This window comes from Phaeodactylibacter luteus, assembly GCF_007993045.1.
Lineage (GTDB): Bacteria > Bacteroidota > Bacteroidia > Chitinophagales > Saprospiraceae > Phaeodactylibacter > Phaeodactylibacter luteus.
Window position 1 is genome coordinate 173015 of record NZ_VOOR01000001.1, and the last position, 57671, is coordinate 230685.

44 protein-coding genes (2 of these 44 running past the window's edge) are annotated in these 57671 nt (G+C 54.9%); 27 read left to right on the forward strand and 17 right to left on the reverse strand.

What is annotated here, in order from left to right; genetic code table 11:
• The 5 genes from pepT to FRY97_RS00615 all read right to left on the reverse strand — a co-directional run.
• Positions 1-629, reverse strand: partial view of a peptidase T gene (gene pepT / locus FRY97_RS00595; protein ID WP_147165469.1) — the 5' portion only. 619 nt of this gene lie to the left of the window's left edge; only the first 629 of its 1248 coding nucleotides appear in the window; the start codon lies at positions 627-629; its stop codon lies off the left edge, out of view.
• Between the two features lie 392 nt (positions 630-1021).
• Positions 1022-1837: a M48 family metalloprotease gene (locus tag FRY97_RS00600; RefSeq protein ID WP_147165470.1), complete on the reverse strand. Its 816-nt coding sequence runs from the start codon at positions 1835-1837 to the stop codon at positions 1022-1024.
• 656 nt (positions 1838-2493) lie between these two features.
• Positions 2494-3261 carry a hypothetical protein gene (locus FRY97_RS00605; RefSeq protein ID WP_147165471.1) on the reverse strand — a complete coding sequence of 256 codons (768 nt, stop codon included), beginning with the start codon at positions 3259-3261 and terminating at the stop codon, positions 2494-2496.
• Between the two features lie 165 nt (positions 3262-3426).
• Positions 3427-3936 (reverse strand): hypothetical protein, encoded by a 510-nt coding sequence (locus tag FRY97_RS00610; RefSeq protein WP_147165472.1) that lies wholly within the window; start codon positions 3934-3936, stop codon positions 3427-3429.
• A 23-nt stretch (positions 3937-3959) separates the two neighbouring features.
• Positions 3960-4913: a GNAT family N-acetyltransferase gene (locus FRY97_RS00615; RefSeq protein ID WP_147165473.1), complete on the reverse strand. Its 954-nt coding sequence runs from the start codon at positions 4911-4913 to the stop codon at positions 3960-3962.
• Positions 4914-5472: 559 nt separating this feature from the next.
• Here FRY97_RS00615 and FRY97_RS00620 point away from each other — a divergent pair.
• The 5 genes from FRY97_RS00620 to FRY97_RS00640 all read left to right on the forward strand — a co-directional run bounded on the left by FRY97_RS00620 (position 5473) and on the right by FRY97_RS00640 (position 18959).
• A complete protein-coding gene (locus FRY97_RS00620) occupies positions 5473-7359 on the forward strand; it encodes a tail fiber domain-containing protein (RefSeq protein ID WP_170254434.1) in 1887 nt (628 codons plus the stop codon).
• 50 nt (positions 7360-7409) lie between these two features.
• Positions 7410-8099 carry a hypothetical protein gene (locus tag FRY97_RS00625; protein ID WP_147165475.1) on the forward strand — a complete coding sequence of 230 codons (690 nt, stop codon included), beginning with the start codon at positions 7410-7412 and terminating at the stop codon, positions 8097-8099.
• 124 nt (positions 8100-8223) lie between these two features.
• The gene (locus FRY97_RS00630; protein ID WP_147165476.1) at positions 8224-10092 is read left to right on the forward strand and encodes an FG-GAP-like repeat-containing protein; all 1869 of its coding nucleotides are present in this window, start codon (positions 8224-8226) and stop codon (positions 10090-10092) included.
• A gap of 39 nt (positions 10093-10131) precedes the next feature.
• Positions 10132-17178, forward strand: coding sequence for a DUF7933 domain-containing protein (locus FRY97_RS00635; protein ID WP_147165477.1), 7047 nt, complete (start codon positions 10132-10134; stop codon positions 17176-17178).
• Positions 17179-17396: 218 nt separating this feature from the next.
• Positions 17397-18959, forward strand: coding sequence for a redoxin domain-containing protein (locus FRY97_RS00640; protein ID WP_246141495.1), 1563 nt, complete (start codon positions 17397-17399; stop codon positions 18957-18959).
• A 343-nt stretch (positions 18960-19302) separates the two neighbouring features.
• Here FRY97_RS00640 and tpiA read toward each other — a convergent pair whose 3' ends face one another.
• Entirely contained in the window at positions 19303-20058 is a 756-nt protein-coding gene (gene tpiA / locus FRY97_RS00645) for a triose-phosphate isomerase (protein ID WP_170254435.1), read from the reverse strand.
• A gap of 85 nt (positions 20059-20143) precedes the next feature.
• Positions 20144-20794 carry a hypothetical protein gene (locus FRY97_RS00650; RefSeq protein ID WP_147165479.1) on the reverse strand — a complete coding sequence of 217 codons (651 nt, stop codon included), beginning with the start codon at positions 20792-20794 and terminating at the stop codon, positions 20144-20146.
• A gap of 85 nt (positions 20795-20879) precedes the next feature.
• On the opposite strand from FRY97_RS00650, the gene FRY97_RS00655 reads away from it, so the two are divergent.
• Positions 20880-21797 (forward strand): DUF72 domain-containing protein, encoded by a 918-nt coding sequence (locus tag FRY97_RS00655; protein WP_147165480.1) that lies wholly within the window; start codon positions 20880-20882, stop codon positions 21795-21797.
• A gap of 27 nt (positions 21798-21824) precedes the next feature.
• The gene (gene ppk1, locus FRY97_RS00660; RefSeq protein WP_147165481.1) at positions 21825-24011 is read left to right on the forward strand and encodes a polyphosphate kinase 1; all 2187 of its coding nucleotides are present in this window, start codon (positions 21825-21827) and stop codon (positions 24009-24011) included.
• Here ppk1 and FRY97_RS00665 read toward each other — a convergent pair.
• Positions 24004-25530: an NAD(P)H-hydrate dehydratase gene (locus FRY97_RS00665; RefSeq protein ID WP_147165482.1), complete on the reverse strand. Its 1527-nt coding sequence runs from the start codon at positions 25528-25530 to the stop codon at positions 24004-24006. The genes ppk1 and FRY97_RS00665 overlap by 8 nt on opposite strands.
• A 143-nt stretch (positions 25531-25673) precedes the next feature.
• Between FRY97_RS00665 and FRY97_RS00670 the strand changes: the two genes are divergently transcribed.
• The 5 genes from FRY97_RS00670 to FRY97_RS00690 all read left to right on the forward strand — a co-directional run bounded on the left by FRY97_RS00670 (position 25674) and on the right by FRY97_RS00690 (position 31944).
• Positions 25674-26765 (forward strand): CaiB/BaiF CoA transferase family protein, encoded by a 1092-nt coding sequence (locus FRY97_RS00670; RefSeq protein WP_147165483.1) that lies wholly within the window; start codon positions 25674-25676, stop codon positions 26763-26765.
• A 37-nt stretch (positions 26766-26802) separates the two neighbouring features.
• Entirely contained in the window at positions 26803-27705 is a 903-nt protein-coding gene (locus FRY97_RS00675; protein WP_170254436.1) for a mechanosensitive ion channel family protein, read from the forward strand.
• 241 nt (positions 27706-27946) lie between these two features.
• The gene (locus tag FRY97_RS00680) at positions 27947-28465 is read left to right on the forward strand and encodes a ferritin family protein (protein WP_147165484.1); all 519 of its coding nucleotides are present in this window, start codon (positions 27947-27949) and stop codon (positions 28463-28465) included.
• A gap of 54 nt (positions 28466-28519) precedes the next feature.
• Positions 28520-30811, forward strand: a complete 2292-nt coding sequence (locus tag FRY97_RS00685) for an AAA family ATPase (protein ID WP_246141497.1) — start codon at positions 28520-28522, stop codon at positions 30809-30811.
• Positions 30811-31944 (forward strand): DUF819 family protein, encoded by a 1134-nt coding sequence (locus FRY97_RS00690; protein ID WP_147165485.1) that lies wholly within the window; start codon positions 30811-30813, stop codon positions 31942-31944. The genes FRY97_RS00685 and FRY97_RS00690 overlap by 1 nt, the downstream gene beginning before the upstream one ends.
• 557 nt (positions 31945-32501) lie before the next feature.
• On the opposite strand, the gene pyrF is transcribed toward FRY97_RS00690, so the two are convergent.
• The gene (pyrF, locus tag FRY97_RS00695; protein ID WP_147165486.1) at positions 32502-33308 is read right to left on the reverse strand and encodes an orotidine-5'-phosphate decarboxylase; all 807 of its coding nucleotides are present in this window, start codon (positions 33306-33308) and stop codon (positions 32502-32504) included.
• Between the two features lie 127 nt (positions 33309-33435).
• Here pyrF and FRY97_RS00700 point away from each other — a divergent pair, with 127 nt between their 5' ends.
• The 5 genes from FRY97_RS00700 to FRY97_RS00720 all read left to right on the forward strand — a co-directional run bounded on the left by FRY97_RS00700 (position 33436) and on the right by FRY97_RS00720 (position 39578).
• On the forward strand, positions 33436-34449 hold the full coding sequence (locus tag FRY97_RS00700; protein ID WP_147165487.1) for an aminodeoxychorismate synthase component I: 1014 nt from the start codon (positions 33436-33438) through the stop codon (positions 34447-34449).
• Positions 34446-35063 (forward strand): aminotransferase class IV, encoded by a 618-nt coding sequence (locus FRY97_RS00705; protein WP_147165488.1) that lies wholly within the window; start codon positions 34446-34448, stop codon positions 35061-35063. Before FRY97_RS00700 ends, FRY97_RS00705 begins: the two co-directional genes overlap by 4 nt.
• Before the next feature lie 65 nt (positions 35064-35128).
• Positions 35129-36565: an ATP-grasp domain-containing protein gene (locus FRY97_RS00710; RefSeq protein WP_246141498.1), complete on the forward strand. Its 1437-nt coding sequence runs from the start codon at positions 35129-35131 to the stop codon at positions 36563-36565.
• Positions 36566-37432, forward strand: coding sequence for a mechanosensitive ion channel family protein (locus FRY97_RS00715; protein ID WP_147165490.1), 867 nt, complete (start codon positions 36566-36568; stop codon positions 37430-37432).
• 481 nt (positions 37433-37913) lie between these two features.
• Positions 37914-39578, forward strand: coding sequence for a formate--tetrahydrofolate ligase (locus FRY97_RS00720; protein ID WP_147165491.1), 1665 nt, complete (start codon positions 37914-37916; stop codon positions 39576-39578).
• On the opposite strand, the gene FRY97_RS00725 is transcribed toward FRY97_RS00720, so the two are convergent.
• Positions 39575-39832 (reverse strand): hypothetical protein, encoded by a 258-nt coding sequence (locus tag FRY97_RS00725; RefSeq protein ID WP_147165492.1) that lies wholly within the window; start codon positions 39830-39832, stop codon positions 39575-39577. The genes FRY97_RS00720 and FRY97_RS00725 overlap by 4 nt on opposite strands.
• Before the next feature lie 643 nt (positions 39833-40475).
• On the opposite strand from FRY97_RS00725, the gene FRY97_RS00730 reads away from it, so the two are divergent.
• From FRY97_RS00730 to FRY97_RS22250, 4 genes are all read left to right on the forward strand, one after another.
• The gene (locus FRY97_RS00730; protein WP_147165493.1) at positions 40476-40733 is read left to right on the forward strand and encodes a cold shock domain-containing protein; all 258 of its coding nucleotides are present in this window, start codon (positions 40476-40478) and stop codon (positions 40731-40733) included.
• Between the two features lie 45 nt (positions 40734-40778).
• A complete protein-coding gene (locus FRY97_RS00735) occupies positions 40779-40994 on the forward strand; it encodes a hypothetical protein (RefSeq protein ID WP_147165494.1) in 216 nt (71 codons plus the stop codon).
• Positions 40995-41459: 465 nt separating this feature from the next.
• Positions 41460-41837 carry a hypothetical protein gene (locus FRY97_RS00740; RefSeq protein ID WP_147165495.1) on the forward strand — a complete coding sequence of 126 codons (378 nt, stop codon included), beginning with the start codon at positions 41460-41462 and terminating at the stop codon, positions 41835-41837.
• Positions 41838-41889: 52 nt separating this feature from the next.
• Entirely contained in the window at positions 41890-42066 is a 177-nt protein-coding gene (locus FRY97_RS22250; protein WP_170254437.1) for a hypothetical protein, read from the forward strand.
• A 57-nt stretch (positions 42067-42123) separates the two neighbouring features.
• Here the strand turns inward: FRY97_RS22250 and FRY97_RS00745 are convergent, their stop codons facing one another.
• A complete protein-coding gene (locus FRY97_RS00745) occupies positions 42124-43515 on the reverse strand; it encodes an alpha/beta hydrolase-fold protein (RefSeq protein WP_147165496.1) in 1392 nt (463 codons plus the stop codon).
• A gap of 149 nt (positions 43516-43664) precedes the next feature.
• Here FRY97_RS00745 and FRY97_RS00750 point away from each other — a divergent pair, with 149 nt between their 5' ends.
• From FRY97_RS00750 to FRY97_RS00765, 4 genes are read left to right on the forward strand one after another with little or no spacing between them, the layout of a single operon-like run.
• Positions 43665-44960, forward strand: coding sequence for an LVIVD repeat-containing protein (locus tag FRY97_RS00750; RefSeq protein WP_211356777.1), 1296 nt, complete (start codon positions 43665-43667; stop codon positions 44958-44960).
• Between the two features lie 2 nt (positions 44961-44962).
• On the forward strand, positions 44963-45586 hold the full coding sequence (locus tag FRY97_RS00755; RefSeq protein WP_147165497.1) for a hypothetical protein: 624 nt from the start codon (positions 44963-44965) through the stop codon (positions 45584-45586).
• Positions 45587-45634: 48 nt separating this feature from the next.
• On the forward strand, positions 45635-46189 hold the full coding sequence (locus tag FRY97_RS00760) for an RNA polymerase sigma factor (RefSeq protein ID WP_147165498.1): 555 nt from the start codon (positions 45635-45637) through the stop codon (positions 46187-46189).
• The gene (locus tag FRY97_RS00765; protein WP_147165499.1) at positions 46179-47447 is read left to right on the forward strand and encodes a hypothetical protein; all 1269 of its coding nucleotides are present in this window, start codon (positions 46179-46181) and stop codon (positions 47445-47447) included. Before FRY97_RS00760 ends, FRY97_RS00765 begins: the two co-directional genes overlap by 11 nt.
• A gap of 275 nt (positions 47448-47722) precedes the next feature.
• Here the strand turns inward: FRY97_RS00765 and FRY97_RS00770 are convergent, their stop codons facing one another.
• From FRY97_RS00770 to FRY97_RS00800, 6 genes are all read right to left on the reverse strand, one after another.
• Positions 47723-48166: a MarR family winged helix-turn-helix transcriptional regulator gene (locus FRY97_RS00770; protein ID WP_147165500.1), complete on the reverse strand. Its 444-nt coding sequence runs from the start codon at positions 48164-48166 to the stop codon at positions 47723-47725.
• Positions 48159-48650, reverse strand: coding sequence for a glutathione peroxidase (locus FRY97_RS00775; protein ID WP_147165501.1), 492 nt, complete (start codon positions 48648-48650; stop codon positions 48159-48161). Before FRY97_RS00775 ends, FRY97_RS00770 begins: the two co-directional genes overlap by 8 nt.
• A gap of 484 nt (positions 48651-49134) precedes the next feature.
• Positions 49135-50373: a tetratricopeptide repeat protein gene (locus FRY97_RS00785; protein ID WP_147165502.1), complete on the reverse strand. Its 1239-nt coding sequence runs from the start codon at positions 50371-50373 to the stop codon at positions 49135-49137.
• Between the two features lie 202 nt (positions 50374-50575).
• Entirely contained in the window at positions 50576-52636 is a 2061-nt protein-coding gene (locus FRY97_RS00790; protein WP_147165503.1) for a T9SS type A sorting domain-containing protein, read from the reverse strand.
• Between the two features lie 28 nt (positions 52637-52664).
• Positions 52665-54389: a DUF4331 domain-containing protein gene (locus tag FRY97_RS00795; RefSeq protein WP_147165504.1), complete on the reverse strand. Its 1725-nt coding sequence runs from the start codon at positions 54387-54389 to the stop codon at positions 52665-52667.
• Positions 54390-55230: 841 nt separating this feature from the next.
• Entirely contained in the window at positions 55231-56748 is a 1518-nt protein-coding gene (locus tag FRY97_RS00800) for a hypothetical protein (protein ID WP_147165505.1), read from the reverse strand.
• A 454-nt stretch (positions 56749-57202) separates the two neighbouring features.
• Between FRY97_RS00800 and FRY97_RS23180 the strand changes: the two genes are divergently transcribed.
• Both FRY97_RS23180 and FRY97_RS00805 read left to right on the forward strand, forming a co-directional pair.
• Positions 57203-57337: a hypothetical protein gene (locus FRY97_RS23180; protein WP_262712212.1), complete on the forward strand. Its 135-nt coding sequence runs from the start codon at positions 57203-57205 to the stop codon at positions 57335-57337.
• Between the two features lie 173 nt (positions 57338-57510).
• A protein-coding gene (locus FRY97_RS00805) for a hypothetical protein (RefSeq protein ID WP_147165506.1) crosses the window boundary here: on the forward strand, positions 57511-57671 show its 5' portion. The gene runs 52 nt beyond the window's last position; the window shows 161 of its 213 coding nt (coding positions 1-161); the start codon lies at positions 57511-57513; its stop codon lies off the right edge, out of view.

Below are 57671 nucleotides of genomic sequence, written 5' to 3' on the forward strand. Positions count from 1 at the left end.
AAGCTGCCAAGGCGCTCACCGTCTACAGTATAGCCAAAATCTGCGCCCAGTTTTTTGATGTCCACATGATCCACCCCTCTGCCGATCTCCTCATCGGGGGTAAATAGGATACGGACTTTGCCATGCTTAATGCCAGGGTTGTTCATCAGCTGCCAAGCTGCATCCATTATGGCAGCCACCCCGGCCTTGTTGTCGGCACCGAGCAAGGTCGTGCCGCTGGCCGTCACAATATCATGGCCGATCTTGCGGGCGAGCTCCGGGTGCTGGGCAGGGTCGAGCCTCACATTGGGGTCATCGGGGAAAGTGAGCACGCTGCCGTCATAATTTTTGCGCACCAAAGGCTTCACATTCGCGCCGCTGCAGTCGGGGGCCGTATCTACGTGAGAACAAAAACAAATGACCGGCACCTCCTTATCTGTGTTGGCTGGGACAGTAGCATAAACGTAGCCATATTCGTCGAGGTGGGCATCTGCAATGCCCATGCCCTGTAATTCTTGGACCAACAGCCGGCTCAGGTCTTTTTGCTTTTCCGTAGACGGGAAGGCTTCAGCGGACGGGTCAGATTGTGTGTCGATTTGTACATAGCGCAGGAAGCGCTCTAGAACGGTATAAGAAAGGTTGAGGGCCATGCTTTTTGCTGCCAATATAGGGAATCCCATGCTTTCTAACGGAGCAAAAAGGCAAATGAGCCCAACTACAGGCACCGCCAAGAATGAGTATGGAGCAGTGTACGACTGCTCCATACCCCTGGCCTTGCCTTGTTGCACTAAGGTAGCCCAGGGCACTAGTGGTTTGTCAAGTGTTAATTTATGGGTTGAGTGGGAGCGAATTTTGAGGCTAAATCAAGGCGGATGTTCCCGCGCATAGCAGCGCTACGCAAGGGGTTATCCAACGAAGAGCAGCCTCAAAAGTCGCCGCAGGCAACCCCTAGTTTTAGCCTTGACAGACCACTAGCCCCGCAAGCCAAGAAGGCAACGCTAGCCCGAAAATTATCGGGCTGCCCTCTCCTATTGGGCAAGCCTTAAGGGAGGCTATTCTGAAAATTAGCCCACTCGGCAGCGTCCGAGTCGAAAGTCGTATCACAATTGCGGTCCTCCGCTTCCATATTGATGGCCTCCACCCGGTTGTCGGGGCTGGGGTGGGTGCTCAAGAACTCCGGCGGCGTAGCAGAGCCAGCATCGACCAGCTTCTGGAAAAAGCTGGCTGCCCCATTGGCAGCATATTCTGTCTGGCACAAATAGATGACCGAAAATTTATCCGCCTGGGACTCGTCGTCGCGGCTAAAGCGCAGGCCAAGCAAGCTGCCCAGGACGTTGGTCAGCAGGTCTTGGTCTTGCCCGAGCAATAGCCCGAGCAGAGTGGCCACCCCGTATTGCTGTGTGAGCTGCTGAGTGGAATGGCGCAGGTCGGCATGCGCCATTTCGTGCCCCATCACGCCGACAAAGTCGTCTTTCTCCTCCAGGAACTTGATCAGGCCCGTATACACAAAAATATAGCCGCCTGGCGCAGCGAAAGCATTCAAGGTCTCGGGGTCGTCAATGATGTAAACCTCCCAAGCAAACTCGTCGGCATACTCCAGCTCCCCGCTAGCTAAGATGTCATCTACAATATCCCGGATGTAAGCGTAGGCTCCAGCGTACTGCCCTTCGTTCAGGATAGGATACTCCGTAGGGTTGGCCAAGATTTCATCGCGCAGCTGCTGCCCCAGCTCCATGTCATCCTGAATGGTGAAGAGGTTGATGCCTCCACCTCGGTCGTCGTCACCTTTACAGGCATTTATTGTAAGGATGAGCGCAAGAGCAGCTACAGCTGCGGTAGTGATTTTCAAAAACTTCATGTGGATTGGAATTCGTTGTTTAAAGGTGAGTGGATTCGATTATTCCGCTTTGGCTGCCGGCCAGATTGGCAGGCGCCTGTTTAGGGACGTAAAAAGGAAGGCAGGTTACACCTTTTGTCACAAAAAAGGCAATTGCCCTGCCCTGAGCTCGCTGTTTAAGAGCGTGTTGGGATTTTGGTCTTCTAGTCGAAAACCGGAGTTTAGCCAAGCCCCGCTTTTGATGCACAAAAGCGGGAAGGGTTTTCGGGGCGAAGTATAAGCGAAAAAGTGTCCCGCTGTCTAGCGGGATAGACCGATTACTAAAGTCCCAACACGCTCTCTAAACGCTGTCTGCCCTAAGAAAAGTTTGCTGCCCCCGCTTTCTTATAAACAATGGCAGCCCATGGCACAGCGCATTCTTTGTTCTGCCAGCCCCATGGCACCGGGCGCAGCCCAGCATGCCACAGGCTTGGAGGGCCACAAGATGGCGTCGGGCTAGCGATGCGTAGGGGTGGCTCAAGGCCAGACCCGAAGCCCGCAGGGCGAGGGGCCGAGCGGACAGCGAGCCCCGCAGCGTAGCGCCCCAAGCCGTAAGGCTGGGGAGCCCCCAAAAAAGCAAGCCATGCCCATCAGGCTCACCTATGGGGAGCTGCAAATGCGGTTGGCAGCAGTGCCCCTTACTCCACCACCACGAAAGCGCCCAGCTCCCGGTCCCAACGCAAGCCTATGCTTTGCCGGGCGAGGTGTTTGTAGACTTCACAATAAGCACTGTACTCTTCTGGCGCTCCATCATTGCAGTAAACATACTGCATGCCTGTAAAAGCTTCGGCTTTGGCAGTCGTCCCTTTCCGAGGCAGGGAGACCACAACCGGGAGGGCCGCTTCAGCGATATCGGCTTCAGGCTCATAGCCAGGCTGCAGGAAATCGTAGGCGGTGAGCACAGGGAGGGAGTGTTCTGTCCAATCCAGCTGTTGCCCGTCTTCAGGGCGCAAGCAGGAGAGCTCTTGCTGCATGCCCACCCCGTCATAATATTTCTGGCTAACGGCAACCATTGGCTGGCCGGAGGCCAACCGGAACAAGGCCAGTTCAACCTCTATTGTCCCGCCGCCGGTCCCGTCGTCCACCAATTGTAAATAGCCATTGGCAGCATCCACCAGTACAGGCAAAGTATCCCCCAGTTCGCTCACGGTGTACCATTCCTTGCCAGCCTGCTGAAGGGCATAGCGGGGAGCGTAGGGCTCCGTCAGGGCCCGGTAATAATCGGCGATAGTTTTGCGGGGAGCTGTTGGGGCATTCCCGCCCGCTGCTGGCCCGGCCGCAAGGGTATCAGATGCGGGAAGCTCAACTTCAGCGGCTTCAGCAGTTTGGCTGCCGCGCTCCGGCCCGGGCGCATTGCAAGCACTCAAACCAGCCCATACGAGGGCAAGCAAGAACAGTCTTTTCATTTCATCTTGGATTTTCAGGGTGGCGGGCCACCGTCCTACAAAGCGGCTGCCCTGTTACAACCTCAATAGGTTGAACGTGAAAATCGTGACAGGGATGCATTTTTTGCCCAAAAACTAGCTTTTCCGTTTATGGCGCGGCTGCGGACAGCAGGCCTTTGCGCTGGCTTACTCCGATTGGGAGGCTTCCCAGCCTTGGTTGAGCATGATCTGATAGGCCAGGGACTGCGCGTTGGCCTGCCGGCATCCGGCTATGACCAAGGTGGCTTCCTGGAAAGCAGCGATAAGCGTAGGGGGCACTGTCTGATTGTCGGTTTCGAACCAGGCCATGCTGCCTTTGCTCCCGGGCATACTGCTGAAAGGGTGGCCTGCGTACCGCTCCTGCCAATCTGTTGCCACCTCCTCTGCCGTGCGGGCAGGCAAGAGGAAGAGGTGCAGCGTGCCCAGCTCCGTGCGGGCCGGCATAACAAAGCGGCATGCCGACTGTTCGCCCACGCCCGCTTTGACCGGCACAGCGTTGCGCACCGGTTCTTGCACAATATTCTTGATTTCATCAATACTGATCAGGCTGCAGGCGTCAGGCAGTTCGGCGGCACCTTGGGGCGCCCCACAAGCGGCAAGGCTGAAAGCGGTCACTAAAGCGAAGAAAAAGCCCAGGGGGCGGTCAATAGCTCTCATTGGCATCACATTAAACAAAGTGCTCAAATTAAATATTGCAGTAAGGGGGTCGCACGGGGCAGACGAGCCCGGTATACTTCAAAGTAGGGCACCTGCCGGGCTCTGAAGCCATTGAGCAGGGGCGCGACATTGGGCATGGTGCTGCCGCAAAAATTGAAGGTGTGGCTGTAGGGCGCGCTTTCGCGGAAAGCCTGCCACATCAGCCAGGGGAAAGCCCCCGAAGCTCTTGAGCCCGGGCCGTTGCCCGCTGAAATGGCGTAGGAAATGCCTTGGGTATGCAAGATATACACCCCGCTGTGCAAGGTACCGTCCTTGTGGCGGGCCAGCAACAGCTGCCCCGTGCCGTGATCAGCCACTGCCCCGGCCATACGGCTCAACACTTCTGTGGTGACCGGGGCTTGCAGCCCTTGCCGGTCGAAGGTATAAGCAATCAGCCCCGCAAGGGCGCTGACCGAGGCAGGCCGCTCGAGCACCAACTGCTTATCGCCCTGTTTGATTGCTGATTTCACTGAGCGGTTGAGCTGCCGGTAGCGCCCGGCCTCGTCCGAAAGCCCTTCCACCAGGAAGTGGTACCTCAGCTGTGCCTGATAGCCTTCCCAGCTCAGCGGCATCCAATTCCAGGTAGCGGGGCTCAGTTTTTGGATCTGAGCGGCATGAGGGGGCAAGCCTTTTGCCAACCCAGGCATAGCCTGCCGGTCGAAGGTGAACTGATGGGCCGGCGGCATATCCTCATAGCCCGGGCTCCGCCAGATGCCCATGTAAGGGGTCAGTGGTGCTGTCAACAGCAGGTTCAGCCCCCATTTGCTTTTCTTACAGTATGGCCAGGCAGCAAAAGCGTCCTCTTTATGGTTGGAAGAGACCACTGCGCCCCAGCCCCCAACGCCGCAGACCGCATCGAGCCACCACGGCTGATTGAAGGCCGGGACGTTAGCCGCTGCACAAAATGCTTCGTAAGCCATTGGGGCACCCTCTTTCATAGCGGCAAATATAACCGGAAGGCACAAGAATTCCGAAGGGCAGCCTTGCTGCCGCGCCCCTACCTCCTACTTTTTTTTCAGCTGAGGTGGAATGTTGCCAAGTTGTAAGTTTATTTCTACATTTGAGGTAGAGTTTTCGTTAGACTTGATGCACCAATTCGGTTTAACAGGCAAAATGCGCAAATTTTTCAACTACCCGCCGTTTTTTGGAAGCTTAGCCTGTAGCTAAATGACTGAAAAAAACATGGCTTGGGCAAATAAGCGCCATTTCCACCCTGCAACGCCCCATTACGCATCAAGCCTGATTATCCTAGCTTTCCCAAGCAAATTCAGCACACAATAAGATTCCTACAGCCCGGCTATACGCCTCCAAGCTAGTATATCCGGCACTTTACCGCGCCCTTGCAATACTTACCTCTTTCTTAAATCCTGGCTGCAGAACGCAGGATAATAGGGAGTGTGTCCAGTATTGGGGGCAAATTTGGTGATCCAAGCCACTCTGTATTGGGCAGAGGGCACATTATTGATATTCAAAATGAACCTGGTAAATCATAAACTCATGAAGCAATTTCAACCCGCTCGTTTTCTTGTGGTGCTGTGCAGCCTGGCTGCGATGAGCACCGGCGCTTTGGCCCAGCAGGCTGCAGCTACCGCTAAAATTGAGGCAGAGAAAGCAACTGTCAGTGGTTACAGCACAGTACCAGATGCCTACCTTATCGAAGTAGCTGGACAAGACGGCATGTACTGGCGCTATGAAACCGAGGGCACCCAAGCCATTGAGGTCTCCAACCGGAAAGCAGACGGCTCCTTGCTGCAGGATGGGCTTTACACGGTACAGGTTACGCCAATCATAAAACTGGCCGAGGCGCAACGGGCAGCATTGGCCCGCCTCCGTACAGAAGCGGATGCCGACAACAAAATCGCCGAGTTCAGGGAAGCGAACGGCCTGCCTTCAGAAGTGTCGAGCCTGTCTATGTACCTCAGGGTGCAGGAAGGCGCGTTTGTGCTGCCAGAAGAAGAAGTAGAAGCTGAGCGATGGGCCAGCGTCCCAGAGAAATCCAGTGCTTGGCATCAAGATTACCCCAGCTTGTACGCTGCGATCCGTAAAGTCAGTGCCCAAAAGGGGCCCCGAGCAGTGATGGCCAGCTACAATGACCTTCCCCTAGACAACAGCCCATTGTCTGAAGATGCGCAGGTGTTCGTCACTGACCTCATTGTTCAGGGTAGTGCCTGTGTAGGGGTTGACTGCAATAGCAATGAAAATTTTGGGTTCACCACCTTCCGCCTAAAAGAGAACAACCTTCGGATCACCTTTACGGATACCAGCAATTCTGGGAGCTTCCCTTCCAACGACTGGCAGCTGACCGCCAACGACTCTTCCAATGGCGGGCAGAACTACTTCGGCATTGAGGATGTAACTGGGGGCAACACCCCTTTCCGGGTAGTAGCGGGGGCTGGCAACAACGCACTCTACATTGATGCTCAGGGAGATGTAGGGCTGAACACTTCTACCCCTGTATTGGAGCTCCACATCGCTGATGGCGATAGCCCGGGCCTCAGGTTAGAACAGACCGGGCAAAGCGGTTGGACCCCACAGACTTGGGATGTAGCCGGCAATGAAGCCAACTTCTTTGTACGGGATGTGACCAACAGCTCCAAGATCCCCTTCAAGATCAAGCCGAATGCGCCCACCAATGCGCTATTCGTGAATACAAATGGGAATATCGGGCTGGGCACCGGGAGCCCTACACACAAAGCGCAAATCGAATCGGGCAACCTCTACGTCAAGAGCGGGTCCATTGGCGTTAACACCGAGCCTACTGTTGCCCTTGATGTCATCGGGAATTCTAAACTGCAAGGCCCAACTTTTGTCTCCAACTCCTTTACACAGACTGGAAACGTAACTTCTGGTTTCTACACTCAGTTTTTCCAGCCCGTTATGGTCATTGACGGCGCCAATCAGCGCGTGGGCATCGGGACCGGCAACCCGCTGCATCAGTTGCAGCTCAGCGAAGACGATGCGGTCAAGCCAAATGGTGGCGATTGGATGGGCGCCTCTGACCGCCGGCTAAAGAAAGACATCAAGCCCTTTACCGACGGGCTGGAGCAGGTGCTGCAAATCCGGCCAGTACGCTACCATTACAACGGTACACTAGGCTTGCCCACTGAGCCTGAGTTCATTGGCGTAATCGCACAAGACATGAAGGAGGTTGCCCCTTACACCGTCAAACCCCTCCACCCCAATGGGCAAGACGACTACCTGGCTTACGACGGGACCGCCGTCTCGTACCTGTTGGTCAATGCCGTACAGGAGCAGCAGCAGATTATTGAAGCACAGGCTGCCCGGATTCAGGAGCTGGAAGCCAGGGCTGATGAAATCGACGAGCTGAAGGCGCAGCTGGAAGCCCTGGCCCGCCTGGTACAACAGCAAGCCGACAAGAAGTAACCCGCTAACCGCGATATACCCTTTAATATTCTACAAAAAGCAGAAACCTCATGAAGAAGATCAATACAGCCGGGTTGCTCGCAGCGGGCCTTTTCCTCGCTGCAACCCTCAACGCCCAATCGACTGATGAAAATGGCCGGGCCAACGGCGCACAACCGGCCCCTGCCCCTGAGCAGATCATCCCGCTATCGGCCGCACAGCCTACCGCCCCTCAAGGCTTTAGCCATGATTTTGACATCCCGCGCATGATCAATAAGCCTCAGTCAGATACCTACTACCCAGATGACATTGAAATGATGCGGGACGAAATACAGGCGACTTCACATCCGGCAGAGATAGCCGCTATGTTGCGGCAACTGAACAGCCGCGTAGAAGAGATGGAAGGTGAGCTGGACAACCTGCGCCGCGAAAACCGCCTGCTCCGGCAGGGGCTAGACCGCTGCTGCAGCGCCGCCGATCAGGGCTTATCCTCCTCTGATGCCTATCTGGTACAAAACGCGCCCAACCCTTTCCGGGAAGCGACTACCATCCAATACTTCGTGCCCCGGGGGCTGGGCAAAGCCCAACTGGAAGTACGGGACATCAAGGGGGATGTCATACAAACCCAGGATATCGAGCAGGGTGGCCGGGGCGAAATAGAACTGACCGCCCGGAACTGGCCCGCAGCGGGCACTTTTGTCTACAGCCTGCTGATAGACGGCAAAGCGGTGGACAGCAAAATCCTGATAAAGGTACAATAACACAAAAACGGCAGGGCGCTTTGAGCGCCCTCGCCCCTTTTGCTTTGCCCTGCTTGCCGACACCTGCCTGCCGTTTGGGCAGCAAACAGGTATAAATGGCACAAACTCAGGAAAAGATGACCCTATGACTTCCCGTTTGCCCCTCTTGATCACCTACTGTTTTTTGCTCTGCTGCTTTTCCAGCGCTGCTCAGCCTTTTGTTGAAGCTGGCTTTGAAGCTGGCATTCAGCACAGCATGAACGCGCGCGGGCTGATGGGGGGCGGGGCCGCATTTTTCGACTTCGATAATGACGGGTGGGAAGACCTCTACCTGACAAGCGGGCTGGGCCGGGATGTGCTCTACCGGAATAATGGCGATGGCACTTTCCTTCCTGCCCCAAATTCCAACGGGCTTCAGCCCACTCAGCTGTTCAATACTACTGCCGTCAATACCGCTGACTTGGACAACGATGGCGACCGCGACATACTGGTCTGTACTTGGGAGGAAATGTCCGGGGGCAGCTTGGACAACGGGCGCAACCTGCTTTTCAGGAACAACGGAGACGGTACTTTTACCGAAATAGGGCTGGAAGCCGGCTTGACAGCTGAGGTGTTTTCTATCGGGGCCAGTTTTATCGACTATGACCTAGACGGGCAGCTGGACATCTACATTTACAATCACGTATCCGAAACCGCTTTTCTTTACGGAGATGATGGGGGCATTATTGGCTTTGACCATACTTGCTACCCCAACCTTCTGTACCGGAACAACGGCGGCTTGACCTTTACGGAGGTAGGAGCTGCTCTTGGGGCAGCTGATAATGGCTGTGCACTGGCCGGCATTGCTTCGGACTATGACCGGGACGGAGATGCAGACCTGCACCTCGCCAATGATTTTGGCCCGTTTATTGTGCCCAATGTACTGCTGGAGAATCAGTACCCTATTCCGAGTTTCAACGACGTTTCTGAAGTCACTGGAGCGGGGATACCTATGTACGGCATGGGCATCGCGCAAGGCGATATCGATCACGACGGGGACTTGGATTACTACATCACCAACCTGGGCCGCAATGTGCTGCTGCAAAACAACAGCGGCACCTTTTCTGATATTACAACAGAGGCGGATGTAGAAAACGCCATGGCCAATGATTCGGAGCTTTCTACTGGCTGGGGGACTGCCTTTTTTGACATTGACAACGACACATGGCAAGACCTCTTCGTGGCCAACGGCCGGATCCCCTCCTTGCCCAGTCTTCCTACCGCTATATCAGACCCTGACAAACTTTATCTGAATGATGGGGATGGCACCTTCACAGATATTACCTCTGCAAACGGCATGGAAGACCCCTACTACGGCCGGGGCATGGCTTGGTCTGATTACGACCGGGACGGCGATCTCGACTTTGTAGTTGTGAACCTCAGCAGCACCGGCGGTTTTACCCGCCTTTACAGGAATGAGCAGGAAAACGGCAATTATTGGGTGCAGTTCCAGCTACAGGGCACAGCAAGCAACCGAGATGCTTTCGGGGCTTTTGCGACCCTGTACACCCCATCCGGTGAACAGGTTTTTGAGATTAGCGGCGGAGGGGAAAGCTTTTGCTCGCAGCACAGTAGCCTGGTACACTTTGGGCTAGGCAGCAGCCCGGATATTGATTCCTTGAAAGTAGACTGGCCCGGAAGCCCTACTGAGACCTACCATGGGTTTGAAGCGGGCCAGCGGTACACGATTGCCCAATTTATACCGAACCGTACCACAGCAATGCCCGCAGGCGCAGGCATTCATGTCTACCCCAATCCTTTCAGGGAGCAGCTACACATAAGCGGGCTGAAGCAGGGCCTCGGCCCGGCACGAGCTGTGCTGCGCAGCACAGCAGGGCAGCTCGTTTGGGAAACCCAGTTAGCCACTGATGATTGGATCGACATTAAGGCAGCGCTGCCCAAAGGGGCTTACCTCCTTGAAATATACCAAGATGGCCCAATACGCCCTTACAGCAAATTGGTCTTCAAGCATTGAACCTACTGATCTTCATTGATACCCGTAATCTTACAACTCATGAAATCAACGACCTACACCTTTTTGACATTCGCAGCATTGTGGCTATTGCCAGCTCTACTGCAGGCACAAACCTCTTGTGCTCCTGGGCAGACACAGTATTCTTACTGTTACGGTTACCCTGAAGAGAACACAGTGGGCATGGAGGTTTGCCCTGATGACCCTTCCGCCACCGTGGAAGCTATTTTTGCCCAAGGGGAGCTGATCAACACCGGTGGGTTCAACTATAATGTCACGGTGTATGAAGGTGCACAGGGCTCCGGCGCTACAGGCCAGTTGAAAGGCACCTTCACCGGCACTTTCACGAACCAGGTGGTCACCTCTGCACAACCGGGCAACTGCCTGATCTATGTCTTCAATATACAGAACGACTTTTCCTTTGCAGCAAGCTGCCAGGATACCGGCAACGATCCCATTACCGTTTGTGCCGGTGATGTAGGCGGCACGGCACCTACTTTCTCCGCCCCCAATGACCTGTGCATCAACGCAGGAGTACAGTCTGGGCTGGGAGGCGGCATGCCAACAGGAGGCGTATACAGCGGTCCGGGTGTCATTGACGGCGCAGATGGTGAGACCTATACTTTTGACCCTACAGTGGCCGGGGCTGGCACCAAAACCCTCACCTACACCGTAAACGGCACCCCAATCACCGACGAGGTGGAAGTTGTGCCTGTTCCTATGATTGCTTTTTCCGCGCTAAGCGACCTGTGCATAGATGCAGGCGTACAGACCAACCTTGGCGGAGGTTCCTCCCCTGCGGGCGGCAGCTTCAGCGGGCCAGGCGTGACCGATAACGGAGACGGGACCTATGATTTCGATCCGGTTGTAGCCGGGCTTGGCATGCACACCATTACTTATACTGAGCCGGGGCTTTGCATGGCCACTGCAACCGATCAAGTAGAAGTAACAGCAGCATGTGGCTGCCCTGCAGGCCAGGAAACTTTCTTTTTCTGCTACGGCAACAACCTCAACCAAGAGATCGCCTTTGAAATCTGCCCGGATGCAGGCATGGCTATAGAAGCCACGGTGCAAGCCGGCAGCATTGGGCTCAACTTTGGGGATGATGGAGACCAACTTGAAATTTACCGTAGGCAGAACGGCGCTTCCGGCTTAGGCACCCTACAGGCAGGGCCACTGACCGGCGACCTTTCCGGGCAAATGTTCTCAGGCTTGGCTACCGATGCCTGTCTGGTCTTTGTCATTACTTCCGGTGGGCTCGGCAGCTGCGTTGACCCTGCCCCTTTTGGGAAAGAAACGCCCCTTCAAGTATGTGCTACGAGTGCGGCTTCCAGCCTCAGCTTCATTGCCCCTGCTGATTTTTGCATTACCGACGGGCTGCAGACCGGCCTTTCTGGCGGCAGCCCTGCAGGTGGCGTCTATTCTGGCACGGGCGTGGTGGACAACGCCGATGGGACTTACAACCTCGACCCGGCCATCCCGGGGCCCGGGCTGCTGACCATAACGTATACCGTTGGCGGCAATATGGTATCAGACAACGTAGAGATCTTTGCAGCAGATGCTGCCACTTTTACCGCGCCAAGCGACCTTTGCATAGACGCGGGAGTGCTGCTCAACCAATCGGGCGGCAGCCCTGCGGGCGGCACCTTTGGCGGCCCCGGCGTGACCGACAATGGCAACGGGACGTATGCCTTCAACCCGGCGGGCGCAGGGCTAGGCGTGCACACCATCACCTACACCGAGCCCGGCGGCTGCATGAGCACAGCTACAGACCAAATCGAGGTACTAGCGGCCTGCGGCTGCCCCGCAGGCGAAGAGAGTTTTTTCTACTGCACGTCCAACAATGAACCGGGCACCATCGCTTTCGAAGTCTGCCCGGATGCAGGGAAAGCTGCAGAAGCTACCATTGCCCAACTGACCCTCACCCCTGACGATCAGCTTGAGGTTTACGAGGGCATGCCCGGATCGGGCACCTCAGGCAGCTTGGTGTTCGGCCCACAAAACGGCAACCTTGCCGGAGAAGTGATTACCGGCAGCAACTTGGACCAATGCCTTATTTTTGTGGTGGCTACAGGCCCTGCCGGCAGCTGTCAAGACGGGATTGACCTGCCATTGAAGGTTTGTGGGCGCAGCATTACGCCAACCGTTCAGTTTATGGCACCTGACGACTTCTCCATTTCTCTAGGCACGCTGAGCAACCTTGGGGGAGGCACGCCCCAAGGGGGCGAATACAGCGGTGACGGTGTTGTGGACAATGGAGACGGATTGACTTACAACCTCGACCCCACAGTGAACGGAGTGGGGCCGCTGACCATCACCTATTCGGTAGGAGGGGAATCCGCGTCGGATATCGTCAACATCTTGGGGCCGCTCCCGGCTTTTACACAAGCATTTTCTCCCAGTACCATAGGTATAGGAGAAAGCAGCCGGCTGGTATTTACCATAGACAACACAGGCAGCTCACCGCTCGGCGAGCTGGCTTTCGTCAATAACCTCCCTGCAGGGCTGGCCATTTCGCCCTCGCCTGCTTTGGAAACCGACTGTACCGGCGCCGTCCTTTCTGCTCCAGCAGGAGGGGGCACCATCACCTTTTCGGAAGGTGCTGTAGGTGCGGCATCAAGCTGTACTGTATCCGTTAATGTAGCAGGCAGTGCTGCCGGGGTGTATGCCAATACTTCCAGCGATCTCACCTCAGCCTCAGGCAATAGCGGCCCTTCAAGTGCTACGCTAACCATAGACAGCAACCGCCCAGCCCTGTCCAAAGCTTTTGCCGATGCTACTCTGGAAATAGGGCAGCGGACCACGCTGACACTGACTATTGACAACAGCAATAACACAGGAATTGCTACCGGCATAACCTTCACAGACCATCTCCCTTCGGGGCTGCGCATTGCTTCCCCTGCCAACCTCATTACGGATTGCAGCACTGTTTCTTTTACCGCAGAACCAGGGAGCAGCTCGATATCGACGGCCCCTGCTTCAAATTTTCTGCTTTCAGGCCAAGCTTGCTCCGTTTCCGTTGACGTAGAAGCCATTGCGGCCGGGCTACAAGATAACGTGACCAGCAACCTGACCTATTCTCCGGGCGGCCCTCTTGTCACTTCAGGTACTGCTACTGCCTCGCTGACCGTCAACACGCCTGGGCAGCTGGCCATCAGCCAATCATTCCTGGAAGACCCCATACCGCCAGGCGGGACCGTGGAGCTCTCATTCACCATCAGCAATTTCGATCGTAATTTTAGCGCTTCAGCCATCGGCTTTACCGAAGACCTGGATGCAATCCTGCCAGGCCTGCAAGCCGTCAACACCCCGCTTCTCAACCCCTGTGGTGCTGGCTCTATGCTTTCCGGCACTTCTACCCTGAGCTTCAGCGGGGGGGACCTGGCCGCAGAAAGCACCTGCACCTTCACCGTTACCCTACAGGTGCCAGCAGGTGCGGCACCTGGAAGCTACCCGGCCTCTAGCAGCAACCTGACAGGCACTATAAATGGAAGCCCGTTTACAGGGCCCCCTGCCACAGATGCCCTTTTTATCAACTACACTCCTCAGCTGGCCAAAAGCTTTACGCCCTCATTGATAGGGACAGGCCAGGCTTTCGATATGGAATTCACCCTTACCAATACCAGCCCAGATGAAGTCTTTTCAGGGGGGGCTTTTACCGATGACCTTTCGGCTTTCTTCGGCGGCGTAACCATGACCACACCTTCGCTGAACAACGTTTGCAATGGCACCGGCACCGTCTTTTATAATAGCTTCGACAATAGCGTCTCAGTGATCAACCTGGAGCTGCAGCCCGGGGCCAGCTGCACATTTACCGTCCCTCTGCTGGCCCCCGAGAACGCCTCAGCTGGCGTTTACACCAACACGACCAGTACGGTGAGCGGGACGGTGGGAGGTGTGGCGACCTCTGGCCCTGCGGCAACGGCAGCGCTTACCGTCCTCAGTGCCCCCACCCTATCCAAATCCTTCGTGAATGCCCCTGCTTTGCCTGGAGGGCAGGTAGACTTAGCGTTCACCATAGCCTACCCTGCCGAAGCGATGGCTGACGTCAACAATATTACCTTTACGGACAACCTCGATGCGGTCATTTCAGGGCTTGCACCTGCCGGAGGGCTCCCCGCATCTGATGTTTGCGGTGCAGGCTCCATGCTTTCCTTCAATAGTGGAGAACTGACGCTGACCGGCGGGCAGCTCAGCCCGGGCAACGAATGTTCCTTTACCGTAACGCTCGACATACCTGCCGGCACCGCTGATGGAAGCTATACCAATACGACTTCTTCCCTGCAGGCTGATGTCATGGGCACTGCTGTGTCCAGCTCGCCAGCCAGCGATGAGCTACTGATCACGGGGCTTAGCTTTGCCAAAAGCTTTTCCAACAATTCAGTTATTGCAGGCGGAAGCACGCTCATGACCTTAACCATAGACAATACCGGCTCTCTCGATGCTACGGCGCTTTCCTTTACTGATAACCTGACTGATTTCATGCCCGGTGCCACTGTATCCAATAGCCTGCCCGCTTCCTTCTGCGGAGGGACCCTCAGCGAGGTAGGCGGCCAGCTCATCTTCTCGGGCGGCTCTGCAATGGCAGGCTCCAGCTGTGTCATTTCCCTAACGTTGAACATACCGGCTGAGACAGCAGATGGCAGCTACACCAATACGACCTCTCAACTGAGCGCTACAGTGGACGGCAACACCTACTCATTGCTGCCTGCACAGGCATCGCTCGAAGTCAATAGCACCGTTATCGGATTGGAAAAAACCTTCAGTACAGCAGCGGTGGCGGCAGGCAGCACCATTGATCTGACCTACACCCTCAGCAACATCTCTGAAGAGCCATTGAACAATATCTCCTTTACGGAAGACTACGGCGCTGCCCTCAGCGGTATGGCCCTCACTGCAGCTCCCACTGCAGGCAGCTGCACTGGGGCGATGTTGTCTGGCACCAGTATGCTTTCCTTTTCCGGGGGGGCTTTGCCAGCTATGGGCAGCTGTACTTTTACGGTTACCCTACAAGTACCTGCGGGGGCACCTTCCTCTACCAATGTCATCACTACAACGAGCCCTTTAACTGGAGAAGCAAGCGGCTTGCCTGTGATGGCCCCCCCTGCGACAGCTTCCTTCTCGATTGAAGGGCTGCTCCTGACCAAAAGCTTCTTGGGCGGCTCGATCGAGGCAGGCAGCACCGGTACTTTATCCTTTACCCTCGAAAACCTTGACACCGGAAATCCGATTGCTGATCTCCGGTTTACGGATGACCTCGATGCGGTACTGACCGGCTTGGTGGCGCTCAATACTCCGCTATCTGATGTTTGTGGCGCAGGGTCTTCCCTTTCTGGCACCAGCCTACTTACGTTACAAGGCGGCAACCTGCCGGCGGGGGGGAGCTGTACGTTTACCGTTGAAGTGAGCGTGCCCTGTAATGCTACCCCGGGCAGCTATACCAATACAACAAGCACAGTCTCTTCTGGCGGGCTTGATGCCGGCGGCCCGGCCACCGCTATGCTGACCGTGGCGCCTGAAACAACCCCTCCTTCCATCACCTGCCCAGCTGATGTGGACGTGGATTGTGGAAGCGACACGAGCGTGCCAGCCCTCGGCAACGCGACGGCTACAGACAATTGTACGAACAGCCCGACACTGAGCAGTATGGACAGCTTCTTGCAGGACTGTGGGGCGGCAGGCACCATTACACGGACGTTCACTGCCACAGATCAGAACAACAACTCCAACAGCTGTACCCAGATCATCACGATTGTGGACAATGCAGCCCCTTCTGTATCTTGCCCTTCAGACATCAATGTCAACAACGCGCCAGGGCTCTGCGGAGCAGAGGTCAGCTTTACGGCAAGTGCAATGGACAACTGCGGGACAGCCACGGTAAGCTTTGATCATGCACCCGGGTTTTTCTCAGTAGGAACGACGTTGGTCACCGCTACCGCTACCGATGAATGCAGCTTGACCGCTACTTGCTCATTCACCGTCACGGTAACGGATAACGAGCAGCCCAATGCCGTTTGCCAAAACTCGACCGTGTTCATTCAGCCAGACGGCACTTATGAGCTTCAGCTTGGCGACGTGCTCGACCTTATGGCCAGCTCAGACAATTGTGGCATCGCCATCAGCAGCATCCCCCCTACGGCCTTCGACTGCGATGACTTTGGGCAGACCTTCAGCATCATGGCCCAAGTGAGCGATGCAGCAGGCAATATCGGCAGCTGCACGGCACAGGTCACCGTTGATAAAGGGGGAACGCTACCAGCCGGCTGGCAAGGCACCAACATTGGGACAGCCCCCCAGGGCAACACTTATAGTTTTGACCCCTGTACTCAGCAGTTCGACTTTTCGAGCAGTGCCAACCACCAGATTTTCGGGGCAGCTGATAATTTGGCTTTCCTCAATCAGGAATTCTGCGGAAACGGCGCAGTAGAGGTACGGCTGACCGACCTGACTGGCCAAGGCTATATCGGCTTGATGCTGCGGGAAGATGCAAGCCCGGGCAGCCGCTATGTCGGGGCATTTAGCAACTTCTCCACTGTCATCCGGGTAGAAAACCGGCTTACGCCGAATACGCCCAAACAGGCCCGCCTTTTGGTGCGCCCGCAAGCGGTTTGGCTGAAAATGGAGCGGCAGGGCAGTCTTATCCGGCTGTTTACACGTACAGAAAACGGCAGCTACCAACTGTCTTTGCAGCTGATCGTAAACTTCCCGGAATGTATTTCAGCAGGTATAGCCCTGTTCTCTACCCAGCCCGGCACCACCGTTTCTGGAGATTTTGACGCCTTCAGCATTACCGGCAGTGGGGCTAACCTGATCGCTCCAGATGGCAGCGCGCCTCAGGGCGACAACCTTGCACCGGAGCTCGAAATGGATGAGGAAGGGAATGTGCTCCTGCACTGGCCTGCTGCCGCTCCCCAGCCTTATTTCATCAGTATCCTTGACGAAAGCAGGCAGCCTTTGCAGCAACGGCAACTACAGACCGGGCAGCGCAATATGCACTGGCCAGCCGGCCAGCTGCCTGAGGGCGCCATCTATTTCAGGGTAGAAACGGCAAATGGAGCCCATATAGAAATGGAGCAGCCCCGCCAGTGAGGCCACCGTGATTTAAGCTGAAGTTAAAAGCCCGGCAGGCCTTGTCCCTGCCGGGCTTTTTTTGCTTTCTGCCCACGAATCCCGAATTGGAATCCTTATTTTTGCCGGGCTGGCCCCCAAAGGCAACCAAATGCCTGGCCAGCTGTAGTCCTTTCTAGGGCAGTTCCTCGTTTGGGCCAGGATGCCCTTTTGTGCTGAACAAAAAAATCAAAAATTCCATGCGATCTATCCTTTTTCTGTTTGTTGCATTTTTCACCATTAGCTGTGGGGGGTCTTCTGCCCAAAGCGCTGAAACCGGCAGCAGCAATGAAAGTACACCGGCCTCGGCTGCGACAACATCCGAGAATACGGTGCAGGCACCGCACGATGATGAGCTCATGCAGTTCACCCCTGCTGGGCCAAGGCTTGCACAGCGCGAACCGTTGGAGTCTCCTGATATCCAAATCACGCTGCAAGGCCTGCAAACCCCAGCCCAAGCCACACTGCTCGGGCACTTTGCGGAACAGCGCTTCCGGGCCGATTCTGTGCAGATAGGCGCAAATGGCGCTATACGGTTCAAACGGGACGAGCCTTTTCAGCCTGGCTTCTACTACGTGGTTGTCCCCAATCAGGCCGTAGTGCAATTGCTTATCGACCAAGACCAATCTATGCAGCTACAGGCTAATGCGGCCGATGTCATTGGCACGATGCAAATCAAAGGCAACCAGGAAAACCAAGTCTTTTACCAGAACCTGAAATTTGAGGAAAGCCAAAAGCCTGCATTCGCAGAAATTTCGCAAAAAATGCAGGGGCTGCAGCAGGGCTCGCCCGAATACCAAGCCCTCAAGGAGCAGCAGGATAAATTAATTGCCGAGCGCAGAGACCACCTCAAAAAACTGTTCACCACTTACCCTAACACCTTGTTCACGGCTTTCAAGCGGGCGGGGCAAAACCCGGTGCTCAAAGAGCCCAAACTGGCTAACGGTGAGATTGATACTCAAACCCAAGTGGAGATTTTCCGGCAGGAATTTTGGGATGGGGTCGATTTCTCAGACAAGCGCCTCCTCTACACCCCGGTCATCTTCAACAAGCTGAAGCGCTATATCACCGAGCTGACTGCACAAAACCCAGTCGCCATCGGCAAATCAACCGATGAGCTCATGGCGAAAGTCAGTGGGGATGACCCTGCAAAAAAGGAGTACTTCAAGTTCTTTGCCAACTGGATCACCCTCAATTACGAACCGACGAAAACTACCCTAATGGATGCCGAGGGCGTTTACGTCCATATGGTACAGAACTACTTCACCAAGGAGCGTGCATTCTGGACAGACTCTATGACCGTCTACGGGCTGCAGCAGCGGGCTAGTGAAATGGCCGCCAGCCTGGTGGGCCAGCCAGCCCCTAACGTGATTTCCTATGACCCCAATGGCCAGGAAACAGCCCTGCTTGACCTCAAGGCTGAGTACCTTGTGGTCTACATGTACAACCCTACCTGCGAGCATTGCATGGAAGAGACGCCCAAACTGGTGCAGCTCTACCCTACCCTCAAACAGCAGAATGGCGATGTCTATGGCATTGCACTTGATACGGACCACGACGAATGGACGGGCTATATCCGGAAGACGGGCATGACCTGGACCAACGTTTTCGACCCTTCCAACCGGTCTATCTACAAAAAATACTATGTTGATGTCACTCCTGAAATTTACGTCATCAACCCTGACCGGAAAATCATTGCCAAAAACATCAAGGTCAATCAGATCATGGAGGTCATCCGAATGGACCGGGAGCGCAGGCAGTAATCTTTAGGGGCGGAATACAAAAAAGGGGCGGAATGTAATTTCCACCCCTTTTTTGGTTTAGAGCCCAGCTCAGCACTAGTGCTGCGGTCAAAAAAAACGAGATTTAGCCGCCGCGCAACTTTGGGCAAGTATTGCCCATGCATAGTGTGCTGGCACTGGGCCAGCGATGCGCAGGGGTGGACAGCCCGTTAGGGCCGAGCGGATAGCGAGCCCCGGAGCGTAGCGCCCGCCGCCGTCAGGCGGGGGAGGCCCCAAAAACGACAATCTGGCCTTCGCCCCTTTGATCTTCCCAATGCCCGCTGCCGCTGAGCCTGAAAGGGAGAGGCCTTTGCTGCCCAATCCGCTAGAAGCTGTCTACGATGGCAATAAAGTCAGCAGCTTTGAGCGAGGCACCGCCGATCAGCCCGCCATCGACATCAGGCTTACTGAAAATTTCCTTTGCATTGCCCGGCTTGACGCTGCCACCGTAGAGGATGGACACGCCATCGGCGGCCTCCTGCCCAAAGTGGCCAGCTAAGAGGGCGCGGATGTGGGCGTGCATATCCTGAGCCTGTTCAGGCGAGGCCGTTTTCCCTGTGCCAATAGCCCATACCGGCTCGTAAGCGATAACCACTTGAGCCAACTGCTCGGTGCTGAGGTGAAAAAGGGCCGCTTCAACCTGTGCGCCTACAACGTCGTTCTCTGTTCCTGCTTCTCGGGCCTCTAATTTTTCGCCACAGCAGTAGATTGGGCTCAGCCCGGCTGCGAGGGCGGCATCGATCTTACTCGCGATGAGCTGATCGTCTTCCCCAAAATACTCCCTGCGCTCTGAATGGCCAAGGATGACATAGTCTACGCCACAAGAAGCCAGCATGCCGGCAGCTACTTCGCCGGTGAAGGCTCCGCTCTCTTCTTGGTGGCAATTCTGCGCGGCTATTTTCAGGTTGGAAATGTCTTTAATGATGCTAGCCGCGTTGCGCAGGTGGATGTAAGGGGTACCTAGGATGACCAGGGTATCTGAAGGCTGCAGCTTATCTGCAACCGCTTTGACCAAGTCGCGCCCGGCATCATAGTCCATATTCATTTTCCAATTGCCAGCGACGATGTGTTTCCGTTTCATAATTTTCCGTTGTTGGGTAATGACCGGCACCATGGCCGGAAAGTGGTTGAGGCTATAATTTGGCTGAACGTGGAGGGCTGTGGGCTCAGGCTGCCCGCCGGTGGTAGGCTGCTTCTATTGCAAAAGCGATGAGGGCAGCGCCGAGCATCATGAGGGCGTTCCAGTACCAAGCGACCGGTGCCTCGCCGGTGTTGATGACCGGGAGGTGGCTTGGGATGTCATACCCTTTAGCTTTCAGCAGATCGACTGCTTTCAGGTTTTGATCTGGTATTGGCCGGATGACGCCCGATAAAGGGCCGACCTGAGCTGTGATACAGTCGCCGGCTTCCACACAAGGGTGGTGGAAGTCAGCAGTCCACGCTAGCAGCAGCGGCTCTTTTTTCGCTGTATCTGGAGCGAATACCGGGTAGAGGATGATTGGGGGCGCCCCCTTTTCCTCTGCGTCCTGATACACGAAAGTACCATTCTGGCGGGCATCTTCCAAACGTATATAATCTGCATCCCCTATCCCGGGCCCGGCAACTTCCTGCATAGTGTACGCACGGAGCTTATGGGTACCGAAAAACTGGGAAATCAGGCTGTTGCAGCCATTGATGAAGAAAACAACGCAGACCAAGACGATAACGATGCGTACAATCATAGCAAATGAGGCGTTGAGGAAAAGGGTTAGCCCGACTGCGCCTATGCACCGTTGGGCAGCGCTAAAGTAGTTGATTTTTGGCGTTTCCTTTGCCACTTTTGCCAAAAGGTTGGAGCGGCAAGCCCTCTAGAGGCGGGAATTTCCTATCTTCCAACTTCACTGTTCAACTTACTTTGGATATATGAAATTTGGCAAGCTGCAGGACATCAGCGCCGTCCGCTTTTCCTTACCCTCAGACCCCGCTGCCAATCAGCGGCACCTCCCGGGCTCCCCAACGGAGCCTGCATTTTACATTGGCTGTACGGGGTGGAGCATGAAGGAGTGGGTGGGCAAAGTTTACCCGCCAAGCACCAAGGCAGCTGGCTTTTTGCGTGCCTACAGCCAACAGTTCAACACCATTGAGCTCAATACTACGCACTACCGCATCCCTGATGCTGCAACGGTGGACAAGTGGAAACAAGAGACCACCCCTGATTTCCGGTTTTGCCCCAAGGTGCCGCAATCGATCAGCCATAGCAGGGACCTCGGGCTAGGGAGCGACCTCATCCCGGCCTTTGCCAAGGCTATCGGTAGGCTGGGCGAAAAATTAGGCTGCTGTTTTTTACAGCTCCCCCCCTATTTTGGCACTGACCGCGCCGAGCTGCTGTCTACCTTCCTCAAAGCATTCCCAGCGGCCATCCCCCTCGCTGTAGAAGCGAGGCACGAGTCTTGGTTTTCTGCGCCACAACAGACCAATGCCTTTCTCGAACTGCTGGCCCGGCAACAGCGCAGTGCCGTAATCACGGATGTAGCAGGGCGGCGCGATGTCCTGCACATGGGGCTAGCTGGCCCCACCACTATGGTGCGTTTTGTAGGCAACGGGCTACACCCAACCGACTACAGCAGGGCGGATGAATGGATTGCGCGGCTCAAGCGGTGGGCACAGCGTGGGTTAAGCCAGGTTTATTTTTTCCCTCATGAGCCAGACAATATTTTGGCGCCCGAAATGGCTGCTTATCTTTACGAAAAGATAAAGAAAGACTGGCCCGGAGCGGATAGCAGAGGGCCTGTACTACATCAGCCGCCTGGGCCGCAGCCGGAACAAATGTCACTTTTTTAACCCTCAACTCAGTCAAATCCTAAAGGAATGGCGAAACCCGCTGAACATAAAGACTTCATCCACTACGCTCAGGTGATTTCCAACTATGACACCTCTGGCCTGGTCAAAACTTCGGAAGAAGGGCTGCCCTTCCTTGAGCGCGACTTGAGCTGGCTGTCTTTCAACTATCGTGTCTTACAGGAGGCCAAAGACCCCTCCGTACCATTGTTCGAGCGCATAAAGTTCCTGGCCATTTATTCCTCCAACTTGGATGAGTTCTTCCGCGTGCGTATGGCCAACCACCGCAACCTGTTGAGGGTAGGCAAAAAGACCAAAAAAGAGCTGCACATCAACTCCAAGCAGATCGTGAAAGATATACAGCGCATTGTGAACAAACAACAGGAAGAGTTCAGCCGTATTTTCGAGGAGGAAATCATCCCTGAGCTGCGCAATCACAACATCTATCTGCTGCGCAGGCTCGACCTGAATGAGGAGCAAAAGCACTTCGTCGAAAACTACTTCAAGGATCACATGCTGCCCTTCGTACAGCCGGTGCTGTTGGTCAAAAATAAAATCCGGCCCTTCCTGAACAATGCGGCCCTTTACCTCACCGTCCTGCTTGCAGAAAAGCACCTGCCGAACGCCCCTCACAAATACGCTATCGTAAAAATACCCTCTGACCACTTGCCGCGTTTCATCAAGCTCCCTGCTGCCACTCCCGAACAGCACGACCTCATCATGCTGGACGATATTGTGCGGCACTCCGTAAGCTGGATGTTCCCGGGCTATGAAATCCTGGACACCTTCTCCATTAAGCTGACCCGGGATGCGGAGCTCTACATTGATGATGAATTTTCTGGCGACCTGGTCCAAAAAATCAAGGAAAGCCTGGCCCGAAGGCAGGTCGGCCCTGCTTCCCGCTTTGTCTATGACCGGGAAATGCCCGATGAGCTGCTGGACTTCATCAAGGAAGCCTTTGACCTGGAGAAGTACGACATCCTTCAGGAAGGCCGCTACCACAACAATTTCGATTTTTTCAAGTTCCCGTCTTTTGAGATCGACCACCTTAAAAACCCTGCCCTTCCGCCTTTGCCCTACCACCCGCTTGAAGATGCCGACGACTTCTATCAGGCCATGCGGGAGCGGGACCACCTGATCCACGTCCCTTACCACAACTACCGCTCGGTAGTCCGTTTTTTTGAAGTCGCTGCCCGAGACCCCAAAGTGACCCACATCAAGATCATACAGTACCGGGTTGCCCGCCAATCGAGGATCATGCAGGCGCTGATGGACGCCGTCAAAGCCGGGAAGCAGGTCTCTGTATTTATTGAAGTGAAAGCCCGTTTTGACGAAGAGGCGAATTTGGAGTGGGGGGAAAGGCTGGAAAAAGCGGGGGTCAATGTACACTACAGCTTCCCCGGTGTGAAAGTGCACAGCAAGCTGGCCTTGGTCCGGCGCATAGAGAACAGGCGGGCGCGCATGTATACCTACCTTTCTACCGGCAACTTCCACGAAGACACTGCAAAGGTATACTCTGATTTCGGCCTCTTTACAGCCGATGAGCGCTTGGTCAATGAAGTGGCCCGTGTCTTTTCCTTTTTAGAAACGGTCAAAGTCCCTGAGCAAGGGTTTGAGCACCTTATGGTCGGGCAGTTCAACCTACGGACCGGGCTCGAATCGCTCATAGACTTTGAGATCGCTCAGGCGAAAGGGGGGAAACGGGCAGAGATCATCCTGAAGCTCAACAGCCTGCAAGACAAATCGATGATCACCAAGCTATACGAAGCCAGTCAGGCGGGGGTCAAAATACAACTGATTGTAAGGGGCATCTGCTCTTTAGTGCCGGGAGTACCAGGCATGAGCGATAACATACACGCCATCAGCATCGTAGACCGGTTCTTGGAGCATGCCCGGGTTTTCATCTTCTACCACGCCGGAGAAGAAAAGATTTATATGTCCTCTGCCGATTGGATGTCAAGGAACCTCAGTTACCGCGTAGAAACGGCCTTCCCTATTTACGCGCCTCATATCCGGAGCCAGATCAAAGACTTTATGGCCATACAGCTCAACGACAACGTAAAGGCCCGCATTATCGATGCTGCATCTTCCAACCGGTATTATAAAGATGGTTCGGACCTGGCCATACGCTCTCAAATGGAAACCTATTACTACATCAAGCGGCAATCTGAGCAAGACGGGCAGATCGAGGCGGAGGGCCTGCCCGGGCCTATGTAGGCGAACCACCTGCCCGGGCTGCCTTAAAGGCTCTGCCCAGCCATTCTGCCACCTGCCCTGCAGCAAAAGATTCCTCGCTTTCGGTGGCGGCCACAGCCAGATCGGCGGACAGCCCGTGTAGGTAAGCCCCTGCCACTGCGCCCTGCCAGCTTTCCAGCCCCTGCGCCATCAATGCTGTAATAATACCAGTGAGCACATCCCCGCTGCCCCCCGTTGCCAGAGCAGGGTTGCCCGTCGGGTTGAACCATACGGTGCCGTCTGGGCAAGCGATGGCAGTGTGGGCCCCCTTGAGGAGGATGACCTGCCCCAGACGCTGTGCCTGCTCCCGCAGGCGGTTTAACCGCTCAAAACTATCGCGGCTTGGGCCAAACAGCCGTTCAAATTCTTTGGGGTGTGGGGTCAGCACAGACCCCTCCGGCAACTGTAAAAGCCAGCTGGGCTCTGCGGACAGCAGGTTTAGGGCATCCGCATCCAATACCAGCGGCTGCTGGGCCTTTGTGATGAGCTCGCCCAATGCCCGGCTCGCCAGCTCGCCTTGCCCCAGCCCACAGCCCACCCCAATTGCCCGGTATGGCCCAAGCTCGGGCACAGTAGAAAACTGTAGCTGATGGGCATCTACAGATGCCATAGCCTCTGGCACCGCAATCTGAAGAATGGAGTAGCCGCACTGTGGGACATGCACCGTCAGGAGCCCGGCACCAGCTTTCAGCGCCCCCCGGGCAGCTAGCACTGCGGCACCTACCTTCCCATGGCTGCCAGCGATCAGCAAGGCATGCCCATGCCCCCCTTTGTGGCTGAATTTCTGCCGTGCAGGCAGCCAGGCAGCTATATCCCCTGCTTCTGCCATAAAAAAGTGGGCAACCGCCCGGGCCAGCCCCTCCGGGTGCAGCCCGATGGAACGGGCCTCCCACTCCCCTACAAATGGCGCATACTCTGGCATCATAAACGCCAGTTTGGGCAGCTCAAAAGAAAGGGTATGGTGAGCGGCAAAGGCAGCCCCTCCACTCCAGGAATCTGGCATAACGCCAGAAGGCACGTCAATGGCAATGCGCGTTGCAGGCAGGCTGTTCAGGTGAGCCAGCAGGCCGCCCCAGTAATCGTCTAGCGGCCGGTTGAGCCCAGACCCAAAAATGGCATCAACTATGACCGTGCCCGGCCGGCAATCTGGATAAGCATCGCCCTCCTGTAGCCAGAGGACTGGCACCGCGCCCTGCCCGGGCAAACGGCTAAGATTGGCCTCATTGTCGGGCGAACGCCCCTTCCCGGCTTGGCACAAAACCACTCGCACATCGTAGCCCAGATGGTGCAACAGCCGGGCAACTGCAAGGCCGTCGCCACCGTTGTTGCCCGGCCCACAAAAACAACAGACCCCCGTTGCCAGATCGGGGAAACGCCTTTCAAACCACTCTACAAAGACGCCGGAGGCGCGCTCCATCAGATCGAAAGAGGAGATGGGCTCCTGATTTATTGTATATTGGTCAAGCCGCCGGACTTCGGCCGCGCTGCATATTTTTTTCATTGTCCCTTTTAGCGTTTTAGAGCGTGTTAGGATTTTGGTCTTCTAATCGGAAACCGGAGTTTAGCCAAGTCCCGCTAGCTTAGCGGGATAGACCGATTACTAAAGTCCCAACACGCTCGTAGATATACCGATTGCAAAACCTTATGGATTTAACCCAATTCTTTTCCGGGCTGAAAGTAGTTGAGCTCGCCAGTGTCCTCGCCGGCCCTGCGGTGGGCATGTTCTTTGCAGAGCTTGGCGCAGAAGTTACAAAAATTGAGAATGCCGCCACACAAGGCGATGTCACCCGCCGTTGGCGGCTGCCTGGTGAAGATACACAGCGCGAGTATTCTGCTTACTACTGCAGCGTCAACTACCGCAAACAGCCCATAATGCTCGACCTGCTCAGCGCAGATGGGCAAGAAGAAGCCCTGCAGCTCATCCGGGAGGCAGATATTGTGCTCAGCAACTTCAAGCGGGCTTCCGCCCAAAAGCTGGGGATGGACTATGCAAGCCTCCGGCAGCACCGCCCGGGGCTGATCTATGCACAGCTTGATGCTTTTGGGGAGGAGGAAGCCCTGCCCGCCTTTGATGTTGTACTACAGGCAGAAGCCGGCTTCCTGTACATGAGCGGCCATCCGGGCCAAGCCCCTGCAAAAATGCCGGTTGCCCTGATCGACCTGCTTGCAGCCCATCAGCTGAAGGAAGGCATACTATTGGCCCTTCTTCACCGGCACCGGACCGGTGAAGGGAGTTTTGTCAGCACCTCCCTACTGGAAGCAGCTGTTTCCTCCCTCGCCAATCAGGCTACCAACTGGCTGATGGAAGGGTTTATCCCTGAGCCAATGGGGAGCCAACACCCCAATATTGCCCCTTATGGGGATATTTTCTACACCGCAGATCAAAAACCTGTGGTGATCGCTGCCGGCACCGAAAAGCAGTTCCAGCAGCTCTGCCTGGCCCTTGAGCTCCCTCACCTCATAACAGACGGCCGCTTTGCGCAAAATGCCGGGCGGGTAGTACACCGCACAGCCCTCAATGCGTTACTTGCCCCTGCTTTTCTGCGTCACAACCGGGCACCGCTCCTTGAGCAGCTCCACAAGGCGGGCGTGCCTGTAGGCAGCATCCGCAATATGCAGGAGGTTTTCGAACGCCCAGCTGCCAAAGCCCTTATCCGGGAAGAAAAAATGCCCGACGGCACCCTCAGCAGGCGGGCCAGCTCGCTTGCCTTCCGGATTACGGCTGAACATCGCTAATCATTCTTCGTTCTCTAAATAACTAAACTCTCACAAATTGGACAACATCAACGCATCACTGGAAGTCTTTTGGGAAAAAATCCAAGAATGGCTGAACGCCCTGATTGCAGGGCTGCCCAATCTGATCCTGGCCGCCTTCGTCTTGGTCATGGCCGTCTTTTTATCGCGCTATGTCAGGAAATACATCACCAAGCTCATTGGCCGCTTTTCCAACAACCTGACCATTAATAGCCTCATCAGCAATATCGCTACGGCTGCCTTTTTGCTGATCATGCTGTTCATCGTACTTGGCATCCTGGGGCTAGATACCGCTCTGACCTCCCTCCTGGCCGGTGCAGGGGTCGTTGGCCTGGCGGTAGGCCTGGCTGTCCAAGACCCGCTGATGAACGTCTTCTCTGGCATATTGATGTCCACCAAAAGCCTCTATAATGTAGGCGACTTAGTGGAGACCAATGGCTACTTTGGCATCATCGAAGCGGTCAACCTCCGCTCTACCATCCTCAGGAAACTGACGGGCGAAATGGTGCTGCTGCCCAATACCTCTGTTATCCAAAGCCCGCTGATCAACTACTCGGCTTCTGGACTCCGGCGCATTGACCTCAGCTGCGGCATCTCCTATGGGGATGACCTTGAAAAGGTAAAGGCCGTCACGCTAAAGGCTATAACCTCTCATGTCGATTATGACAACAACCGCCCCGTAGAGTTTTTCTACGAGTCTTTCGGCGACAGCTCCATCAACTTCATTGTGAGGTACTGGCTATCGGAGACCAGCCAGAAAAGCTGGCTAGAGGCGCGCAGCCAAGGGATCATGGCGCTCAAAGCTGCTTTTGACCAGAACGACATCATGATCCCATTCCCTATCCGCACCCTCGACTTCGGCATAAAAGGGGGGGAGAAACTGGACAGCATGCTAAAGCCTGCCGGCCTGCAAAACGATTAACGCCGCTAAACTATGTGAGGGGCCTGCCCCTGCCCGATGGCAGGTGCCGCTATGCTACGGGGCTCGCTATCCGCTCGGCCCTATCGGGCCTGCCGCCCCTTCGCAGCGCTAGGCCAATGCCAGGCTCAACCCCGAAAAGCATAGCGGCCTGCGACATTTGGGTGCACGCCCTTTCCGCCTGCCTGCCTTTCCTTAGGCCGGGCAGCCCTACAGTCTATTTGCTTAACCTAAAAATTTTGTCATGGCAGATAATCCTTATATGCCTTGGAACCGCAAACGATATGAAACAGATTCCAGAGCTTCTGGCATCGCACTGGTCAACAACCTTATGCTCCGCAACAAAACGGGCGCGCAACGATACCGGGAAGCAGCTGCCGTAGCTTCTGAGCCCGAAATCATAGGCTACTTAGAGAGCCTTGCAAGCAATAGGGAATCCCTCCATCAAGAGCTCTACCGCCTTATGGAAGATATGCCCCCTGTGCCCCTGCCCGCAAGCCGTCAGGGCCGCTCCTTTATCGCCGTTAACTGGGGCGAGTTCAGGGAGGCCCTGCTGCTCAACAATACCTCCCGCATTACCGCTTTCTGCCTAAAAAGCGAACGCAACCTGGCAGAGGCTTACCGCGAAGCAGTAGCTCAAGAGGGCGTGCCCACCCCTATTTTCGGCTTGCTCAATAAACAGCTGCGGCACCTCTTGGCCGTACAACGGCAGGTAGAGCGCATGGAGAGGGTCCCAGCGGGGCAATCTGGGGCGCGGCCCTAGCTTTCACAAAAAATAGTACCTTAGCCGGGCCGGTACCCGACAAGCCCCGGCCGCTTGCTGAGGACTATGGAAAAGATTACCTATCCCTTACTGATCTACCCGCTTAAAGAGGATGCCTTGCTGGGTGTACTGGCTGGCACGGACATTCAGGCTGTTGAGCCCAATGTCCAGGCGCTGAAGAAGAGCCTTCGCTCCTACCTTCAAAAACAATACAAAAAATACGACGAATACCCTGCTGCCAATATGACCGCCCCAAAGCTCAAAATGGTCAGCATGCAGGTACGTCCGGCTTACCGGGACCGGCATGGCGTATACCCCATGCCAGACAGTCTGCAGATCGAGCTGCCTGTCGTCTTTGGGCAGGTGCCCGATGGGCACTACGAGTGCCATCTACCTTATTTCCAAGAGAGCATCTTCTATTATGACCCCAGCCAGTTCGATGCGCTCGTGCAGCACGCCGCCACCACTTGGCTGAACAATATGAAGCCAGAAGAAATCTACCAATTGTTGCGGTACCCCAAACCCGACTTGGACATCATTACCCTCAGGGTCAACAAAGACCGGTCTTACTTCTGGGGCGGCTGGAACTTTGAAAACAACTACGAAACCTTGTCCAGGCTGGCCGAAGCTTATCCCCCCTCCAAAAGTAAAGGGCGAGGTGGGCAGTCTATGCCTGAAGCCGTATGGGAAAGAGAAAGCGAAATAGCGGAGGTCATCTCCAAAATCCTCAATACCCGTTCCAACCTGATCGTGGCCGGCCCGCCCGGCACTGGCAAAAGCGCAGTGCTCAGGCAGGCTATTAAACGCATCAGCAGCCGTTCGCGAAAACAGCAGCTGGGGCTTACTTTCTGGAAAATGATGCCCCAGCGGATCACGGCCAGCTCTAAATACTTAGGGGAATGGGAAGAAAAAGCGGAGCAACTGGTAGAAGAGCTCAACGCGGCCAATGGCATCATTTGGGTAGAAAACTTGGTACAACTGCTGGAAGCTGGAGGGGAAGGGCCGGAAGACAGCGTGGCGGCTTTCCTGATGGCATTCCTGGAGCAAGGCAAGCTGCAAATGATTGGCGAGGCCACCCCTCAGGAGCTGGAAAGCATGCGGCGGTTCCTGCCGGGTTTTGCCGAAGCCTTTCAGGTCGTCAATCTTCCAGAACTTAGCGAACAGCGCATTCAGCGCATTCAGGCAGAGCTTAGCCAGTTTGCTGCCCAACAATTGAAAATCAACATTACCGCTGATGCCCAACAACTGGCTTACCGCCTTCTGGTGCGCTATTACCCTTATGAAAGCTTCCCGGGCAAGCTGATCCGCTTTGTTTCGCAATGTATACAAGAAGCACGCGCCAAAGCGCAGCAGGAAATCCGGACCTCCCTGGTCACAGATGTTTTTGTGAGGCAGACCGGGCTGCCTGAACTGTTCCTAAGAGATGAGCTGCCCCTGGATACTGCAGCCCTGTCGGCTTACTTCGGGGAGCGCATTATCGGGCAGCCTGCAGCAGTGGAAGCCCTGTCTAATATCGTAAAAATTTACAAAGCGGGGCTCAACAACCCCCACCGCCCTATTGCCTCCTTCCTCTTTGCAGGCCCCACCGGCGTGGGCAAGACCGCCAGCGCAAAAGCGCTGGCAGAATACTTCTTTGGCAAAGGGCAAAGACAATCCCCGCTTATCCGGATCGATATGAGCGAGTTCCAGTATCCCGAACAGATTGTCCGCCTGATTGGAGCCGGGCGGGAGGTCGGGCAGCTGGTCAAGGAGGTCAGGGAGCGCCCGTTTTCTGTCTTGTTGCTGGATGAAGTGGAAAAGGCTGACCCCTCCATATTCGATGCCCTTATGGGGCTATTGGACGAAGGGTTCATGGTAGACGCCTATGGCCGGCTGACCAGTTTCCGCAACACCATCATCATCATGACTTCTAACCTAGGGGCCAATAACCGTACTGCGCCAGGGTTTGGCGGGGGCATGCCCGAGCCTGCTACCTACCGGTCTGCTATTGAACGGTATTTCCGCCCGGAGTTTGTCAACCGTATCGATGAGCTGGTGATATTCCGGAGCCTTGAGGAGTCCGACATTTACCAGATCACCCTCAAAGAGCTAGAAGAGCTCAGGAGCAGAGAAGGCTTCGTGAAGTCGGGGCTGGAAGTACATTTCTCCGAAGCCCTGGTGCGGCAGCTGGCCTCTGTCGGTTTTGATGCACGCTATGGCGCACGGCCGCTGCAGCGGGCCATAGAAGATTATGTGGTTATGCCAGTCGCCCGCTGGCTCCTACAAAACACCATCCCCGGGCAGGGGCAGCTGCACCTCGATGTAGATGCCAACCGGCGCCTGAGCTTAAAGTATACTGCTTCCTGATGGCTGCGGCAATCCTCCAAATCCTGCTGCTGCTCGGCATACCCTGGGCAGCTCAACGGCTTGCCCGCCGCGCGCTGCTGCCCGGCTGGCTTAGCCCTGTAGTGTTGTGCTATACCATAGGCATACTGGCCAGCAACACCAAGCTGCTGCCGCTAAACGATGCATGGTCAACACATGCCACTGAAGCTGGCATACTGATGGGCATCCCCCTCTTGCTTTACAGTACCAGGCTCAGGGCGCTCTTTGCCCATGCCCGGCCGGCCCTGCTGAGCTTTGGGCTCTGCGCCCTAAGCGGGGTCACGGCAAGCAGCCTGGCAGCCTGGCACTTTGCCAGCCAGCTGCCAGAAAGCTGGCAGCTGGCTGGTATGCTCACAGGGATTTACACCGGGGGCACCCCAAATATGCAGGCGATTGGGCTTGCGCTACAAGCTCCACGGGAAACCATCATCCTGGTCAACGCGGCTGATGTGCTGTTGGGCGGCATATACCTACTGCTGCTGTCGTCCTTCCTGCCTGTTCTGCTTGGCAAAATCCTGCCAGCGTTTGCTTACCAAAGCGATGGGGCTGAGGGGCAGACCGACCCTGTCCCCCCAGCCATGGACTACCGAGATGCAGGCATTGCTGTAGCCTTCACCCTACTCATTATCGGAGCTGCCGCAGGGCTTACTTTCCTACTTTTTGGCCACCTCCAAGAAATTGCATTCCTGATGCTGGCCTTAACGTCCCTAAGCTTGTTGGCCACCGCCTGGGGCCGGGTGCGCAGCTGGAAGAGCACTTTTGAGACTGGAGAATACTTCCTGCTTGTTTTCTGTGTAGGGCTCGGCATGCTTGCCGACTTTAGGGATATCATGGCAAATGGCGGCCCGATTATTGCCTTTAGCGCATTCGCTATGTTTGGCACCATCCTCCTCCACCTTTTGCTGAGCCGCTTATTCCGGATTGACCGCGATACCTTCCTCTTCACTTCCGTTGCTGCCCTTTATGGCCCCCCCTTCATCGGCCAACTGGCCAGCATTACCGGAAACCGCCAACTGATGCTGACTGGCATTGCCTTGGGCCTTCTGGGCTATGCCATAGGCAACTATCTTGGCATCAGCCTGGCTTATCTTCTACAAGCCCTGCTCGTTGGCTAGCGCTGTGACTAGGGCAAATGGCTTTAGGGGCTGTGCGTTCGGCCCCTATCGTATAGAGGCCTTACAGCTGTGGCCAAAGTTGGCTTGTTACCTTCCCAGATAGCCCTGCTTTCCCACCTTCACAACACATTCAGGCCAAGACTGTAAAAAAACTTTTATCCCAACTGATCCGCAAAGTGCCTTGCCTACGTAACTGCACACAAGGAGTTTGTAATTCAGTACTATATCATCATTCAGATTTAGGAACAACAAGTGCAATTTTTGGATTGTGAGATAAGCGCACTGCCTAGCGGCAGTGTGCTTTTTTAATGCCTGGCTCAAGTAGCGTCAACCAAAATATCGCAGGCACCTATGCTTTTCAGGCTTTAGCCTGGCATTGGCCTAGCGCTGCGAAGGGGTGGCCGAAGGCCAGCCCCGACGCCTGTAGGGCGAGGGGCCGAGCGGACAGCGAGCCCCGCAGCATAGCGGCACCTGCCTTTTGGCAGGGGCAGGCCCCTATCCTTGCGGAGGGGGCAAACCCAAATAACGACAATCTGGTTTGCGCCTGGCTCAAGTGGCTAACCAAGCAAGCTGGCCATTTCAGCCTGTAAAGCTTGAGCCGAAGCCCGGGCTTTCTCCGCAAAATCTGCCCCAGAACCTGCATACAGGATGCCGCGGGAAGAATTGACCAATAGCCCTACATCCTCATTCGCGCCAAATCGGGTGAGCTGCTCCAGGTCTCCGCCCTGTGCGCCTACACCAGGCACCAGCAAAAAGTGATCGGGGGCAATCCGCCGGATCTCCTCGAATTTTTCCGGATGGGTCGCCCCTACCACAAACATCAGGTTGGCGGGGCTGCCCCAAGCCTGGGCCCGGCGCATGACTTTTTCAAATAGCGGCTCTCCCCCATCCTGTTGCGTGAGCTGGAAATCTTGGCTGCCTGCATTGGAGGTCAGTGCCAACAAAATGACCCACTTCCCCTCAAACTCCAGAAAAGGCTGTACCGAGTCGATCCCCATATACGGCGCAACAGTGACCGCATCAAAACCAAGCTCCCCAAAAAAGGCCTGCGCGTACAGGCGAGAGGTGTTACCAATATCCCCGCGCTTTGCATCTGCAATCGTAAAGTGGGTATCCGGGATGTACGCCATCGTTTTTTGTAAGCTTTCCCAACCCTTAGCGCCCATCGCCTCATAAAAGGCCAGGTTGGGCTTGTAGGCCACGCACAAATCATGGGTCGCATCTATGATCTGCTGGTTGAACGCAAAAACCGGGTCGGGCTCCCTGAGCAGATGGGCGGGGAGCCGGGCCATATCAGTATCCAAGCCTACACAAAGGTAAGAGGACTTTGCACGGATTTGCGCGATGAGTTCACTACGGGTCATACGAAAGATTTTGGGCAAAAATAAGCCAATCCGCTGCAAAACAAAGCCCTGGCCTCAGCCCAACTCTAAGGCCCTTTTCGCGTTACTATCCCTATCTTTGCCGTCATTAAGCTCAATGAAGACGTATATGGACAAACAACTGCTCGACCCCTGCTCCCTTTCTGAAGCCCAAAGGCGGATGAACACCTGGGGGGCGATGGGGCAGCCCTTCGTTTTCCTCATCGACTTTGAAATGCGAAAGCCGATCGTGGCCCCTGCACACCTAATGGACGAGTCCCGTTTCCTTTGCCAAATAGGCAGGGCGGACAAGCCCGCCCCCCCGCTTATGAAAGGCTATCACTTTAGGCGGCAGCCTATCCCTATAGCGAGCTACCAGCAAGCTTTTGAAATGGCGCAGCGCGAAATCAAAGCGGGCAACTCCTACCTGCTCAACCTGACCTTCCCCACTTTGCTGCAGACTAATCTTACCCTTAGGGATATTTTCCGCCTAAGCACTGCCCGCTACAGGGTCTACCTAAAAGGGCAGTTCACCTGTTTTTCACCGGAGACTTTTGTCAAGATAGACCCCAACGGGTACATCTATTCTTACCCGATGAAAGGCACTGCTACGGATACAGGCCCGGAGGCGGAGGCCCTCCTGCTTCAAGACCCCAAAGAACAAGCTGAGCATGCCACTATCGTAGACCTGATCCGCAATGACCTGAGCATGGTGGCTAAACAGGTACGCGTAACGCGCTACCGATACGTGGAGCGGCTGTCTACCCACAAAGGGGGGCTGTTGCAGAGCAGCACCGAAATCCGCGGAAAGCTGCCATCCAACTACCGGAGTGCTCTGGGCGACCTTCTCCTTTCCCTTTTGCCAGCAGGCTCCATAAGCGGAGCGCCCAAAGCCAAAACAGTCGCTATCATACAAGAAGCTGAACAACAGGAAAGGGGGTATTACACCGGCGTTTGCGGGCTCTTCGATGGGCAGGCGCTCGATAGCGGTGTAATGATCCGTTATATCGAGGAACGGGAAGGGCAGCGCTACTTCCGATCGGGCGGAGGCATCACCGCCCGGAGCCAAATGAGGGCAGAATACGAGGAAATGATAGCTAAAGCCTACCTCCCTTTTGCGACAGTACCCCACCCCGCTTTATGAAACCGGTCTTCATAGAAAGCATCTGCTGCGAAGGCAGGCAGCTGCAGCGTACCGCCCTGCACCAGGAAAGGGCAGCACGGACGGTACAGGCCGTGTGGGGCTGCCCTCCACAGTTTGACTTCAGCCACATCAGCCTTCCTGCTGATACCGGGCCAGGGCGCTACAAATGCCGCGTGGCCTACCAAGAGGAAATCGTCAGCCTTAGTTTCACCCCCTATGCTATCCGCCCCGTAAGGTCCCTCAAGGCAGTGGAAGCCCCCCCAACGCTAGACTATACCTTCAAATCCGCTGACCGCTCGGCCCTCGAGGCGCTCTTCGGTAAACGGGGCGGTAAGGATGACATCCTCATTACCCGAAATGGCTACCTGACCGATACGTATTATGCCAATATTGCGCTCTGGGACGGGTGGGCCTGGTATACACCCGACAAACCGCTGCTGGCAGGCACCCGCAGGGCTTCGCTTTTGGCCTCAGGCCAGATTATCGCTGCCCCGCTGCACATTAAAGATTTGCAAGCGTTTACACAAGTAGCGCTGTTCAATGCTATGATGGGCCTTGGCGAAGGCCCCGTGGTCGCTACCACAGCCGTTGAGCACAGTTTCACAAAAAAATAAAGCCTGCCGGTGCACGGCTGCGGCCGAAAACGCATACCTTCCCCCGGTAGAAAGCAATGCAACCAATGAAATCCAAACTTATCCGCCCCGGACAATTTGAGCCGGCAGACCACTGGTACGCCAAAGCACTGAATGCTACCATACACCCAATGATCTCCTTTTTCCTACACTTGGACCAGGAGCGCATCATCAAACGGTATTGCCACCTCCACCCTATTGTCAAGCCTGACGTGCTCAGGCAGCTGCTGAAGTACAAGCCCAAATACTTTGTATGGGCTGGAGCCGACCTCATGCACGTGACCAACGAAAAGGGCAAGCGGCAGATGGTCATTATTGAAAACAACTCCTGCCCTTCCGGGCAAAAGTCGATGCCCCTGCTCGACGACAATCAGGAGCAGGGTGGCTACAAACTGCTCATGGAGCGCACTATACTCCCCCTTTCAAAAGCACGCCGTGGAGGGCTGAAGGGGGAGCTGGCCGTCATCTACGACAAGAACCCAATGGAGGCTTCCGGCTATGCCAAAGCCATGGCCGACGCCTTCCAAGAGCCCGTGCACTATGTGTCCTTTTACCAAGACGACCCCTCCCCTGCCGTGCGCATTAAGGACGGCATGTTGTACGTGCTTGGGGAGGACCAGGAATGGCATGCCATACGCACGGCCTTCCGCTACCTGACCCAAAGCCCTTGGACCCGGCTGCCTATCATGTCCAAAACGCAGATCTTCAACCCTATTGTGGCTTGCCTTGCGGGGGGGCGCAACAAAATGCTGGCTTCTAAAGCCTACAATTTTTTCAATGCTGAGCTGGAAGGCAGCGGGCTCGAAATCTTGACCCCGGAGACCATCTGGGACGTCAGCCTCGAAGAAGTGCCCCTTTGGGTCAACCGTATGGGCGGGCAGGCCGTAGTCAAAAACCCCTACAGCAATGCAGGCCAGGGGGTTTATACCATCGTAAATGAAGAGGAGCTCAAGGCTTTCATGACCAACGACTTCCACTACCGCCGCTTCATCGTGCAGTCGCTGATCGGCAATTACAATTGGAGCTCTACTGGCAGCAAGGGCAAATTATACCACATTGGGACCGTGCCCAGCTCCAAAGGCAATACCTATGTAGCCGATATCCGCATGATGGTCAGCTATACCGCTCAGGGCATCCGCCCGCTTTCCATCTATGCCCGCAGGGCGGCAAAGCCCCTGGCCGACCACATTGAGGACGGTACCAGCTCTTGGGACATGCTGGGCACCAACCTTTCCATCAAAGAAAGCGACAACAATTGGGGCTCGGATACCAACCGCCTTATGCTCATGGACCGGCGCGACTTCAACAAGCTCGGCATAGGGCTCGATGACCTGGTAGATGCCTACATCCAAACCGTAACTTCCATGGTTGCCATCGACAAATTGGCGATTCAGTTGTTTAACTCAAAAAACAAATTCCGCACACGCCTTTTCCGCTCGCTTGACGACGACAAGGCGCTGCTTGATGAAATTCTGCTTCAGTAAATGGAAAAATGGCTGAAAACTTTTGAGCCGGCAGGGCTATTCCTTGGCACCATTATCGGTACCATCATCATTGCGGCCACCCTCAACTGGCTGTTCCGGCGCTTCATCCAACGCTCTACCCTCATCATCAGGAACGACCCCACCAACTACGTCTTCCTGCGCCACGCCATCACGGGGCTAGTCTATTGCGTGGGCTTTGGCTGGGCCATTTACAACCTCCCGGATATGCGGGCCATCGCCAATTCCCTGCTCGCTGGCGCTGGCATACTCGCCGTAGCTGTCGGCTTCGCTTCCCAACATGCGCTGGGCAATATCATCAGCGGGGTCTTTATTGTCGTCTTCAAGCCTTTCCGCGTCAACGACCGGCTGCGTTTCCAAAGCGGGCTGGGCGGCGTAGTAGAGGACATCACCCTGCGGCATGTCGTGATCCGGGATTTCGAAAACCGCCGCATCATCATCCCCAATTCCAAGATCAGCGAGGAGGTCATCGTCAACGCTGACTTCGGGGAGGACAAAATCTGCAAATGGGTAGAAGCCGCCATCAGCTATGAATCCGACCATCAGCTGGCCAAAGCCATCATGCGGGAAGAGGCTGAGGCTCATCCGCTCTGCCTTGACAACCGGAAGCCAGAGGATATCGAACAGGGGGAGCCCATCGTACAGGTACGGCTCATTGCCCTCGAAGAGAATGGCGCACGCCTGCGGGCTTACGTATGGGCAAAGGATAGTGCGGAAGCCTTCAGCATGGGCTGCGACCTCATGGAGAAGTACAAGGAGCGGTTTACAGCTGCAGGTATAGCCTTTGCCTACCCCAAAAGGGTGATGATCTACCCCGGAGACAAAGATGATGCCACAATGCCTAAGTAGAAGTGCAAAAAAAAGCCACACAAGATTGACCTGCGCGGCTTGCAAAAGATTAGTATGAAAAAACTCTACACCTATAAACTGACTCCCCTCTGTATTGTTGCCCATTTCCGCTTGGAAAATTAGCACACTAAACATTTAAGTAGGATTGCCGACAATTCAGGGTACCATTTGGCAGCTTGCTCTTTGACAAAGGTCATCGGAAAAGCCTGGCCTGCACAGTATCATGTGCCGCGCAAACCAGATAATCGTTTTCCTGGGCCTGCCCTTGCACAATTTGATGGGGCCACCCCTGCCTAACGGACAGGGGCGCTACGCTCCGGGGCTCGCTTCCCGCTCGGCCCTATCGGGCCTGCCGCCCCTTCGCATCGCTTGTCCGGTGCCACCGCTGAAGCCGGCAAGCTCAGAAAACCTGCATCGCCCCCTGACAACTGCCCCCTTGCAGGGCCCTTGTTTTGAACCTAACCAAATTCAACTTACCAATATGAACCATGATATTCAGATTGCCCGAGCAGCTCAATTGGAAGACATCGGACAGATTGCAAGCCGCCTTGGGCTTTCGGAAGATGACCTTGAGCGCTATGGAAAGTACAAAGCCAAACTCCCGCTGAGGCTGATCCGGCGGGAAGGCCCACAAGGAAAACTAATTTTAGTGACGGCTATCTCGCCCACCCCTGCCGGAGAAGGCAAGACCACCGTATCTATTGGCCTCAGCCAAGGGCTGAACCATCTGGGAAGGAAGGTAGCCGTAGTGCTACGGGAGCCCTCCCTTGGCCCTGTATTTGGCATCAAAGGAGGTGCAGCCGGCGGGGGGCAGTCTCAAGTGTTGCCTATGGAAGACATCAACCTCCACTTCACAGGAGACTTCTCCGCTATTGAAAAAGCGCACAACCTCTTGGCTGCCCTCATCGACAACAACCTGCAGAGCAAAAGCCGCAGCCTTGGGATAGACCCCCGTACGGTGTTGTGGAAACGGGTCATGGACATGAACGACCGCGCCCTGCGCCACACGGTGATCGGCCTCGGGGGCACTGGCGGGGGCATGCCCCGGGAGTCGGGCTTCGACATCACTGCCGCCTCCGAGATCATGGCCATCCTTTGCCTGAGCGAGAGCCTGAGCGGCCTCAAAGAACGCCTGGGCAACATCTTTGTCGGGTTCACCTTTGACAAAAAGCCCGTTTACGCCCGCGACTTGCACGCACAAGGCGCAATGGCCGCACTGCTCAGAGACGCCATTAAGCCCAACCTCGTACAGGCTATAGAAGGCGTGCCTGCCATTATCCACGGCGGGCCGTTTGCCAATATTGCACAAGGCACCAATAGCGTACTCGCAACCCGTATGGGGCTCAGCCTGGCCGATTATGTAGTGACAGAAGCCGGGTTTGGGGCAGACCTCGGAGCCGAAAAGTTCTTGGACATCAAATGCCAGAGTGCAGGCCTCGCCCCAGACGCGGCCGTATTGGTCGCTACCATCCGCGCGCTCAAATACCATGGGGGCGTCGCCCTGCCCGATCTTGGGCAGCCCAACCCCGAAGCAGTCGCCAATGGGCTGCCCAACTTGGAAAAACACCTGGACAACCTCCGAGGCTTCGGGCTGAACGCCGTGGTTGCCCTCAACCGGTTTGGGGCAGATACCGAAGCAGAAATACAGGTAGTAGCAGAGGCTTGCCGAAAGTACGGTGTCCGGTTTGCGATTTCAGAAGCCTGGGGCAAGGGCGGAAATGGCGCGGCCGGCTTAGCAGAGCAGGTGCTCGCTGCTGCAAACGAGGGCAGCCACTTCAAACCGCTATACGAATGGGAAACGCCACTGAAAAGCAAGATCGAGCGGATTGCACAAAGGATTTATGGGGCAGAGGGGGTCGTATACAGTAAGCGGGCCGAGCGCGACCTGAAACGGGCCGAGCGCCTAGGCCTATCGGACCTCCCCATTTGCATGGCAAAAACCCAAAAGTCTTTGTCCGACGACCCCTCTCTCATCGGCCGGCCAACTGGGTTTGACATCCACATCCGAGAAGTAGAAATCGCTGCAGGCGCAGGCTTCATCATCCCCATTAGCGGGGACATCATGCGCATGCCGGGGCTGCCAGCCACCCCTTCTGCAGAGCAGATCGACATCAATGAAGAGGGGGAAATTACGGGCCTGTTCTAATCCGCCCTGCTGTCCTCGTCTAGCAGGTGGTCCTCTATCCGGCTGCCTGCCCTCAAACGGTGGAGCTTTTCCTGACAGGCTTCACAATTGCCAAGGTGGGTAATCAACTGCCGGTGCTCCGGGCTGCCCCCCCGGAGCTTCCCCCGCCAAAAAGCTGTGATGACTTCATCTGGCGGACAGGCATATACCTTCATGACCTGGCGTACGCCCTGCCATACAATGAATACGCTGATCAACAGAAAAATACTTAACACAGCAAATGGTTTTGTAATTGTACCTATACTCCCTTGCCGCTATCGCCTCCCGGCTTGCAGCCCCCTTAGCAGCACAGGCTGGGGCACCAAAAACCTCAGTGATAGGATGTTATCGTGTAAAAAAATGGCACAACTGAACCATTCATTCACAAAAGCGGTTTATATAAATGTAGCGAGTCCAATTAAAGTTTGTTTCAGTGCATTAAATTTATAGCCGATGCCAAGAATTCCGCTTTTAGAGCGGATACAGCCCAAAAGAATAAATCTCCACATCGGCTTGATGCTTTGCTTAGCTTCTTTTTTTCCGCCAACGCACAAAAGGCGCTCTGCACTTGCCCCAAGCACAACTACAGATGCCAATCCTGCCTGACAGGCAGGGCAGCACGCTCCAGAAACTGACAAATCTTCTCGCCCTACAGAATACTGGAATTACTCAAACAACTGCACAAAGCCGGATGGCCAGAATCAAGACCCGAAAAGTACGTATCATCGACACCTCAGCCAAATTTGTCACTTTGCTGTTTTTAGGACAAAACTGCCAAGTGCAAATCTCGAAAAGCGTGTTCGATTTTCAACGAGAGCTTGGGCTATACGAAATCCTAAACCCGGCTGTATAACCTTGCAGTTAAAACCCGAATACAACATGTGGTTAAAAAAAGTACTGAGCATTTTTTCAGGACAGGAAGCACCCCTAGAAAAACAAGGCAAAGTCAAATTCTTCAACCGTAAGAAAGGTTACGGTTTCATTGAGTCAGAACACGTTGACCGCGATGTCTTCGTTCACGTGACCAACCTCAAAGACCAAATCAATAAGGGGGATGAAGTGGCTTTCGAAGTGGAAGCCAGCGACAAAGGGCTTGAGGCCCGCAAAGTGCGCCTGCTGCAGCAGGCTGCGCAGTGAGCCTGAACCCAAACCCTTATCTTATTCGTTCATTAATTTTCTATCATGAAGCTACGCAAGAACTTCCCTATGGGCAAAGACAAGTACTACTTTACCATTAAGTCGGTACCGAACAACATCACGATCTTCCGGAAAACCAAAGAGGCAGCTATGACCGCTTTCCGGAAATACGAGAGGGCTGGGAAGGAAATTGAGTGGCTTGGAAAATGGGACGGCAAAAAATTTGTTGAAAATGCAATGCCTGCTACCGCAGGATCATAAGGCTTTTGGGGTTGGGAATTGGGCTTCATGCTAAGCCGCTTTTCCCCCAAGGCTATAGTCTGCCAACTCCCGTCAGAATAGCTGGCCTAGCAGGGCTCGCCTTTTCCACACAGCTCTGTCTTATTCTCTAACACGCAGTAAGCGCAAGGGAAAACCTGAGCTGCTTGTTGGGCTGTGCTGTAGCACGGCAGGCTTTGCTTATAGCTCACTTACAGTGGTTTAGCCGTAAAATCAAGGATTTATGCCCGCCCGCTGTACCAACATGGCCAGCAGCGTTCTGGCGAAGTCATTAAATCTGAGCTTATTTAGAGAGGTGGCCAGGTTCATAAAGCGTCGATTTGCAATAGGACCGAGCCCCGAACATACCTTACTGCTGACGGCCCCGCCGCCTTGTTCAGTGGTGAGATGTTATCCCCTAAAGCTTGTGCCGCCCGGTACCATTTTGTTAACGTAACCCGAATCAGCATGAATATCGCAATGAAAGAAACCCAATTTTACCAAAGTGCCTTAGAGTGGGTGCGCAAGCGCGGCTACAACAAAGTGAAGGCAAATGTAGACCTGGAAGGAGTAGAGCCTCCTACCTCTTTCAAACAGCAAGCTGAGGGGGAAGAAAGCTTGATTACTCCGGATATTACCGCTACGATGCGGGGAAATAAGTGTTACTTTGAGATTGCCGTAAAAACAGATGAGAAAACGGATTTGATCACCAAATGGAAGCTGCTCGACCGGCTGGCCTCCATTCGGGAAGGCAAGTTTTTCTTATTTACGCCTCATGGGCACCGGGCATTTGCGGACCGCATCATCCGCAATCATGAAATCAACGCCACGCTGGTCAATATTTAGACCTAGCCCAGGCGCAACCATTTGATCAAAACTTCATTTTAAACAGGATATCATGGATAGGAGCATCAAAGTCAAAATTCTTAAGGAGACCTCAAAGACGGTTACCGTTCAGCTTACTTCCCTCAACCGGAAAATGCCCGTGCCCCGTGCAGATTTCGAGAAAAGGGTCAAAAGCGGATTGTATACCGTTATTGGCGATTATGAGCCGGAAACCAGCGAGGAGAATTAAATCCGCCCTTTGTTGGCATTGAGCCACCACGAGCTGATTTGAGCCGAGCGAGCCAATTCAATTTTGGCTTATCCAGAGCATACGTTGTGAGCATCCCCATTGCTCACTTTCCAAAACAATCCAATAAATGCCTGGCATCAGCCCATCCAAACGGGCTTGCTGGGCATTTATCGTTTGGGAAGCCACCCTCCTGTCCTGCTGATCCCAAACTGTAATGTCTGCTACCCCTTGCAAGCCCGAAACGGTGAACCCTCCCTGTCCGGGGTTGGGGAACACCTTCAGGCCCACGCTTTCGCCCCAATCGGGTACGGCCACAGGCGCTGCGGAGAACAGCCAAAGATAGGCTTCAGGGAAAGCCCCACGCCAAAGGGCTTCATTGTGCCCTCCTTCTGGCACCGTGCGCATTTCTATTTCCTCTGCTCCAAAACCGGCTTCCATTAGCGTATTGTACATGGCCTCCATATCCCCTACCTGATTGCCGCCTTCCATACCGCCAGCCAGCAGGTAAAACTTCATGTCTGCTGTTTTCCCAGAAGCCAGTACATGAGCGTAACATTCGCTGGAAAACCAATAGGAAGCAGAAAAAATGCCCGCCTTGCTGAAGACCTCTTGGTACTCGGCTGCCGCAAACAAGCTGATGAGGCCGCCCATTGAAGAGCCCATAATGCCTGTATGCTCCCGGCCCGAGAGCGTACGGTAGTTCGCATCTATATAAGGTTTCAGCGTTTCCACGATAAAGGCGGCATAAGCAGCACCTTCCCCTCCCCCATATTGGGGGTTGGCCCACGGAGAGTACTCATCGAGCCGCTGACTTCCGCCATGGTCTATGCCCACCACGATTATGCCCCCGTCGCCCTCGCCGAATAAATGATCAAGCGCTTCATCCACTTCCCATTCGCCAAAAGCGGCAGTGGCTGCATCAAACAGGTTCTGCCCATCTTGCATGTACAAGACGGGGTAGTCTTTATCTGAAGTTTCGTAATCCGGTGGCAGATAGACCCAAATGCGGCGGGCACGCCCCAACTGAGGCATCCAAAAGGCTTCGTCCAAAAGTGCCACATTGGGGCTGGCTGTAGAGCTGCCGGCCTGCCCTTCCCAGCTCAAGATATCAAGGTAAAGGGTATCCGTCCCTCCAGTGTAACCATAAGTACGGTTGGGCAAGAAGCCGCCCTGCGCGTTCCCCTCCACAGTGTCCCAGCTCCCACGGGTCAGCTTAAATGCAATAGGGCCTGGAGATAGGGAGAGGTCAAGCCACAGCTTGCCCTCTTCGCCCGCTGCAAAGGCGGAGCCGGGGTCAGCGGGGTCCCAGCCATTAAAACTGCCGGCAGCATAAATGGTTGCCCCTGTGGGGGTGGCAGCGGGCAGCCCATTGAGCACGAGGGTAAGCTGGGCGCTGAGCGGGAAAGCGCCCGCTAGCAAGAGCAGGGAAAAAAGAAGGCGGTAATTCATCTTTTTGCCCAAAGATAAGCCTTTCACCCAACCTTAGCCCATAACTTCCCCGTCTTGAAAAGTGTAAGCAGCTGCAAAAGACTGCTCCTGCCGGCCGCTTGCCGGAATGGGGCTATTCCTTTAACTTACAGCTAAAATCAACTAAAAGGATGATCAACCCGACCTTATCCCGCTTTTCTCTCTTGGCCCTGCTCTTTGGCATGGGCCTCAGCCTTTCTTCCTGCCTGAAAGATACCTGTGAAGCGACCACCACTTATGCCGCTTTCGAGCCGGTGTATGTCTCCGCTGACGATTTCCGGCAGCCGATCCAAGCTGCAGCGCCGCGCAGCCTGGAAGAGCCCGGGAAAATTTATGTCTTCCAAGACTACCTCTTCATCAACGAGCGCCATAAGGGCATTCATGTCATCGACAACAGCAACCCGGCTTCGCCTCAGCCCGTTAGCTTCATTGAAATCCCGGGCAATGTGGATATGGCAGTGCGCGGCAACCTCCTTTACGCAGACAACTACGTAGATGTTGTTTCCATTGACATCTCCAACCCGGCCGCTCCTGTTTTCGCAGGCCGCTCTGAGGCCGTTATCCCTCACTTCGGCATCGACCCCGAGCTGGGCTTCCTAGTAGAGTATAAGGAAACAGAAATCACCCAGGAAGTGGAGTGCAGTGCCTACCCCGGATCTTCCTTCCGGGATGGGACGCTTATTTTCATCGACATGGCCTCCAACGAGTTCGACATCGCCACCACCTCTGCAGCGAATGATTTCAGCAACGGCGCATCACAGACCGGGCAGGGCGGCTCTATGGCCCGCTTCACTTTGGCCATGGACCATCTTTATATCGTAGACGACAATAGCCTCAGGGTACTCGCACTCAGCACGCCGGAACGCCCCGAACTGATCAATACGACAGGCTTGGGGTGGGGCATTGAAACCATTTTCCCCCTTGGCGATAAGCTTTTCATCGGGTCTCAGACTGGCATGTACATCGTAGATATCAGTACCCCTTCACAGCCGGAGTACCTCTCGGTCTTTACCCATGCCAATGCCTGTGACCCCGTCTACGTAGATGGCGATATCGCTTATGTAACCCTTAGGGACGGCACGGAGTGTCAGACTTTCACCAATCAGCTGGACGTAGTGGATGTATCCGACCTCTTGTCACCAAGGCTGATCCGCAGTTTTGATATGCACAACCCCCACGGGCTGTCCAAATCGGGCGATGCGCTGTTCATCTGTGAGAACGAGCAAGGGGTCAAGGTATTTGATGCGGCAGTAGCGGAAGAAGTCGGCAATCGTCAGATTGCCCACCTGAAAGGCTTTCAGGCTTACGATATCATCACGATCAGCAGTCAGAAGCTGGCTATCGTTGTTGGGGATGATGGGCTTTTCCAGTATGACATTTCCAACCCGGAAGCGCCTGAACGGCTGAGCAACTTAATGTCATTATAAGCATGTATACCGACCGGATTAATATAAGAAGGGCGCTGTCCTTGACCCTGCTAGCAGTGTGGTTCGCCCCACTGTGGGCAGGTGCTCAGGCGGTTGCTGATGTTACGGAGATCAGCTATCTCGATGGCGTGGGCGGCTTTTACCAGGAAGCTGCGGTCGGTTTTGCGGCGGGCAGCTTTGCAGGCACCCCATCTGTAGGGGTGGAACTGGCTTATGCGGCGGGCTATCAATGGAAGACCGCTTTTGGAGGGGGCCTCTCTGCAGGCGTAGCCGCCTACCGGCATCAGCCGGGCTACACCTACTACCCTGTCATGGCCGAAGCCAGAGGGTATATCTGGGATAATTCCTCGGCCCCTTACTACAAGCTAGGCATCGGCTATGGCTTTTCCTTTCAGGAGAGCCATGAGGAAGTGGTTGCCGCCAAAGGCGGCCTCTGCAATCAGTTGGCGCTGGGCTTGCGTTTTATCAGTGACAGGCGTATCCATGCTTTTGTTGAAGCTGGCTACCGGCAGCAAAGGGGCGAGACCGTTATCCGTGGCTTCGACGGCTGGTGGGGGAACGAGAGCGAGGAGAAGCAGCGCTTTACCCTCAACCGCCTGATGCTGCGCACAGGAATCCTATTTTAACCCCAAAAGAGGCTGTAGCTCATTGGCAAAGCGCACCCTAAACTAAATATGGCAAAAGACGCATCCCAATATTCTGATGAAGACCTGGTCACAGGCTGCCTGGACAACCAAAGGTTTGCTCAGGAGATGCTGTACCGGAAGTACTTCGGCAGCATGATGCGGATGTGCATGCGGTATACACAGGACAAGGACATCGCCCTTGAAATTCTGAACGCGGGCTTCCTCCGGGTTTTCACCAAGTTGCACACCTTTGCCTTCAGCGGCTCTCTCGAGGGGTGGATCAGGAGGCTGGTGTTCCACAGCCTGTCCGATTATTTTAAGAAGCATACAAAGCCCGTACGCTTCCTTGACCTTGAAGACCGTGACAGCCCTGCCCCGAGCGAGGCCCTGAGCAACCTCTACCTGGAAGATATCCTGAAACTGGCAGATCAGCTTCCGGATGCAACCCGGCGGGTATTTCAGCTCTATGCCGTAGAAGGGTATACCCATGTTGAAATCGCCCAACAGATCAATATAAGCGTTGGCACTTCGAAGTGGCACCTTTCCAATGCCAGACAAAAACTACAGCAATTAATCAGAACGCATTATAATCATGCAGGATAACTACGAACCCAAACCAGCTCCAGAATGGGCTGACGAAGGCTGGGCACAAATGCAAGCGCTGCTGGATCAGCACCTGCCCGTTCCCCCACCCCGCCGCCAACGCTTTGGGCTGTGGTGGATGCTGGCTGCTTTCCTTTCCGGGTGTTTGCTCACGGCCGCATGGTATTATGCCAAGCCTGTCCAATCCGGCCCTGCCTTGGGGCAAATGCCCATCCTAACCGCACAGGCTGCTAATGGGCAAAGCACTGCCGAACAGACGGGCATTGAGCGCTCTGCCCTACCTACAGAGGGGCCGTCTGGCTTGACAGCGCAAGCGGGCAGGCGAAAACAATCGCCATCCGCTGCTACCGCTTCAGGCGGTACACCTAAAACCTTTCCACGGCTGGCACCAGTAGCTGCCGAAGTGCCCGCCCTGTCCACTGCTGCTTCACCGACTGCTGCAGGGCCGGCCACGCCCAAATCCGCAACCCCTTCTGCGAACGCTGAATTGAAGGAAGGCCCGCTGAAAAGCGAGCCACAAGCGCTATTGCCCTTTCTCCCTGGCCGGGGGCAAGGGGTTCTGCCCGGCACCGAAAGTGAAGCTGTCCTTCTCGAAGCCGTCGTGCCGGCGGCAGCCCGCCAGAAAAAGCTGCAGTGGGGGGTTGAAGGGTTGGGCTTCTGGCCAGCCTCTGCCTTGCCCAGGGGCTTCCAAGCAGGGCTCTACGCCGATTGGCAGCCTGGAGATAGCCGCCGGTTCACAATAGGGCTGAGCGCTCAGTTTCAGCAGTTCCATGATCAGCAGGAGGAAAGAGAGCGGATTTTGGTGTTCAACAACTCCTTTCAGTCCAGCTCATCCCAAAGCTCCAACACCCTGCTATCCGCAACGACAGCTGTCGAGAAAATGTCCTATGCTGCACTGCAAGCCAACTTTTCTTACCGCTTCCACCCCCAATGGAGCGCTACAGCCAGCCTGCAGGGCGCACAACTGCTCAGTAGCCTGCGCCGTGAGGACTGGTCTTTGGTCGGCAGCGAGGAGTCTAGCGTACAAGCCGATGGAGGCAACCGTACGGGCGGCACTTATGCCTCCCGCGTGATTGAGGGCAATGACAACCTCAGAGGGCAGCACTTTGCTGCCGGGCTAGGCCTCAATTATCACTTGACTAACCGCTGGCAGTTGAAAACGACGGCTTATTATGGGCTTACGCCGCTCTTTGAGCAATCCGAAAAGCCGGTATTCCGCCGAGGGGTATCTATTGGGCTGGCTTACCGGCTGCGGTAGTGGCTATAGCCTGACCAAATCGTTTTGGTAAATGCTTGAACGGCCTAGCCTCTTGAGGCCGGCCAGAGCTGGAAAGGGCCTGCCTTTCAGTATTTGCGCTGCACTATACTGTCCAACAGGCCCTGAAAAGCTGGCTCTACATGCGGACTAGCGCTGCGGAGGGGTGGCAAGCCCGACAGGGCCGAGCGGACAGCGAGCCCCGCAGCATAGCGACCCGCGCCTTCAGGCGGGGGTAGGCCCCAACTCAACGGTTGTGAATGAAACCTCGCTTTTGCTCAGGTTGACAGCCGTTGTATGATCTTGTACAGCGTAGCTCGGAACTGCTCGGCCTCTTCTCCAGCTTCCTCCCCGGCAGATAATGCCCCGATGATCTGTTCGGGTATGCACACGGCTTTTGCCTTCAGCGCCCTGCCTTTTTCAGTAAGGGCTACTGCCACGACCCGCTCATCTTCTTCAGACCGCTTGCGTACGACCATCCCTTTTTCTTCCAGCCGCTTCAACAGGGGCGTAAGGGTGTTGGACTCCAAGTAGAGGCGGCGGCCAATCGCACTCACCGGCTGCCCGTCTTTTTCCCACAAGACCAGCAGGGCGAGATACTGTGGGTAGGTAATGCCCAATTCCTTCAAGAGGGGGTTGTAAAGCTGTGTCACCAAGCGGGAGGCGGCATAGAGCGGGAAGCACAACTGACGGTCCAACATAAGCGCTTCTCCCTTATCCATCGGATAGCAATTTTTTGATGACCGGCTCTATTTTTTCGGGGGCAGCGGTAGGAGCAAACCGTTTGACCGGCTTTCCACTCCGGTCCAACACAAATTTTGTGAAATTCCATTTGATCCGGCTGCCGAGCAGGCCGCCGAGCTCAGACTTGAGGTATTTAAATACCGGATGGGCATGTTGCCCGTTGACGTCCACTTTATCAAACATGGGGAAGCTGACGCCATAGTTGAGCTCACAAAAAGAAGCGATATCTTCTGCCCCGCCCGGCTCCTGCCCGGCAAACTGATTGCAGGGGAAGCCCAAAATGACCAGGCCGTCGTCTTTGTATTTGCGGTATAGCCCCTCTAGCCCTTCGTACTGAGGGGTGAGCCCGCATTTGCTAGCTGTATTGACCACGACGACAACTTTGTCCTTGAACGATGCCATGGGGACAGCATCCCCCTTGATGTCTGTAGCTTCCAATTCGTAAAAAGGTGATTGGCTCATGATTATTGGTTTTGGTTGGATGAACGAATGAGCCTGTGCGGCGCTCCTGTAGGCCACAACGCCCAAAGGATGAGTACAGGCTGGAAAAATGAGCACAAAAAAACCGCAAGCGCAAGCCCCACCTCTGCCCGCCTGCGTTGCCAGAAGATCAGGGCTAAGCCCAGGCCCGCTTCAATGGCCCCTGAGGCGATCACAACAAAGTCCTTGCTGAAAGGCAGCCAGCCTGGCACCTGTGCCTGAAATTCTTCCCGCTGAAACGTGAAATGCCCAATAGCAGCCATCACCATGAACAAGCCCAGCAGGATGCGCAGCCCACTGCAAATTACACTTTCTATCTTTTACGATTAAATCGTGCTCGATGAAAATGTAACACCTAGCGCATCGATTTGTTACAAGCCTGGAAAAAAATCTGTATCCAACACAACGGCCCTTGCAGCGTTACCTCTGCAAGGGCCGTAGCAGTGTGCCATAACTGCCCTGCGTTTTACCGGCTGGCCAACTGCTGTTTCAGCTCATCAAGCTCAGGGTATTTGGCATTGGTCGCTTGGGCCTTTTGGAGGTGGGCAGTAGCCTCGTCTACTTTGCCCATGCGCGAATAAATTTTAGCCAGTACACGGTTGACATCGATATTGGCCGGGCGTTTCTCATATTCGCCCAATGCGTATTCCAGGGCTTTCTCCTGTTCCCCGCTGAGGTCAGAGTACAAATTGGCATACTCCAGGCTCATATCATGCCCGCTGTCTGTATCGTCCTTCAGCATGACCCAAAGCTCATCCATAGTGGCTTCGAATTCAGCTGTACGGCCGGTCGTTTTGTATATTTCAGCCAGCTGCTCATAAAACCCGAACTCAGGGATGATCTCGCAAGCATCTTTGAGCATTTGCTCTGCTTTCTCATAATTGCCCCGCCCCATCTCTAGGTTGGCCAGAGAAGCGATGGCGAAAGGGTAGTCTTCCCGCTCTGCCAAGATGATGTTGTATTGTGCTTCGGCTTCTTTGAGCATACCGTAGCGCTCGTACATTTCGCCCAGGGTAAGCCGGGCCCAGGCTGTAGCTTCGTAGCCCGGGTAGCCTGCATCTACAGCCAGTTGCATGGCTTCAAGTGCGCCCTCTACCTGCCCATGTATCTCGCGCAGGTAAGAGACTCTTGCGTAGGAGCGCATATCTGGCCGGATAGAGACCATTTTGTCTGCCATTTTCACAGCCTCTTCATAATGGCCAAGCTCTACGTTAGCATCTACGAGTGCCCCGTAGATTTGAGCGTTGTATGGGTTGATGGCTACTGCTGCTTCGGCAGTTTTCAGTGCCTTTTGGAAATCGTGGAGGGAAAGCTCTACGCTAGCTTGAGTGGACAGCTTGCGGAATCGGATGTCCTTGTCGGGATGGCTTTCTGGAATACCTGCCAGTACCTCAAGTGCAGCGGGATAGTAATGCCCGTGCTCGCCTGTAATGCGCGCTTCATTGATGAACAGGTCAGCCATTGCGAGGCGGTCTTTAGCGTCATCCTCTTCTTTTTGGATAGCTTCCCGAAATTTGACGTAATAATTCTGCACCTGATCCCATTCCTTGTCGTAGCGGATGCGCTCGTTGCGGTCCAGCAGTTTAGCGACTGCCGCTTCATCAGCGGTGTTAGCAGAGGCTGCCTCTTGGCTTTCATTCTGGCAAGCGGAAAATGCAATGCCAATAGCCAGGGCGGCGATCAGGGGTATTTTAATTTTCTTCATCGATTTGTAAGTTTTTTTTCTGCTCAATATCGGGGTGTCAGCCCCTTCAGGACCGTTTGCGGCCAGCTCTTTTAGCGTTGCGCTCGCGGCACCTTATGTGCCCGGAGGGCGGTTTTGTTCAGGTTATTGGGTAAACCGGGGCACCCAATGGCGCCCCGGTACTACCGCTATAGTTTCAGTATGCAAAAGTAGGTGCTAGGGGTTAACGGTTAGTCTTAACCAGTTTCAACACCTGCATCACCTCGCCTTTGCCGTTTGTGGCGCGCGCGAAGTAGATGCCTTCAGGCAGCGTAGAAGCATTCCAAACCGCGTCGTGCTGGCCTGCCCCCTGTACATCATCGACCAACGTAGCCAACAGCTTGCCATTGATGTCGAATACGCTAAGGTTGACTTTAGTATCCTCCTCCAGTTCGTAGCGGATGGTGGTCTCGCTTTTGAACGGGTTGGGGAAATTAGCCATCATGCGGACGGTGCCGACGGCATCTGGGCTCATGTTCAGCGCAGCTACGTCTGTGCCTGCAAAATTGCTGGCAATAGTGCCTGCACAGTCTGCATCACCTGCAAATGGCATGGCCACAAATGGGAACCGGTCGCCAAATGGCTTATCGTTGGCCTCTACTCCGGTAGAGTAGGTCAGCACGTTGAGCAGGTCCTCTGTGACTGGGCTGGGAGAAGTAGCCGGGTCGTAATCATCGTACCACAGGCCAACTGCAGCGAGGGCAACACCAGCTACGGCTTGCAGCTCGATGCGGGTCACATCGTCCTCAAGGCGGCGCCCATTAGGGAAGCCGTCCATATTGGGGATGAACTCGAGGTCAGCATCTCCATTGAAGCGGGGGTCTGTCAGGCCCAATACAGCAGCCTGAATGATGCCCAATGAACTGAAATCTTCAGAATCCCTTGGCGTTGGAGGTACGGCCATGTTCAGGCGCAACATATCGCCCCCATTGGGCAGGAAGTTGTTGATGAACGGCTTGCCCACAGCGAGCGGGTTGCCCCCTTTGCCCGTTGCCAGCTGATATGGCGGGAAGTTGGGCACGCCTGTGTGGAAGATCGGCCATAGGTCTACAGAACGTGGCAGCCCAGGGCCAGGCAGCAGCAGCTCGCCAAAGATGGCATCATCCAAGGCCGTGCCAGCTACCGCATCAGAGCCTTTCAGCGGGAACAGGCCGTCTTGGCCGTTGCCAAAATCAAAAGCACCGAGGGAGTTGCGCTGAATGCGCAGCGGTGCCAAAGCAGGGACTGCACCACCGAAGAGGTCGTCGTCCATGTAAAGGCCCAGCTCAGGGTTGTAGAAGTATTCGTCCAGCAGCGTGTCTTCAAACTCATCGTGCGGCGTGATGGCGTTCCAGTAGTCCTTCATGCCTACTGGGATGACCGCCTCGTTGGTCAGCGGCATGCCCAGACGGGATACCTGTACCCAATCGCCGCTGAAGCTCTGGCCAGCAGGCTCCAGGGTGCGGATGCGAGGGCGGCTTGCAGATGCCCATACGCCAATGACATAGTCAGGGTCGAGGATATTCTGCGCACGGCGGACACCGTCCTTCAACAGGTAAGCGATAGGGACGTCGATAGCGATTGCACTGGTGTTCAGGCAAGCAAGGCCGTCACGTGGCGCGCCCATTTGGCGTGGGGCATCGCCCAAGTCAAAAATACCGCCAAGGTCTACAAAGAAGGGGTCATCGATAGGGCCTGCAAATACTTGCTCTCCAGTGTGCGCACGGCGTATGGCACCACGGAACAAGTCTTCGTAAGTGGTATTCAACCCTACAGGGCTTTCGATGGAGCGCTCCCCAATGTTGGGCGGCGGCACATCACCATTGACCAGCAACGGGATGAAAGACTGCCCTCCGTTTGTGCTCTTCTCCAAGGTATACTTGGTGCGCAGGTTGCGCTGCCCCAAGCGGATATTGAAGAAGGTGGTTGGGTCTTCATTTTCGATAGTGAAGGTGAAGCGGTAGATGATCTCATCTCCCGGGCTGCTCGCATCATTATCGATATGGATCTCATAGCGGATGTTCTCTCCAAACTGATAGTAGTTGGGACCGCCCTCGGGCAGCTGCAGAGGCACAAAAGTAGCTATGATGGTGACGTTCCGCGGGTTTTGCGGATTGCGGAATGCGTAAAGGTCTACGTTGTCCGCGAGTGGGTCATCGGCAATCAGCGGGGCCTCCCGGTGGCTTGAAGCCATCAGGGTACTTCCCGACAGCATGAATACCGCCAGAATGACCGTGGTGATTAACTTAAGTTTATGGTTAAACATGGAAATTCATTTGTGGGTAAAAAAATGACTATTGCTCATCGGTCTCCGTTCCACGCCAAGGCGCTGCCACGTAGGGGAAGGAGTTGCTGAAAGGCTTGTCATTAGCCTCTACGCCAGTGCTGTAAGTCAGTACGTCAATCAGGTCCTGAGTCACAGGGTTGCCTGTGTCCGGGTCAAAATCATCGTACCACAGGCCGATAGCAGCCAGTGCCACACCAGCTACCGCCTGCAGCTCAATGCGCGTCACGTCGTCCTCAAGGCGGCGGCCATTGGGGAAGCCATCCATATTGGGGATGAACTCGAGGTCAGCTGTACCATTGAAGCGTGGGTCGGTCAGGCCGAGCACCGCCGCCTGTACAATGCCCAGTGGGCTGAAGTCTGCATCATCGCGTGGGGTGATAGGGGTCGCCATATTCAGGCGCAGCATATCGCCTCCATTAGGCAGGAAGTTGTTGATGAACGGCTTGCCCTCTGCCAGTGGGTTTCCGCCCTTGCCTGTAGCCAGCTGGTAAGGTGGGAAGTTGGGCACGCCTGTGTGGAAGATGGGCCAAAGGTCTGCAGAACGGGCTTTGCCCGGGCCAGGCAGCAACAGTGTGCCAAACACTGCATCATCAAGGGCGGTACCGGCTACCGCATCAGAGCCTTTCAGCGGGAACAAACCGTCTTGGCCAAAGCCAAAGTCGAAAGCGCCCAGTGAATTGCGCTGAATGCGCAGCTGAGCAAATGCAGGGACTGCACCGCCGAAGAGGTCGTCGTCCATATAAAGTGCCAGCTCAGGGTTGTAGAAAAACTCGTCCAGCAGGGTGTCCTCCAGCTCTTCGTAGGGGGTCAGTGCGTTCCAGTAGTCTTTCATGCCAATTGGGATGACCGCTTCGTTGGTCAGCGGCATGCCCAGACGGGATACCTGAATCCACTCGCCGCTATCTTCCGGTGCCTCACCGGGCGCGCCCAGTGTGCGTACCGCAGGGCGGCTTGCCGATGCCCAAACGCCAATCACATAGTCGGCATCCAAAATGCTGGAAGGGCTTGCCGGAGCACCGTCCTTCAGCAGCAGGCTGATGGGTACCTGAATGGCAATAGTGTGGGTGTTGAATTCCGCTAGGGCATCCTTGTTGGGGCCATTCTGGCGCGGTGAGTTGCCCAGGTCAAAAATCCCCCCCAAGTCTACGTAGAAGGGGTCGTCCACCGGGCCACAGAACACTTTCTCTCCGTCGCCTGTCATGGAAATAGCGCCGCTCATGAGGTCGGCATAAGTCGTGCCCAGCCCTACTCCGCTTTCGATGGAGCGCGCGCCAATGTCATTGGGCGGCACAATGCCGTCGGAGATGATGACCTGAAAGCTCGCACCGCCATCGGTGCTGCGCTCCATGGTGTAGGTCGTCTTGAGGTTCTGAGCGCCCAAACGGATGTTGAAGAAGGTGGTTGGGTCTTCATTCTCCCGCTGGAAAGTGAAGCGGTACACAATCTCATCGCCCGGCACAGATGCGTCATTGTCGATGTGGATTTCGTACCGGATGTTTTCCCCGAAAGTGTAGTAGTTGGGGCCACCGTGGGGGAATTCTGCCGGAATGTAGTTGGCAATAATGGTGACCGTGTTAGGGTCGTCAGGGCTCCTGAATGCGTAAACGTCCGTGTTGTCAGCCAACGGGTCGTTTGCAATCAAAGGCGCTTCCCGGTGGCTCGATGCCATCAGACTGCTCCCGAAGAGGAGCAGGCCTGCAAGCGAGCACACCGCCTTTTTAAAACTATTCATACTGCAAATTATTAAGTGAAAAAATAACTATGCCTTATTATTGAGCGATGAACTTGGGCAAAAAAGGGGGGGGGCAAAGCATTGGCCATTTGCCAAGCTTTGCGCTATGGACTTAGGCCCAGAGACTTCGCTTTACTTTTCAGTTGTAGTTACGGAATAACCCTTCCCGGTGGATTACTGCGGGTGCATACGATTTGGAGTTTTTCTGCTTTTCTTTAGGATCATTAGGGCACGAATGCCCAAATGGCGACACAACAGTTGTTTTCCCAGAAAAAAGGACATACAAGAACAAGGGCTGCGGGCGCAAAGCAGATGGTGGTTTTTTTGTCCTGCCCCTGCATCATGTGAGGGGGCCTGCCCCTGCCAAAAGGCAGGTGCCGCTATGCTCCGGGGCTCGCTATCCGCTCGGCCCTGTCGGGCTTAGAGCTAGTTAGGATTTTACTTTTGGAGCGAACGCAGCCAAATTTTGCCCTGATCGAGGCGTTCTGAGGGAACATAGCCTTAGCTACGTGACCGAAGAACAACGAAGAGCAGGACAAAATTCGGCAAGAGCAGCCCGAAGTGTAAAACCCTAACTAGCTCTTACACCCCTGCGCAGCGCTAGGCCGATGCCAGGCTAGTGCCTTAAGCCATAAATCTCTGATACTTAAGTTGAAGTTATTTTCCGGCTAATCAAGGCGAAGGTTCGCGACTTTAGCCCGAGCTAAAGGAGCGGTTCTTTAACGAAGAGTAGGCGGAAAAGAACGAAACTTGGGGTGGCAAGGATTTATGGCTTGAGGCACTAGAGCCCGAAAAGCCTAAACGCCTGCGGTATTTGGGCTTACGCCCAGGGCTGCCTTGGTTATGCGCTGATGATATCCATTGCCATATCCCACAGGTGCTCGTAGGGCATCACTTCAATCTCATGAGGTGCCTGTACAAGCTGAAGTGGGCTTTCAGACATTTGGGCGAGCAGTTCTGCCGCAGCGGATTGCGCGGCCTCCTTTTTGTAGCCAGCATAATGTATGCAGAGCAAGGCTTTGATAAAACAAAATGAGCGGAAGGTGTCATCTCCCGATTGGAGGTGCCGCCCAGCGTATTTGTCCAGGGCTTGCATACGGGCGTAGGCCTCATCATAGCGCCCGAGCTGCAGCAGCATAATGATATGCACAATCAAGACCGGGATATTCAGCCCGCGCTTGTCTTTGGAAAAGATAGGGACTTCATTCAGCAACTTTGCAGGCATGAGCCGGGGGCAATCCCCGTTCCCCACAGGTGCGGTTATTTTGCCGGCAGCCCGCAGGAGGCCAATGTAGGCCTCCAATATCCGCCAGGCCTCTGCAGTGGCAGGCGGCAGATGGCAGAACCGTTGGTGCTGCCTGGCAGCAGCATACAACTCGTAAGCCTTTTGGTATTGCTTTTGGTGAAGGTGCAGATAAATGCCCTGCTCCAGCCCTTTGTACCAATTGAGCGTACCCGGGAGCGTGAGCCCCCTGCTCTCTTCAGCTGCTTTTTCGGCTTCCCCATACCAGCGCAGCATAGTCGCAGCCGCAACAATAGTCTGTAGGAATGCGGCCTTCATCGGTGGGGTGGTCGCCTTGCGCGTTTCCAAAAAAGCTAAGGCCCTGCGGCAGACCGCTATAGCCGACCGATAATCGTGACGGGTCATGCACTCTAATTCAGCTATAGAATAATACAGCACCTGAAAGTAGTGCGCCTTGCACTCCGCTCGCCCCCCCTCTAGTTCCAATAAAAACTGCCTGGCTTTCTTATTCATCCAAGGCTTATGCCCTTTTGATTTGATGTAGGGCGCGATGAGCTTGTAGTACATTTGTTCAGCCTTGGCAATATGGGCCAAATCTGACAGGCTGCACTCGATCAGCCGCTCATACTTAGCCCTTTTCCCCTCATTGGGCACCATGAAAGTATACTTGTGCCGAAGGAGACGGGCCAAATCGAGCACTTCGTAGGTCAATTCATAAGCCACTGCTGGCTTTATCGTTTTTTCGGCTATCTCCATTGCACTTCTTACCGCCCCCCTCGAACCTACAATGCGCGCAGCAGCAGCCTGCTTTCTAACATGATGTACAGCGGCTTGGGCATCGTTGAACATCGGCTTCTTAAGGTCGATGAAAAAAGCTGTATTGACCAGCCGACGGAAGAAGTTGTTGCGCAAGTTCCGGTATTGGACATAAGAGCCGTCCTTGTCTTCCCCAAAAAAGAAACGGGCGGCCTCATCATCGGTTGTCACCTCACCAGATGCGACTATCTCATAGAAGGTGTCGTAGCGGCTGCCAGTGCCCTTCTTTTCCCCGAGCACCTCAATCTGTTTCTTCTTGTACCTAGTCAGCAGCCCGACTAGTTCGATCAGCGACTTCATCCCTATCTTGATTTGGGCCTTGCCTTGGCCTGGAGCTTGTCGGGGCTTTAGCAATCGGGCTGCCCCGCTAAAACAGCGGGACATTTTTTTGCTTCTAATTTGTTCGAGAAAGCGAGGCCCGGTCCCCGTACCCCATCCTACCCAAAAACTGCAAGTTCTCGACTAGGACATCAACAAGCCCTTAAAGGCAAGTAGGTGTTAGACATTGTCAATCCACCCAAGTACAACCTTGCTGGGCCTGCTTTTGTTTGTGCTTTACTTCCAATTTGAGGTGTTAGAAATCCGCAAAAATGTACTTGACTACTTTTGGGTTTACCCCTAATTTTACAATGTCCAATATTTTTATTATCCCTCAAGACTTAATGCATAAAGCAGGTGCATTGGTGAGAATGGGCTGATCCTAAGCTAGTAGTGTACCCCTTATGCACTTCGTCTGCTCATAAAATCTATTGCCATGTCGACTGCTACCACCACACCGTTCCATTTTAGGGGCTTTCTACTCCTGCTTTCTGCACAGAGGCTGCCATCTTCTCAGGGGCAAGAGCTCTTTTCTACCCCCATAGTAGAGAATGACCTCATTGAATTTTGAAAACCGCGGGTTTGCCCCGCGCAGGACAGCCCTTGTGAACAGCCGGCAAGACCTCCACTTTTGGCGAAAGCCAGATTAGCAAAACGAGCAAGCACACCTGCAGGCTGCTTTAAGGCGGATGCCGAAAAGCCTAATATTGAACAGAGTAGGCAACTTTATAAACCTCTATTGCCATGAAACAACTAGCGGCTACCACCCTATTTTTTTTCATGCTGGCAGTATTCAATCCTTTGGCCAGCGTCAGGGCTAAAAGCCCAACGCCTCCTATATCAGTTGAGACAGCTGAAGAGGATGCAATACACTGCAAAGTTGAAGACTCCAACGGTAATGAAGT

Coding starts and splice junctions, on each gene's coding strand:
- FRY97_RS00600 (WP_147165470.1), bottom strand. CDS start 1,837: ATGAAGTTTTTGAAAATCACTACCGCAGCTGTAGCTGCTCTTGCGCTC.
- FRY97_RS00605 (WP_147165471.1), bottom strand. CDS start 3,261: ATGAAAAGACTGTTCTTGCTTGCCCTCGTATGGGCTGGTTTGAGTGCT.
- FRY97_RS00610 (WP_147165472.1), bottom strand. CDS start 3,936: ATGAGAGCTATTGACCGCCCCCTGGGCTTTTTCTTCGCTTTAGTGACC.
- FRY97_RS00615 (WP_147165473.1), bottom strand. CDS start 4,913: ATGAAAGAGGGTGCCCCAATGGCTTACGAAGCATTTTGTGCAGCGGCT.
- FRY97_RS00620 (WP_170254434.1), top strand. CDS start 5,473: ATGAAGCAATTTCAACCCGCTCGTTTTCTTGTGGTGCTGTGCAGCCTG.
- FRY97_RS00625 (WP_147165475.1), top strand. CDS start 7,410: ATGAAGAAGATCAATACAGCCGGGTTGCTCGCAGCGGGCCTTTTCCTC.
- FRY97_RS00630 (WP_147165476.1), top strand. CDS start 8,224: ATGACTTCCCGTTTGCCCCTCTTGATCACCTACTGTTTTTTGCTCTGC.
- FRY97_RS00635 (WP_147165477.1), top strand. CDS start 10,132: ATGAAATCAACGACCTACACCTTTTTGACATTCGCAGCATTGTGGCTA.
- FRY97_RS00640 (WP_246141495.1), top strand. CDS start 17,397: ATGCGATCTATCCTTTTTCTGTTTGTTGCATTTTTCACCATTAGCTGT.
- tpiA (WP_170254435.1), bottom strand. CDS start 20,058: ATGAAACGGAAACACATCGTCGCTGGCAATTGGAAAATGAATATGGAC.
- FRY97_RS00655 (WP_147165480.1), top strand. CDS start 20,880: ATGAAATTTGGCAAGCTGCAGGACATCAGCGCCGTCCGCTTTTCCTTA.
- ppk1 (WP_147165481.1), top strand. CDS start 21,825: ATGGCGAAACCCGCTGAACATAAAGACTTCATCCACTACGCTCAGGTG.
- FRY97_RS00665 (WP_147165482.1), bottom strand. CDS start 25,530: ATGAAAAAAATATGCAGCGCGGCCGAAGTCCGGCGGCTTGACCAATAT.
- FRY97_RS00670 (WP_147165483.1), top strand. CDS start 25,674: ATGGATTTAACCCAATTCTTTTCCGGGCTGAAAGTAGTTGAGCTCGCC.
- FRY97_RS00680 (WP_147165484.1), top strand. CDS start 27,947: ATGGCAGATAATCCTTATATGCCTTGGAACCGCAAACGATATGAAACA.
- FRY97_RS00690 (WP_147165485.1), top strand. CDS start 30,811: ATGGCTGCGGCAATCCTCCAAATCCTGCTGCTGCTCGGCATACCCTGG.
- pyrF (WP_147165486.1), bottom strand. CDS start 33,308: ATGACCCGTAGTGAACTCATCGCGCAAATCCGTGCAAAGTCCTCTTAC.
- FRY97_RS00700 (WP_147165487.1), top strand. CDS start 33,436: ATGGACAAACAACTGCTCGACCCCTGCTCCCTTTCTGAAGCCCAAAGG.
- FRY97_RS00705 (WP_147165488.1), top strand. CDS start 34,446: ATGAAACCGGTCTTCATAGAAAGCATCTGCTGCGAAGGCAGGCAGCTG.
- FRY97_RS00710 (WP_246141498.1), top strand. CDS start 35,129: ATGAAATCCAAACTTATCCGCCCCGGACAATTTGAGCCGGCAGACCAC.
- FRY97_RS00715 (WP_147165490.1), top strand. CDS start 36,566: ATGGAAAAATGGCTGAAAACTTTTGAGCCGGCAGGGCTATTCCTTGGC.
- FRY97_RS00720 (WP_147165491.1), top strand. CDS start 37,914: ATGAACCATGATATTCAGATTGCCCGAGCAGCTCAATTGGAAGACATC.
- FRY97_RS00730 (WP_147165493.1), top strand. CDS start 40,476: ATGTGGTTAAAAAAAGTACTGAGCATTTTTTCAGGACAGGAAGCACCC.
- FRY97_RS00735 (WP_147165494.1), top strand. CDS start 40,779: ATGAAGCTACGCAAGAACTTCCCTATGGGCAAAGACAAGTACTACTTT.
- FRY97_RS00740 (WP_147165495.1), top strand. CDS start 41,460: ATGAATATCGCAATGAAAGAAACCCAATTTTACCAAAGTGCCTTAGAG.
- FRY97_RS22250 (WP_170254437.1), top strand. CDS start 41,890: ATGGATAGGAGCATCAAAGTCAAAATTCTTAAGGAGACCTCAAAGACG.
- FRY97_RS00745 (WP_147165496.1), bottom strand. CDS start 43,515: ATGAATTACCGCCTTCTTTTTTCCCTGCTCTTGCTAGCGGGCGCTTTC.
- FRY97_RS00750 (WP_211356777.1), top strand. CDS start 43,665: ATGATCAACCCGACCTTATCCCGCTTTTCTCTCTTGGCCCTGCTCTTT.
- FRY97_RS00755 (WP_147165497.1), top strand. CDS start 44,963: ATGTATACCGACCGGATTAATATAAGAAGGGCGCTGTCCTTGACCCTG.
- FRY97_RS00760 (WP_147165498.1), top strand. CDS start 45,635: ATGGCAAAAGACGCATCCCAATATTCTGATGAAGACCTGGTCACAGGC.
- FRY97_RS00765 (WP_147165499.1), top strand. CDS start 46,179: ATGCAGGATAACTACGAACCCAAACCAGCTCCAGAATGGGCTGACGAA.
- FRY97_RS00770 (WP_147165500.1), bottom strand. CDS start 48,166: ATGGATAAGGGAGAAGCGCTTATGTTGGACCGTCAGTTGTGCTTCCCG.
- FRY97_RS00775 (WP_147165501.1), bottom strand. CDS start 48,650: ATGAGCCAATCACCTTTTTACGAATTGGAAGCTACAGACATCAAGGGG.
- FRY97_RS00785 (WP_147165502.1), bottom strand. CDS start 50,373: ATGAAGAAAATTAAAATACCCCTGATCGCCGCCCTGGCTATTGGCATT.
- FRY97_RS00790 (WP_147165503.1), bottom strand. CDS start 52,636: ATGTTTAACCATAAACTTAAGTTAATCACCACGGTCATTCTGGCGGTA.
- FRY97_RS00795 (WP_147165504.1), bottom strand. CDS start 54,389: ATGAATAGTTTTAAAAAGGCGGTGTGCTCGCTTGCAGGCCTGCTCCTC.
- FRY97_RS00800 (WP_147165505.1), bottom strand. CDS start 56,748: ATGAAGTCGCTGATCGAACTAGTCGGGCTGCTGACTAGGTACAAGAAG.
- FRY97_RS23180 (WP_262712212.1), top strand. CDS start 57,203: ATGTCGACTGCTACCACCACACCGTTCCATTTTAGGGGCTTTCTACTC.